Origin of the sequence: Pelagibius litoralis (assembly GCF_011683915.1) — a bacterium.
GTDB classification, from domain to species: Bacteria; Pseudomonadota; Alphaproteobacteria; order Kiloniellales; family Kiloniellaceae; genus Pelagibius; species Pelagibius litoralis.
In genome coordinates, this window is the sequence record NZ_JAAQPH010000020.1 from 1 (window position 1) to 57,671 (window position 57,671).

General features: G+C 59.3%; 48 protein-coding genes, 1 tRNA gene and 1 pseudogene (1 of these 50 running past the window's edge). 20 read left to right on the forward strand and 30 right to left on the reverse strand.

Features of this window, described 5'->3' with window-relative positions:
* Positions 1–434: c-type heme family protein (locus HBA54_RS21710; RefSeq protein WP_167228631.1), on the reverse strand; the 434-nt coding region annotated here is incomplete at its 3' end.
* Positions 435–526: 92 nt separating this feature from the next.
* Positions 527–757, reverse strand: coding sequence for a hypothetical protein (locus HBA54_RS21715; RefSeq protein WP_167228633.1), 231 nt, complete (start codon positions 755–757; stop codon positions 527–529).
* A gap of 248 nt (positions 758–1,005) precedes the next feature.
* On the opposite strand from HBA54_RS21715, the gene HBA54_RS21720 reads away from it, so the two are divergent.
* The 3 genes from HBA54_RS21720 to HBA54_RS21730 all read left to right on the forward strand — a co-directional run bounded on the left by HBA54_RS21720 (position 1,006) and on the right by HBA54_RS21730 (position 3,980).
* Positions 1,006–1,287: a hypothetical protein gene (locus HBA54_RS21720; RefSeq protein ID WP_167228635.1), complete on the forward strand. Its 282-nt coding sequence runs from the start codon at positions 1,006–1,008 to the stop codon at positions 1,285–1,287.
* Positions 1,259–2,758 (forward strand): methyl-accepting chemotaxis protein, encoded by a 1,500-nt coding sequence (locus HBA54_RS21725; protein ID WP_167228637.1) that lies wholly within the window; start codon positions 1,259–1,261, stop codon positions 2,756–2,758. Before HBA54_RS21720 ends, HBA54_RS21725 begins: the two co-directional genes overlap by 29 nt.
* 220 nt (positions 2,759–2,978) lie before the next feature.
* Positions 2,979–3,980: a dienelactone hydrolase family protein gene (locus tag HBA54_RS21730; RefSeq protein WP_167228639.1), complete on the forward strand. Its 1,002-nt coding sequence runs from the start codon at positions 2,979–2,981 to the stop codon at positions 3,978–3,980.
* A gap of 162 nt (positions 3,981–4,142) precedes the next feature.
* Here HBA54_RS21730 and HBA54_RS21735 read toward each other — a convergent pair whose 3' ends face one another.
* Entirely contained in the window at positions 4,143–4,553 is a 411-nt protein-coding gene (locus tag HBA54_RS21735) for a VOC family protein (RefSeq protein ID WP_167228642.1), read from the reverse strand.
* Positions 4,554–4,770: 217 nt separating this feature from the next.
* On the reverse strand, positions 4,771–5,103 hold the full coding sequence (locus tag HBA54_RS21740; protein WP_205944823.1) for an IS6 family transposase: 333 nt from the start codon (positions 5,101–5,103) through the stop codon (positions 4,771–4,773).
* A gap of 197 nt (positions 5,104–5,300) precedes the next feature.
* On the opposite strand from HBA54_RS21740, the gene HBA54_RS21745 reads away from it, so the two are divergent.
* Complete coding sequence (locus HBA54_RS21745) at positions 5,301–6,374, forward strand: sensor histidine kinase (protein WP_167228644.1); 1,074 nt, start codon at positions 5,301–5,303, stop codon at positions 6,372–6,374.
* Between the two features lie 290 nt (positions 6,375–6,664).
* Here HBA54_RS21745 and HBA54_RS21750 read toward each other — a convergent pair whose 3' ends face one another.
* The 8 genes from HBA54_RS21750 to HBA54_RS21785 all read right to left on the reverse strand — a co-directional run bounded on the left by HBA54_RS21750 (position 6,665) and on the right by HBA54_RS21785 (position 15,741).
* The gene (locus HBA54_RS21750; protein ID WP_167228646.1) at positions 6,665–7,285 is read right to left on the reverse strand and encodes a hypothetical protein; all 621 of its coding nucleotides are present in this window, start codon (positions 7,283–7,285) and stop codon (positions 6,665–6,667) included.
* Positions 7,286–7,400: 115 nt separating this feature from the next.
* Positions 7,401–8,240, reverse strand: coding sequence for a hypothetical protein (locus HBA54_RS21755; RefSeq protein ID WP_167228648.1), 840 nt, complete (start codon positions 8,238–8,240; stop codon positions 7,401–7,403).
* Positions 8,241–8,345: 105 nt separating this feature from the next.
* The gene (eglC, locus tag HBA54_RS21760) at positions 8,346–10,358 is read right to left on the reverse strand and encodes an endo-1,3-1,4-beta-glycanase EglC (protein WP_167228650.1); all 2,013 of its coding nucleotides are present in this window, start codon (positions 10,356–10,358) and stop codon (positions 8,346–8,348) included.
* A 314-nt stretch (positions 10,359–10,672) separates the two neighbouring features.
* Positions 10,673–11,143 (reverse strand): hypothetical protein, encoded by a 471-nt coding sequence (locus HBA54_RS21765; protein ID WP_167228652.1) that lies wholly within the window; start codon positions 11,141–11,143, stop codon positions 10,673–10,675.
* A gap of 447 nt (positions 11,144–11,590) precedes the next feature.
* Positions 11,591–11,908 carry an MOSC domain-containing protein gene (locus tag HBA54_RS28775; RefSeq protein WP_205944824.1) on the reverse strand — a complete coding sequence of 106 codons (318 nt, stop codon included), beginning with the start codon at positions 11,906–11,908 and terminating at the stop codon, positions 11,591–11,593.
* A 687-nt stretch (positions 11,909–12,595) separates the two neighbouring features.
* Positions 12,596–13,534 (reverse strand): arginase family protein, encoded by a 939-nt coding sequence (locus HBA54_RS21775; protein WP_167228654.1) that lies wholly within the window; start codon positions 13,532–13,534, stop codon positions 12,596–12,598.
* Positions 13,531–14,484: an arginase family protein gene (locus tag HBA54_RS21780; RefSeq protein ID WP_167228656.1), complete on the reverse strand. Its 954-nt coding sequence runs from the start codon at positions 14,482–14,484 to the stop codon at positions 13,531–13,533. Before HBA54_RS21780 ends, HBA54_RS21775 begins: the two co-directional genes overlap by 4 nt.
* Before the next feature lie 48 nt (positions 14,485–14,532).
* Entirely contained in the window at positions 14,533–15,741 is a 1,209-nt protein-coding gene (locus HBA54_RS21785) for an MFS transporter (protein ID WP_167228658.1), read from the reverse strand.
* A 124-nt stretch (positions 15,742–15,865) separates the two neighbouring features.
* Between HBA54_RS21785 and HBA54_RS21790 the strand changes: the two genes are divergently transcribed.
* Positions 15,866–16,516, forward strand: coding sequence for a TetR/AcrR family transcriptional regulator (locus HBA54_RS21790; RefSeq protein WP_205944825.1), 651 nt, complete (start codon positions 15,866–15,868; stop codon positions 16,514–16,516).
* A gap of 169 nt (positions 16,517–16,685) precedes the next feature.
* Here HBA54_RS21790 and HBA54_RS21795 read toward each other — a convergent pair whose 3' ends face one another.
* Positions 16,686–17,327 (reverse strand): bleomycin resistance protein, encoded by a 642-nt coding sequence (locus tag HBA54_RS21795; RefSeq protein WP_167228660.1) that lies wholly within the window; start codon positions 17,325–17,327, stop codon positions 16,686–16,688.
* Between the two features lie 434 nt (positions 17,328–17,761).
* Between HBA54_RS21795 and HBA54_RS29930 the strand changes: the two genes are divergently transcribed.
* Positions 17,762–18,121, forward strand: coding sequence for a nuclear transport factor 2 family protein (locus HBA54_RS29930; RefSeq protein ID WP_367575718.1), 360 nt, complete (start codon positions 17,762–17,764; stop codon positions 18,119–18,121).
* A 65-nt stretch (positions 18,122–18,186) separates the two neighbouring features.
* On the opposite strand, the gene plsY is transcribed toward HBA54_RS29930, so the two are convergent.
* Both plsY and HBA54_RS29205 read right to left on the reverse strand, forming a co-directional pair.
* On the reverse strand, positions 18,187–18,861 hold the full coding sequence (plsY, locus tag HBA54_RS21805; protein ID WP_167228664.1) for a glycerol-3-phosphate 1-O-acyltransferase PlsY: 675 nt from the start codon (positions 18,859–18,861) through the stop codon (positions 18,187–18,189).
* Between the two features lie 558 nt (positions 18,862–19,419).
* The gene (locus HBA54_RS29205) at positions 19,420–20,154 is read right to left on the reverse strand and encodes a MarR family winged helix-turn-helix transcriptional regulator (RefSeq protein ID WP_167228666.1); all 735 of its coding nucleotides are present in this window, start codon (positions 20,152–20,154) and stop codon (positions 19,420–19,422) included.
* Between the two features lie 119 nt (positions 20,155–20,273).
* Between HBA54_RS29205 and HBA54_RS21815 the strand changes: the two genes are divergently transcribed.
* From HBA54_RS21815 to HBA54_RS21825, 3 genes are all read left to right on the forward strand, one after another.
* On the forward strand, positions 20,274–20,915 hold the full coding sequence (locus HBA54_RS21815; protein ID WP_167228668.1) for a PEBP family protein: 642 nt from the start codon (positions 20,274–20,276) through the stop codon (positions 20,913–20,915).
* Between the two features lie 37 nt (positions 20,916–20,952).
* Positions 20,953–21,927, forward strand: coding sequence for a YHYH protein (locus HBA54_RS21820; RefSeq protein ID WP_205944826.1), 975 nt, complete (start codon positions 20,953–20,955; stop codon positions 21,925–21,927).
* A gap of 540 nt (positions 21,928–22,467) precedes the next feature.
* A complete protein-coding gene (locus HBA54_RS21825) occupies positions 22,468–23,244 on the forward strand; it encodes a methyltransferase family protein (RefSeq protein ID WP_167228670.1) in 777 nt (258 codons plus the stop codon).
* A gap of 274 nt (positions 23,245–23,518) precedes the next feature.
* Here HBA54_RS21825 and HBA54_RS21830 read toward each other — a convergent pair whose 3' ends face one another.
* A complete protein-coding gene (locus tag HBA54_RS21830) occupies positions 23,519–23,752 on the reverse strand; it encodes a hypothetical protein (protein WP_167228672.1) in 234 nt (77 codons plus the stop codon).
* Positions 23,753–23,792: 40 nt separating this feature from the next.
* Positions 23,793–24,617 (reverse strand): inositol monophosphatase family protein, encoded by an 825-nt coding sequence (locus HBA54_RS21835; RefSeq protein ID WP_167228674.1) that lies wholly within the window; start codon positions 24,615–24,617, stop codon positions 23,793–23,795.
* Between the two features lie 1,237 nt (positions 24,618–25,854).
* Between HBA54_RS21835 and HBA54_RS21840 the strand changes: the two genes are divergently transcribed.
* The 4 genes from HBA54_RS21840 (at position 25,855) to HBA54_RS21855 (ending at position 28,959) form a co-directional block, all read left to right on the forward strand.
* A complete protein-coding gene (locus HBA54_RS21840) occupies positions 25,855–27,177 on the forward strand; it encodes an ABC transporter substrate-binding protein (protein WP_167228676.1) in 1,323 nt (440 codons plus the stop codon).
* A gap of 264 nt (positions 27,178–27,441) precedes the next feature.
* Positions 27,442–27,855: an antitoxin Xre-like helix-turn-helix domain-containing protein gene (locus HBA54_RS21845; protein ID WP_167228678.1), complete on the forward strand. Its 414-nt coding sequence runs from the start codon at positions 27,442–27,444 to the stop codon at positions 27,853–27,855.
* Positions 27,852–28,559 (forward strand): RES family NAD+ phosphorylase, encoded by a 708-nt coding sequence (locus HBA54_RS21850; RefSeq protein ID WP_205944827.1) that lies wholly within the window; start codon positions 27,852–27,854, stop codon positions 28,557–28,559. Before HBA54_RS21845 ends, HBA54_RS21850 begins: the two co-directional genes overlap by 4 nt.
* Positions 28,560–28,686: 127 nt before the next feature.
* Positions 28,687–28,959, forward strand: coding sequence for a hypothetical protein (locus HBA54_RS21855; RefSeq protein WP_167228682.1), 273 nt, complete (start codon positions 28,687–28,689; stop codon positions 28,957–28,959).
* Here HBA54_RS21855 and HBA54_RS21860 read toward each other — a convergent pair.
* The 3 genes from HBA54_RS21860 to HBA54_RS21870 all read right to left on the reverse strand — a co-directional run bounded on the left by HBA54_RS21860 (position 28,902) and on the right by HBA54_RS21870 (position 30,600).
* Complete coding sequence (locus HBA54_RS21860; RefSeq protein ID WP_167228684.1) at positions 28,902–29,669, reverse strand: metallophosphoesterase; 768 nt, start codon at positions 29,667–29,669, stop codon at positions 28,902–28,904. The two genes, HBA54_RS21855 and HBA54_RS21860, sit on opposite strands and share 58 nt — an antisense overlap.
* 234 nt (positions 29,670–29,903) lie before the next feature.
* Complete coding sequence (locus tag HBA54_RS21865) at positions 29,904–30,341, reverse strand: type II toxin-antitoxin system PemK/MazF family toxin (RefSeq protein WP_167228687.1); 438 nt, start codon at positions 30,339–30,341, stop codon at positions 29,904–29,906.
* 7 nt (positions 30,342–30,348) lie between these two features.
* Entirely contained in the window at positions 30,349–30,600 is a 252-nt protein-coding gene (locus tag HBA54_RS21870; RefSeq protein WP_167228689.1) for a type II toxin-antitoxin system Phd/YefM family antitoxin, read from the reverse strand.
* 206 nt (positions 30,601–30,806) lie between these two features.
* Between HBA54_RS21870 and HBA54_RS29215 the strand changes: the two genes are divergently transcribed.
* On the forward strand, positions 30,807–31,820 hold the full coding sequence (locus HBA54_RS29215) for a tyrosine-type recombinase/integrase (RefSeq protein ID WP_322096086.1): 1,014 nt from the start codon (positions 30,807–30,809) through the stop codon (positions 31,818–31,820).
* Between the two features lie 216 nt (positions 31,821–32,036).
* Here HBA54_RS29215 and HBA54_RS29735 read toward each other — a convergent pair.
* Positions 32,037–33,524, reverse strand: a pseudogene (locus tag HBA54_RS29735) (transposase); the annotation flags it as partial.
* Between the two features lie 20 nt (positions 33,525–33,544).
* On the opposite strand from HBA54_RS29735, the gene HBA54_RS21880 reads away from it, so the two are divergent.
* The 5 genes from HBA54_RS21880 (at position 33,545) to HBA54_RS21900 (ending at position 36,879) form a co-directional block, all read left to right on the forward strand.
* Positions 33,545–34,126 (forward strand): hypothetical protein, encoded by a 582-nt coding sequence (locus tag HBA54_RS21880; protein ID WP_167228693.1) that lies wholly within the window; start codon positions 33,545–33,547, stop codon positions 34,124–34,126.
* Complete coding sequence (locus HBA54_RS21885) at positions 34,098–34,742, forward strand: hypothetical protein (RefSeq protein WP_167228695.1); 645 nt, start codon at positions 34,098–34,100, stop codon at positions 34,740–34,742. Before HBA54_RS21880 ends, HBA54_RS21885 begins: the two co-directional genes overlap by 29 nt.
* Positions 34,743–34,988: 246 nt before the next feature.
* A complete protein-coding gene (locus HBA54_RS21890; RefSeq protein ID WP_167228697.1) occupies positions 34,989–35,294 on the forward strand; it encodes a helix-turn-helix transcriptional regulator in 306 nt (101 codons plus the stop codon).
* A complete protein-coding gene (locus HBA54_RS21895; RefSeq protein WP_167228699.1) occupies positions 35,284–36,519 on the forward strand; it encodes a tyrosine-type recombinase/integrase in 1,236 nt (411 codons plus the stop codon). The genes HBA54_RS21890 and HBA54_RS21895 overlap by 11 nt, the downstream gene beginning before the upstream one ends.
* Before the next feature lie 45 nt (positions 36,520–36,564).
* Positions 36,565–36,879 carry a DUF6634 family protein gene (locus HBA54_RS21900; RefSeq protein WP_167228701.1) on the forward strand — a complete coding sequence of 105 codons (315 nt, stop codon included), beginning with the start codon at positions 36,565–36,567 and terminating at the stop codon, positions 36,877–36,879.
* Positions 36,880–36,961: 82 nt separating this feature from the next.
* Here HBA54_RS21900 and HBA54_RS21905 read toward each other — a convergent pair whose 3' ends face one another.
* From HBA54_RS21905 to HBA54_RS21940, 8 genes are all read right to left on the reverse strand, one after another.
* The gene (locus HBA54_RS21905; protein ID WP_167228703.1) at positions 36,962–37,891 is read right to left on the reverse strand and encodes a phospholipase D-like domain-containing protein; all 930 of its coding nucleotides are present in this window, start codon (positions 37,889–37,891) and stop codon (positions 36,962–36,964) included.
* 178 nt (positions 37,892–38,069) lie between these two features.
* The gene (locus HBA54_RS21910; RefSeq protein ID WP_167228705.1) at positions 38,070–38,834 is read right to left on the reverse strand and encodes an HNH endonuclease; all 765 of its coding nucleotides are present in this window, start codon (positions 38,832–38,834) and stop codon (positions 38,070–38,072) included.
* Complete coding sequence (locus HBA54_RS21915) at positions 38,834–40,795, reverse strand: coiled-coil domain-containing protein (RefSeq protein WP_167228707.1); 1,962 nt, start codon at positions 40,793–40,795, stop codon at positions 38,834–38,836. Before HBA54_RS21915 ends, HBA54_RS21910 begins: the two co-directional genes overlap by 1 nt.
* Positions 40,785–45,239 (reverse strand): Eco57I restriction-modification methylase domain-containing protein, encoded by a 4,455-nt coding sequence (locus HBA54_RS21920; RefSeq protein WP_167228709.1) that lies wholly within the window; start codon positions 45,237–45,239, stop codon positions 40,785–40,787. The genes HBA54_RS21915 and HBA54_RS21920 overlap by 11 nt, the downstream gene beginning before the upstream one ends.
* A gap of 3 nt (positions 45,240–45,242) precedes the next feature.
* The gene (locus HBA54_RS21925; RefSeq protein ID WP_240932823.1) at positions 45,243–47,882 is read right to left on the reverse strand and encodes a DEAD/DEAH box helicase; all 2,640 of its coding nucleotides are present in this window, start codon (positions 47,880–47,882) and stop codon (positions 45,243–45,245) included.
* 133 nt (positions 47,883–48,015) lie between these two features.
* The gene (locus HBA54_RS21930) at positions 48,016–53,184 is read right to left on the reverse strand and encodes a DEAD/DEAH box helicase (RefSeq protein ID WP_167228713.1); all 5,169 of its coding nucleotides are present in this window, start codon (positions 53,182–53,184) and stop codon (positions 48,016–48,018) included.
* Between the two features lie 832 nt (positions 53,185–54,016).
* Entirely contained in the window at positions 54,017–54,736 is a 720-nt protein-coding gene (locus HBA54_RS21935) for a hypothetical protein (RefSeq protein WP_167228715.1), read from the reverse strand.
* A gap of 439 nt (positions 54,737–55,175) precedes the next feature.
* Positions 55,176–55,610 carry a hypothetical protein gene (locus HBA54_RS21940; protein WP_167228717.1) on the reverse strand — a complete coding sequence of 145 codons (435 nt, stop codon included), beginning with the start codon at positions 55,608–55,610 and terminating at the stop codon, positions 55,176–55,178.
* A gap of 351 nt (positions 55,611–55,961) precedes the next feature.
* Here HBA54_RS21940 and HBA54_RS21945 point away from each other — a divergent pair, with 351 nt between their 5' ends.
* Positions 55,962–57,230 (forward strand): hypothetical protein, encoded by a 1,269-nt coding sequence (locus tag HBA54_RS21945; protein WP_167228720.1) that lies wholly within the window; start codon positions 55,962–55,964, stop codon positions 57,228–57,230.
* A gap of 400 nt (positions 57,231–57,630) precedes the next feature.
* On the opposite strand, the gene HBA54_RS21950 is transcribed toward HBA54_RS21945, so the two are convergent.
* A tRNA-Arg gene (locus tag HBA54_RS21950) sits at positions 57,631–57,671 on the reverse strand (it continues 36 nt past the right edge of the window).

Genomic DNA, 57,671 nt, shown 5'->3' on the forward strand with positions numbered 1-57,671 from the left:
AGGCAGGCATCCAAGGTCGGAACCGCCCGCATGTAGTGCACGTAGGTCCGGCCGTCGCGCTCCTCCAGCCGGATCGTTTCCATGCTGTCGAAGGACTGGCCGGCAAAGCTACGCGTCAGATAACCCAGCAGTACGCCGCGCTCCGCCTCATTCGGCCGGTTTTCAGGGTTACGCGCCCTCAGTGCCGGGCGGCGGATTTCCCAGCCGGTCTCGGCGGCAACCTCAGCAGCGATCTCCGGCGCCAGATGGCGGCAGACCGATGTCGCCTCCGCAGGACCGACTTCGCGCACGGCCTGTTGGAGATGTTCCATCATCACCTGCCGCAGTTGTTGGATTGCGGCACGCGCCTCGTCCGTGTAGGCGCTCAAATCCTGCGCAACGGCACTGCCGCCCGATATCAGGAAGGCGACTACCAAACAAAGCTTCCTGAGCATTGCCGCCTCCTGCATCCCGCCCAGCATGCCCGCGGCCACCGAGATTTGTGGAAAAGGTTAACACCCTTTGCTGTTCGAGGCCTTGAGTTGCATCAAAAAGTGTTGCCGTTCCGCAGTAGTATTCTAGCAGCGGCAATGAACGGCCCGGTAGGGATCCAAAACAAGGAGACCGCTATCTGCGCCAACTGCTGATTATTTACGCCCCCTTCATTCTTGGCGTTGCAAAGAGACCACGCACAGCCGATGACACCTGGGTTATTGATCATCACGAACAAGCCGCTGCATCCGTTTAACTGATTTGCCAATTCAAAGCTGACATCCAACCCTCGATCCCGGACGCCCCTAAGGGTCGACTTGAGCCGCTTGTCGTGGCCCCCGCTGGTCCCGCTCGACCCAACGCGCTCGGCGGCAAGGTTCGGCCAGGAACGGTCGTTCGCTTACAGTCTCTTGTGCTGCAACTCGAGACCCATTCCAGTCATCTTTCGTCAAACGCTGCGAGTCCGCCCACCTCAACGAGATGGATTCCATCCTTTCCGCGAATTGGTGGTGTAGCTGAGGAAAAGCCCCTGGCTTGCCCAGTATTCTGTTGTGCTTTTGGGACCGTATGCGCCCGCAGCGATCGGCAGGGGCGGTCATTTCGTCCATGGAATCGTTTCGATGTAGGTCTCGGTTATGGCAGGCGTTCCCGATTGTCGCGGCGGAGACGCTTGTAACTGGTGCAGTTGATTTTTCAACCGGAGAGATTAACCAAGGAGTCACTTTCACTATGTTTATTGCTGCAATCAATGCAATTAAGCAAAACCTAATAAACCAAGGAAGAGAAAATGTCAGCCAACTGGATGAAAAAGATTAATGCCGGGCGCTCCGCAGATATAAGCGTCCACAAGCAGATGGTCGATAACATGCCCGTCTGCGTTCTGCTTTGCGATCTAAAGAACTTCACGATCACTTATGCGAACAGCGCTTCGATCGAGGCTTTGAAGGGCATCCAGCATGCCCTGCCGATCGCGGCGGAGGACATCGTCGGTCAGTCGATCGACGTCTTCCACAAGAACCCGGCGCATCAGCGTAAGTTGCTCGCCGACCCGAAGAACCTTCCTTACACCACCAAGATCACCATCGCCGGGGAGTGGCTCGATCTCCTGGTAACGCCGCTCTACGACACCAAGGGCAACTATATGGGCCCGATGCTGACCTGGAGTGTGATTACGGCCCAGGTGAAGAAGGAACGGGAAACCGAGCAGCTGCTCGACATGCTCGACAAGATGCCGGTCAATGTGATGCTGGCCGATAAAGACAGCCTGGAAATCACCTATGTGAACAAGACCAGCATCGAGACGCTGAAGCCGCTGCGCCATCTGCTGCCGGTGGCGCCGGAAGACCTGAAAGGCAGCTGTATCGATGTCTTCCACAAGAACCCGGCCCATCAGCGTGCGCTGCTTGCCGATCCGAGCAATCTGCCGTTCCAGGCAAACATCGCCTTGGGTGACGAGAAGCTGTCGCTGGAGGTGACGGCCCTGACCGATCCCGACGGCAACTACGTGGCACCGATGCTGACCTGGAATGTGGTCACCCAAAACCTGCGCATGGCGGAGAACGTGTCGACGGTGGTGACGGCGGTGTCGGCGGCGTCGACCGAGATGCAGAGCTCGGCCAATTCGCTGACGTCGACGGCGGACCAGACAAACCATCTCGCCTCGACGGTGGCTTCCGCCTCCGAGGAGCTCAACGCTTCGATCTCGGAGATTTCGCGCCAGATCTCCCATTCGACCGAGATCGCCAGATCGGCGGTCGACGCGGCGCAGGAGGCAACCACGATGATCAACGGCCTGGCGACGTCGGCCGAGAGCATCGGCACGGTGGTGAGCATGATTCAGGACATCGCCGAGCAGACCAACCTGCTGGCGCTCAATGCCACGATCGAGGCGGCGCGGGCGGGCGAGGCCGGCAAGGGCTTCGCGGTGGTTGCCAGCGAGGTCAAGGCCCTGGCCAATCAGACGGCCAAGGCGACCGAGCAGATCGCTGAGCAGATCGGCCAAGTCCAGGGCGCGACCGGCTCGGCGGTTTCCGGGATCACCACGATCACCAAGACCATCGAGGAGATCAGCAGCGTCACCACGGCCATTGCCTCGGCCGTGGAAGAGCAGGGCGCCGCGACACAGGAGGTCAACCAGAACATCTCCGGGGTCTCCGATGCTTCCGGTGAAACCGGGCGGATGTCCAAGGATGTGTTGGAGGCGGCGGCGGAACTCTCCTCCCAGGCCGGGGCCTTGGAAGGCCATGTCTCGGAGTTCCTGGGCACCATGAACGCAAAAGCAAGCTGATCGCGCTCACCTTCAATATGGTAAGGCGTGATCGTTTTTGATGGCCACACTCGAGAACAATCGCGCTGCAAGGGCGGCAAAACCTTAGCGGGTTTTGCCGCCCTACGCGCAAACTTCTGTCGGCAACAGCCGAACCGCGTGCCGATCTCGGCGCCTGCCCGGTTGGCGACACGATGTCGAGCAGGATAACCGCTAACGGCCAGGAGCGGTCACCCCTCTTATGCTTACCAACGTCCGATTGCCGAATGAAAAGCGGCCGTTCGGACAACGCCCCTTATGGCGCGATCTCATCTTATTCCGAATATCAGGCCGGCAGGGTATCATCTTCGGCATGATGGTATATCAATCTATTCGATCCGGCTTACTTACTGGGTTTCTCAGCGTTCTCTCGACCTGCGCCGCGTTCGCGACTGAAGCTGTCCAATTCAAAGGCGCTAATGACCAGACACTGCTGACGGGTTTTCTTTCCGTGCCCACGGGCTCAAACAAGGTACCGGCCGTTGTCTTCCTTCACGGTTGTAGCGGGCTGGGGGGCGCCGGCCAGATTTACGCCACGTACACTGCGTGGGCTAGATATCTGAACGATGCCGGATATGCCGTCCTTATGATCGACAGTGCTGGTCCACGTGGTTTCCGAGCGACTTGCGGCCCGAGCGAAGCGCGGCGGGTCATGTACCGTGAGCGGCCCGGAGACGCCTATGCCGCCCTGGCTTTTCTTCAGTCCTCGTCGCGCATTGATCCTGCCCGTATCTCCCTGATGGGATGGTCGCAAGGTGGCGGCATCACGCTCTTGACCATCGTCTCCAAGAGTATTGGCCGGCCAATTCCGCCGCCTGCTCACGACTTCCGAGCGGCCATTGCCCTGTATCCGAGTGCTTGCAGTGATCGACTTCAGTCCCGGCCATCTACGGATGTCGAGCCTGGCAGCTGGTCGCCGGTTGCTCCCCTGCTCGTACTGCAAGGAGACGCCGACAATTGGACGAAACCCAGACCATGCATTGTATTCATAGAGGCGGCTCGGAATCGAGGCGAGCCGGTTGAGATCATTGTCTATCCCGATGCGGTGCATTCGTTCGACGCACCAGACATGCCTCTTCGAGAAAGACTCGGGGCAACGACTGCGGATGGCGAGGCGCCGCTGGTCGGCACTAACGAAGCGGCCCGCTCAGACGCCTTTGCACGAGTGCTGAGGTTCCTGAAAGATAACGCCTCAACGAAGTGACCGAGCGCCGCAGCTGGACGAACGGGCTACGATCCGATAGCCGACGTTGAGTGCATGTGCCCCGAATGGCCAAAGAGGGTCGACTCAAGCCGTTAGCATGAGTCTCCGAACGGCCAGGAGCGGTCATTCGTCGGGTTTGCAGCGAATGGCCGATCTGAGCCCCTAGCTGACGGTGCCGACACGATCAACTTGGGCAAATTCGATCAAGTCCCAGCGGTTTCCCCATGGATCCGTCCATACTGCAACACGTCCGTACGGCTCGTCGCGTGGCTCGGTCTCGAAGCGGATTCCCACATCTTGCATGCGTGAGAAATCAGTATCGAAATCGGTTGTTTCGAGGAACAGCCAGACCCTACCACCTCCTTGCTCTCCTATCACTGCGCGTTGCCGTTCCCCTACCGCACGAGCAAGCAATATCTCGGTCTCCCCACCGCGAGGGGCAATCCGAACCCAACGCTTCCCGTTGCCGAGATCAGTGTCTTCACGGCACTCGAAACCAATGCGCAAGAAGAACGCGAGTGCTTCATCGTAGTTAGGAACAAGTAGAGAAAATAGAGCGAGGCGATTGGGCATGAAAATACAGTACCGCGGAGTGGTGAGCCGGAAACCTATCACAGCGACAAGGAGTAGCAATGCCTGGCTAGTTCCGCACATCGGTCATTCGTGTCGTCTAATCCCAACATCCGCGTTCGGCCATAAACGGTCTGTCGTGGTGGGCGCAGGAAATGTCCGCTTACGGATCCCTAAGCGCCCGCTCGTCCTACTCGCCTCTTAGCGTCGGTTTTTGCGATTATCCCCTAACTACCAGACGCGAGTCGCAAAGATCCATCCCGTCACGAACACCGGGCTCAATGCCGTCGAGAAAAACACGGACGCGGATGCCAAGTTTGCGCCATTGGGGAAATGATCGCAACTGCGCTGGCCGCCTCTTCCTGATCTCTCCTGCGAAGGCCGGACCGAAACGGTTCCACCAGAACCGCACCGTCTCGTGGCAGATATTGATCCCGCGCTCGAAGAGAAGGTCTTCGACCTGCCTGAGCGACAAGGGATAGCGGACATAAAGCATCACCGAGAGGCGGATGACCTCAGGCGAGTTGTTGAAATAGCGAAAGGGGTTCGGCATTGCCGGAGACTACGGGACGCCCTGTTTCGGCTCAAGCCGATTTTCTCTGACATCGCCGCGGGAACAGTTTTGATCTCGGCCGGTTTGGCGTCAATCGGCATTGGAAAGACTTTCTTTACGGAAGGATTGTACCCTATCAGGGCTGGTGATTCTGTATCTTATCAGGGTCGGCGATTCTATTGCGATTGAGTGAACCGATGTCTGGCTGGAGCCTCTGTATCGCAACACGATGCCGCTACACCGTCGGCGGTATTTTGTTTGGCGTGACGTTTCCGATTGGGACATGGATATTCCAATCCATTCTCAACCAGCAGATGCTGTCATTTGATAGCATCCTGGCGATGCATCGGAGCAATCCAGTTAACTTCGTTGTCGATTTGGCCCCCTTCGTTCTCGGTGCCATGGGGTACTTCATCGGTTTCAAGCAGGCGGCACTGGAACACCTTACCCATTCTCTTCAAGACGAAATCACACAGCAGACTCAGGAACTGAGGCTCGCCAACGATGCAAAATCACAATTCCTGGCGAATATGAGCCACGAGCTGCGCTCGCCACTTAACGCGATTCTTGGGTTTTCAGAGATTATAAAGGATCATACTTTCGGGAAAGATGCCCCGGACCGCTATAAGGAATATGCTAACGACATTCACCAAAGCGGTAGCCACTTGCTCGCTTTGATCAACGATATCCTAGATCTTGCGAAGATCGAGGCAGGAAAGATCGAGCTGGAGCCCGAGCTCCTTGAAGTCGAATCACTTCTTGAAATCTGCAAGAGGATGTTCGGTACACGAGCGACAAAGCTTGATTTGGCTCTCGATCTTCAAGTCTGTACTCAAACCCCTCTTCTCTATGCCGACAATCGCGCAGTAAGACAGATCATTTTCAACCTCCTATCCAACGCACTAAAGTTCACACCGGAGGGTGGCAAGATTTCGATTCGGGCGCGGCGGGTGCCGGACGGTGGCGTAGAGATCGTCATCCAGGACACTGGAATCGGCATCCCGGCAGATCAACTTCATAAAGTGTTGGAACCTTTCGAGCAGATCGACAACAGGTATGGAAGCTTGGCGGATGGCACCGGCCTGGGTATGGCTCTGGTGTGGGAGCTCGTCAAGGCGCACGGTGGAACAGCCGCGATTGAGAGCGAAGAGGCGGTTGGCACAACCGTGACGATCGTGTTTCCGCCAATGCCAGACTCATCAGTTTCCCAGCAAGCAGGCAATCGGGCGGTCTCCACGGCACTGTCAGACAAACCTGAATTGGCCTGCTAATGGGTGCCGGGCTGAGGCGATCAGATTACCAACTGACGCCACTCGGCCAGGGCGGCGGAGCGTTTCTGCTTGAACATGTCGCGGCAACTAAAGTACCGGTCCCGATTGAAATGATTGTGTATCGAGGCGTGAACGGTGGCTGTCCGTCGTCAGGGATTTTGGGCCATTTGCGGCGGTCTCCTCAGTGACCGGGTCGAGCGGTTCGCAAGCATTGGTTCGTTGCTTGCGAAAGGTTGGGTTACATCTTCGCGTTTCGGCACTTACGCGACGCGGGGGCTCGCAGGAGAGTGTCACGCCGATGCCCCGCCTATTGAAGATGTAAGTCCAATGTCCCACGGTGCCTCGTCATCGTATAGATCTGCATCAGCCAGGACCGAGAAGTGCGCATGCCTTGTATGAGGATTGCTCCCGAAATACGGGCGCCATGTCCAGGGTGGCTGCCCTTCATATTCGTATGAACTGCAGATCTCGCGATTGTAGATGATGTACTTGATGCGCGGATCTCTCGATCCGGCGATTGCTCGTGTCAGCACCTGCATATCGCACCCGGATGCCGGATCGTGTGTCAGATCGAGCGCGGCGACAACTCCGATGCCGTCATCGATGATGTTCGGGCAATGATCTGAGGGGCCAGGGCAATGCGCCTCGTCTCCAATCGTGCCGTCACTGGTCTTGTTACGGCTGGGATATGCCGCATCCACCTGATCCCGCAGCACAAGCAGCGCATTGGCGACACGCCAGTCAGTCAGAGTTTTCGGATCGGGAAATTGATCGCCCCGCGGGTCGCTTTCGAACGTTTCATTGAAGGCGTCGACATCGTCCATACGACCGGCTTCGGCAAACTCCGATGCGACTGGTTCCAAGGCATCCTGATGGCCCGAGAATGGCGTTTTTTTGGTCTTTGAAATCATGTCAGTGCCTCCGGTTGTTTACCCCTTACAGAAGAAAGTCCGAACCGGCTCGTTGCCGCGTTGCGGACCGGCCTTTACTGGGTGTATCGGCTGTCGCCCTGGCCGATATGCTGCTCTATTGCCTGGGCCGATCGCGTGGATCAAGGAAGACCAGACCGAACAGCCGCCCCTTCACCATCCACGACACGCCGAACGCCCAGAGCGCGGCGGCCTCAACCCAAAATGTGGCGTTGTATTCGGTCCACCACGCCCAAGGCATGTCCGTGATGGCAGAGTTAAGGGCGTTGGCGGCCATGGCGAGCATGGCAACAACGATGACCACACCGGAGCTGATATAGAGTCTGTTGCGGGCTTTCTTCACCGGGGTCAGTTCTCCATCTTCGGTGACATGCTCATCTTCGATGACGCGCGTGAAGACAAAGAAAGTGTAGAAAGCCAGAAACGAGAACAGCAACGCCGCGCTCGTGAAATGGAGGGCATCGGCATAGGGGAAAAGCTGAAAGAACTGCCCGAAATCCTCAGCCGGAGAGACCGATACCGCATCAGAAGCCGAGGCTGCTTTAAGATCCGCCAGGATCCTGCCGGAAAAGTCCAGTTCCTCACAACCGCGCCCGGTGGTCGGAAACAGAGCGATGCCGAAGGCGGAGAATCCGGCGAAAGTGGCAAGTCTGCTCTCTCGCCGGCTCTCGCCGCGATAGGCCACGAGGAATGTGCCAATGAAAACCAGTGCCGAAACCAGAACGTCGCCAAAGAGTTTTGAATAATAAAAATGGCTGATGGAATCGTAAAAACAGGTGCCGGTCACAACCCCAATGAGCATGGCAATTGGCAATCCAAGGGCAACGCTTCCCACAACGAACGCCAGGAACTGCTGATCCAGAACGTATCGCTGGTCACTTGCGTAGTTATAGTCCGGATCCGGCTGAAAGCGCCCCGCACCCGTTTCAAACAGCATGAAGCCCCTTTCGCAAGACGGTCATCGAGCCTTGGCCATAGGTTAACCTGGCAAAGGCATCTGAAAGCGCCCTTGCCGGGCGACCCATCGCTTCACATCCAGACATCAGGAAACTTGGATCTGAGTCTCCGCATCGCGGACCAGATCGGTGACCGAATCAATCTCGCCGGTGCCCGCGTCCGCCAACGTCAACGAGGCGCCATTGTCAAAGGATACAGTCACGTCATTCCCGGCCCCGGTATCGTTGACGGAGGCGACTGATCCCACCAGGTCGTCGAGATCGATATCGGCATCGCCGTCCGAATCTATGAGGTCGCTGAATGAGAGGACGTCGGCTTCTCGCTGAAAGTCAGTGATGCGATCCCCGTCATCCCCGTTCGCTTGGTCCATCTGCCGGAAGTGGAACGTATCCGCTCCCTGACCACCGGTGAGGCGGTCATCGCCTTCGCGACCGACAAGGCGGTCGCTGCCCCCACCACCAGCCAGCACGTTGTCGGCCGCGTCACCGATCACAGTGTCGTTGCCACTGCCGCCAACTGCATTCTCGATCGAAACGAGGGCCTCAGAAGTGTTCCCATAGGTCGCCGTGCCGGCCGTGAGATCGATGTTCCGGCCGGCCGAGGCGGCGCTGTAGTCGATCGTATCGTCTCCACCACCACCGTCGTAGACGTCGCGGCCCACAGCACTGACAAGGGTGTCGTTGCCTGACAGATCGCGCGCCTGGCCTTGTTCCACGCCATCCAGTGTATAGGCACGGACATAATCGACCTTCATCTCCCCCGGCGTTGCTAGGTTGTCACCGGGCCGCCCGGCAATGCCGCCGACAGCAAGATTGAAGATCATATACATGGGTTCGTGCATATCGGCCGGCGTATCGGTGCGGGCGACCTCGACCCCGTCGTAATACCAGGTAATCGTCTCCGGACCCCAACGCACGCCATAGTTATGGAAGCCGTCACCGGCATCTGCCACATCGGCCGTCCGGGCGTCGATGACATGGCTGCCGCTGGCATTGCTGTGCGCCGTCAGAATCAATTCGTTGGGGTTCTGCCCGCGCGTCTCCACCACATCCAGTTCCTCCGGCCAGGAGCCGTCTGCCGGCAGCAGCCAGAAGGCCGGCCACAGCCCCTGGGCCCCTGGCATGTCGGCACGAATCTCGTAGTAGCCATAGGTCTGCGTGAACGATTCGTAGCTGGTCAGCATGCCCGAGGTGAACTCATACCCATTGATTTGAGACCGGATCCCGTCCGGCGCCTCGGCGGCGGTGATCGTCAGGACACCGTCATCAACGCTGAAGGGATTGACGCCGCGCGTCGGCCCGTAGTCGTGGTCGATGTACCACTGCAGCTCGTCATTGTTCTCAAGGGTCGATCCGTTTTCCTGACCCCACCAATAGTTCGAGTCCCAGGTGCCGCTCTCTCCATCCCAAAGGTTGAGGCTGTTGAAATTATCCTCGAAGGAAAGTGTCAGCTTCGAGCGGTCGAGATTCAGGTTGAACTGCTTCTCATTGAACTGATCGACGGTCTTACCAGCGAAAACCAGAATCTCCCCATCGCCCAGATCAAGACGCGCGTCAGAACCGGACTGGGTCATTCTTTCCTGAACTCCGCCAAACGATGTGAAGTCATAGCCGGTCAACCGCACGACATCGTCGGCACCGAAGTCGCGAATCAGGTCGCTGCCGTTGCCTTTCTCCACGACAAAGATATCCGCTCCGCCGGCGCCTGCCAGCACATCGTCACCCCCGCGACCATCGATGGTCTGTTGGCCGTCGCCACCGGATATGATGTTATCCGCGCCGTTGCCGTAAGCATGGCGCTCGGCGCCAGTGACCGTGAGGTTCTCGATATGAGCCGGCAAGGTGAAGCTCATCCAGGTATCGACCGAGTCGATACCGTCGCCGGCGGCTTCGACGGCACGGTTGTTGCTGGAATAAATGTGGTAGATATCGTCGCCAGCCAAGCCGGACATCGTCACATCGAAGTCCGGGTCTCCCCAGAAACTATCGTTTTCGGCGGTTCCGGACAGTTGCGGTCCGGAGTCGGTTGCTGAAAGGCTGTTGACGGAAGAGGCGCTATAGGAAAGGGGGATACCCCTGGCATTCAAGACCGTACTCATCGAACCTCGCTATCCTGCGTTTCATTGGTAGCTGCTTGCTTTCCCTATCTCTCACGTTCTGACTTGATCCCTCTCTCCCGGCTCTTCCGGCGCATGGCAGACGGTTTGGCCACGCGCCCAGTGAAGCTTCGGCGACTGTATCGACACTCAGGAACAGCCGCATTAGATGCACCTGTTGGTGGGACGCTCCAGTTCGAGAAACATTCCAACTATCGCGATATCGGATAAAAAGCGCGGCGCGGGTAAACAAGCCGGACAGCGCAAGGGTTGGATCGGGCCGTCCGCGATGTGCTCTTTCCACAGCGCTGGGAGGCCTAGTCTTTGCCCTGTACTACTCCTTCCGGATTTATGCCTGGAACTGCGCTGGAAAGGGATGCGGCAAGGCTGTACCACCATGCAGCGACCAAGCCCCAGACGGCATTTGCTACCAACACAAGCACCGGTGTCAACGTACCAAGGTTCAGGCCAGCCATGCCCGGGCCTTGATCTCCACTGGTCAGCATAGGAAAAAAGAAAAACAACGTTGCCGCAGAGGCCAGCAAGCTCAGGATCAACCCCCGCACCACCCAGTTCCCACCCAAAAGCGGCACCGCAAGCAGGATGCCCCAAAGGCCGCCCCACGCTACTTGCTTATAGAGAAAGGCCGGCAAGGCGGGTTCAGGCAATTGAATGCTCATCGCAGCGATTAGGCCGCCTGCGCCCGCCGCGATCAGGAATCCGACATTCGCAAGCGCGCCGAGGCTGCCGGCTGCGAAGCCCAGTGAAATCTGATTTGGGAGTCTCATGATGCGTTTCCCTCTCATGGTTGAACTGAAGTCATTCCATGGCAAGGAACATGCTCCTGCCCACGGCCGCTCGAAGAGATCAACTCTATGAAAAAACAGGGGTATAAGGACATGACGCCGAAGCGCTCGAGTTCTTCCATCAAACTAGACTGCTTGTTGGAGCTTCCAGATATTCTTTGAGGGAGGCCAGACATGTCGCCTCGTTGAGCTTGCGGTCTTGGTTTCAAGCGTCCAACAGACGGTTACAGCTATAGGTTCTCCGCCGCTATACAGTGCGGGCGGGGGGTGTCGTGGGCACCCACGGAATGACCAGCCTTGCCCAGTCCCTGCCATCCGGGGCGGCGATCGGGCTACATTCGTTCATCCGGCCGGCGACCTGCTCTTGGCTGTAGTGTTTGGCTGCGAGCCGCACGCCTTGTCGCCCGGGTCGAACAAACACGGGGAGGGCTAAGCAAGCTTAGTCACCACATCGCCGACACGAATCGTCCCTGCTTTCACTATCTTGGCATAGACTCCGCGGAGATGGAGCTGCTTGCCAGTGCGAGAATTGACGAATTGCGCAGCAGCCTTACCGTACCTTTCAACGAACTTCCCACACGGACCATGCGGCACCGCTGAAACCTCCAGAACGGCGGTACCGACCCCCAAGCGCTGGCCGCTTGGCACGTTCGAGTCGGAAAGGTCGAGATCGACAAAGAGGTTGTCGCCCGACAACTGCCAGCGTTCTTCCTGATTGGCGATGAGCCCTATGGTGCGAGCACTCATTATGGACACCTGGACGTCTGGGTGTGGGCGGCCGTCGGGTAGCGTCATCCAACTTTCATGCGCCCAACGATCGCCGTGCACACCACCTTCGGGGCTAAGTTCACACGCCAGGAGTTGGCGCCTTTCGTCGGTGCTTGGTCGAATGACGATCGCTTCTAGGAGGCCACGGTCCTGCGGAGAGTCTTGAATATGTGGCAGGCAAGCGTCAAGTTCCTCTCGGCTCAGGTGCTTAATCACATTCAGAACAACCCACATTTCTTGAAACAACAATTATTGCAGAGGAGCTGCAACCGACTGCTCTTCTCAGATACGAGACCATGGAGCCTCCTCAGATACGAGACCATGGAGCCTCCTGCAAGCATCGAAAAATATTCTACGACCTCGAACGTGGGACCTGTGCCTGGCTCGGTCAACGACTGCCCCTTGCACTTACCTGTCTACTACGTCGTCACTTACGAACTCGATCCCCGCCACCACCTTGCGGACGGTGCGGGCGTGCCCGCCATTAGGCGCGGCAGCCTCCGGCCAGAGGCTGCCGTCTGTCGCGACCTCACCCAAAGTCCGCTTGCAGATAACAAAGCGGCCACTTGCACAGCCCAGCTGATACCAGCGTTCTTGAGCTCAAGGATACACTTGAGGTCTATAGATCTCCTCGCAGCAATGGCTATATCCGAGCCGTTATGTGCGTCATTTGCCCGCTTGGCCGGCTCCTGGGCCGACTGTCCCTAGCGCCTCTCCCAGCATCGCAACCAAGGCGCGGATCGTGGAGCCGTCCTCCACTCCATGCGTGGGGTTGACCTCCGCGATGGTGAGTGCCGAGAGACGTGGATCCGCCGCGAGGACTGCAAGGGTGCGCGCAGTCTGATCGAGCGTTAAGCCAGTACCGCGGCCCGTCGTGTCCTCTGAGAGCGGTGCGTCGAAAAAATCGAGAACGTCGACATCGAAGTGAACCAGAAGCTGGTCGAACTTGGCGCTCCAGCGGTCCAAAAGCTTCGCCGTCTCGCCTTCGGGGTCGCGCGCAATCGCGTTCCAAGTGACGACGTCGAGGCCGAGCTCCTGGATCTGTCTACGTTCGAATTGCGTTGCGCGCTCCGGTTCGAACCCGAACAGCGCCAGGTCACCCGGTTGGAGCAGCGGACGGCGAGGGCCAATGTCGGCGAGCTCACGTCTCGCACCCTCGATATCAAGCATATGGGCGACGCCCATCCAATCGAGTGCTCCGTCCGGGACCGCTTCCGGAACGTTCATGTCGGCGTGAGCATCAAGATAGACGAGCCCGATCCGCTGACCGGCGTCGAGATGGGCTGCGACCACACCAAGCTCTATCGTGCAGTTCCCTCCGAGCACGAGCGCCAGGTTTCCCTCAGCAAGCACCCGCGCAATCCGTTCGCGGGTGTAGCCGACATACTCGATCGTCGGGGCAAGATTCTGGGCCCTGAGATCGGTTGGATCCGGACGCCATCGCCAGACCGGGGGATCATCATTCCTGTCGACTACGTCGCACCCTGCGGAGCGAAGGACCTCGGCAAGTCCCGCCGCGCGCAAGGCGGCTGGTGCTTTCTCCTGACCAGGTGCATAAGAAGCGGCACTTGTAGGAATTCCGATAATCTCGATCGGCTTCTTCATTGCCGTTCTCCGGTATACGAGCTGAAGGCTGTCGCAAGCGCCTTGATGAATGCCTGCAATGCCCGCCTGGACGAGTCGTCCTCTGCGCCACGGACGGGGTTGATCTCAGCGATCGTAAGGCCGGCAAAACGAGGGTCACCAACAAGAATGGAGAGCGCTCGAGTGGCTTGCTGGAGCGTCAACCCAACATCGCGAGACGCCGACGTGTCGGCAATCGGCGTTTCCGTAAAGTTGAGAACATCGACGTCCAGATGAACGAGCACATGCTCAAACTGATCACTCCAACTGCCTAGAAGTTCGATCATCTCCCTTTCAGGATCGCGCGCGATGGTCGTCCAATCGATCACACGAATGCCCAGCGCATCGATTTGGTGGCGCTCGAAATCGGATGCCTGCTCAGGAACGAACCCGATTACAGCGACATCGGACGGAGCGAGCAGCGGACGCCGAGAGCCGATGCCGGCGAGTTCAGTCACAGCGCCCTCCAAATCCAGCATATGGCCGACGCCCATCCAGTCGAGGGACTCCAGGAACTCGCCCGTCCCCTCGGGCACTGAACCCGGGACGTTCAGATCGGCGTGGCCGTCGAAATAGACAAGCCCGACTCGATACTCGGCATCGAGATGAGCGGCGAGCGTGCCGATCTCGATCGTACAGTCCCCTCCAAGAACAAGCGGTAGATTCCCTTCACCTATCGCACGGGTCACGCGTTTGCGTGCGTGTTCGACATACGCAATCACCGCTTCGGTGTTGGACGCTGTCACACCGCCCGTGCCGGCTCGCCACTGCCAGACTGGCGCGTCATCGTTTCGGTCGATCACGTCGAGACCGGCTTCACGAAGTGAATCGGCGATTCCAAGCTCTCGGAGCATGGCCGGCGCTTGTTCAATTCCAGCAGTGTTGGCGCCAGCGCTGGAAGGAATGCCAATGATTTCGATTTTTCGTTCCACGGTTCGCATCCTTCTGTTTGAGGAAAGAAGAGCTTTGGGGGGGGGGCATCAGCTGCAGAGGCTCGGGTTGGCGGAGCGGACGCGGCGTCCCCGTGCGCGCCGGCTGATCAGCCAAATCGTGGCGCAGGAGGCGGCCAGTGCGAAGACGACCATGGCGACCACGAATCCATGCGGTCTCCAAAGATCCATCGCAGCGCCCGCAACACCGGGGCCGACAACCGAGCCGGCCTGGTAGATCATGAGGAAGGCAGCGTTGGCGACGGCCAGTTCGCTCACTGGCACCCGAGTCCCGAGCACGATCAGCCCAACCGAGTAAAAGCCAAGCACGGCGCCACCAAGCAGAAACGTGAGCACAAGGCGCGGGACCTGACTGTCAATGGCCGCTGCTGCGGCAATTGCGAGAACGGCGCAAACGAAACCCATGCCGATCATGACGGCATCGCGAGAAACCCGATCGCACAGCCAGCCAACTGCGAACTGCAAAACAATTCCGCCGACCATCAGCGTGCTGAGCAGAACGAGACCATCCGCTCCCGTAAGGCCTGCGCCGAGCGCATAAACCGGCAGCAACGAAAAGTAACCAAGTTCGGTGATACCGCCAGCAAACGCGCCAATCATGGCTATCGGCGCGAGACGGATGGCGCCCAAGAGCCCGCTTTGCGGATGCGGCTCCAGAGCAGGTGCAAGGTTCCAGGCCGCCAGCAGCGGCACCACCGTCGCAACCATAGCGCCGACACCGACGGCATAGGGCGCGAAGCCGTCTGTGCCGACAGCGTTGAGCACGAGCGGGCCGGCCGCATAACCGGTGAACAGCCCCATCACATAAAGCGCCATCATTCGTCCACGGGCCGACTCGGTCGTAACCGTGTTGATCCAAGTCTCGCCAACCAGCCACGGGAAGGTCATGCCCGCGCCGATCAAAAAGCGCAGTAGGATCCAGGCCTCCACGCTCTGGAACACCGGCATCAGCAAGAAGCCTAGAGTGGTCAGCGTGCAGCCGATCACCATGGACTGAACGGCGCCAATGCGGCCGATTATGCGCGGCAGGACTGGCAACAAGAGGAACACCGCCAGGGCCGGCATGCCGCCGGCGAGGCCGATGAGCCAGCCGGGCGCGCCCCACTCTTCGAACTTCAGCGCCGTCAATGGGTAGCCAACGCCGTAGGACAGGCCGAGTCCGACGGTCGAAACAATCACTGCAGTCAGGCTTAAAGCCCGCTGACGGGCGGTCATGGCTTGAGCGGCAAGTGCGGTCATGGGGTACCCCTCCTGAGTTTTGGGCACGCCAAAGCGATGGCGTCTCGGCGTGGCATGAGCATTGATTTCTACACCGAAGAGATATAATTTCTACAGCGGAGAATCGTCAAGTGGAATTTCTACGTTGTCGAAAAAACTGACGCGTCCTGGGCCAAAAGGCATCTCACCCAACGAAATCGTCCGAGCCGGCATCGCCTTGATGGAAGAGGAAGGGGCGGACGGCTTCAGCGTTCGCAAACTCGCAAACACGTTCGGCTGCGACCCGATGGCCGTGCTCTATCATTTCAAATCGAAAGTAGGGCTGGAGCGTGCCATGGCCGACGCGCTAAACGCCGAGGTGAAACCGGTTGACCCCAACGCCCCTTGGCGCGAACGCCTTGCTGACATGGCCCATCAATACCGGGCGTTAGCGCTGCGCTATCCGCAGACCTTCCCCCTCCTTACCCGTTTCTGGATGACGGGACCATCGGACTACAGGCACGCGGAAATGGTCTATCAGGCCTTGGACGACGCGGGCCTGAACGATCAGCAGATATCAACTATCTGCTGCGGTTGGTATGCGAGCGTGCTCGGGCTCGCTACGGCCGAAGTGGGTGGCATGTTGCAATCGGCGACGCAGCAGGACATTGCTGAGGTGGAGGCGCTGCCTGCCGACCAGTTTCCTGTCGTCAAACGGCTTGTTCCGGTCTTCAAGACGCAAAAACCGGGGCAAGTTCATGCGGTTATGGTTGAGATGATCCTCGATGCAATCGAGCAGCAGCTGACAGCTTCATAGGCGATCTCCGCCGTCAGACGGCCGTTTTGCGATCTAAAAGCTGACGCTCGCGCCAAGGATCATGGGCGGCCGCTTCGGGTCGACTTGAGCCGATCCAAGTGGTCCCAGACCGGCCAGAAACGGCAGTTTCTGACAGGCACTCCAATGACCGCACAGAGCCCAAATCGGACTAGCCTGCACTTCCCGCGAAGCAAATCAGATTGCCGTCGGGGTCTTGCACGATGAAAGTGCGGGCACCCCATGGCTCAGTCTTCAAGGTCTGGTGAAACGCAACGTTTGCTTTCTGGAATTCCAGAAACAGTGGCTTGGCATCGTCGAGGGTTAGCGTCGCGGACAGAGCATCACGCTCTCGGGTCCGAAAGTCGCTGTTGAAGACCGGCCCGCCAACCTTCCGCAGATTCAAACGCCCTCCATCGCGATAGACCTGTGCGTAAAATGGTGGTTCTCCATAGGAGAACCCGATCTTGAATCCGAGCCTTTCAGTATAGAACCGGCAGGCAAACTCGATGTCGGAGACGAAGAGTTGAGGTTCAGCCGCCATGATCGTTGACGCGCTAGCTTTGGATGGCGGTGATATCGCCATTGTTTCAATACCTTTTTTGAGCGTTGGCCAGTTCTTGAAACCGTGCTTTTTGGCTACAAGTTCCTGGGCATCGCTGAGCTTGAAATCAGCGTCCAAGACTTCCCTATCGGACAAGTCTCTGTATCGGACCAAGAACCGGCTGATCTGCGCCGCGACAGGGAAATATCCTTCACGGTGCCATCGCCGATAAAGCTTGGCTTGCTTTCTGAGATTTTCGATGGTTGGCATGGGCTCGTTGCTTGTTGGGACTTTGTCGTAGGCGGGCAATGCCCCTCCGGCTCACGAGCCGATGTGCCCTACAGCAACATCTGTGACGCTAGGCAATTGTGACCTTGGCGTCAAGGTATCGAGTTGCTTGGACGCCGCCCTTCAATCGAACCGCCCGCCACGCAGCGATCCGGCAAGGGCAGCTCCGTCCACTTTTCAGTCGTTCAAGTTGCTCAGTCTGAATGGCTGGGTTGGGTCGATTTGAACCGCCTGTGGTGCCCTTGGCTGGGTCCCGCTCGGACCGCTGTCATCAGCAACAAGATTCAGCCAGAAGTGATCATCATGGTCCCTGAAGGCGGCGGCTTGTGAGCAAAAGGCGGCGGCTTTCAGGGCTCTCCTCTATTTTGGGATCGCAGGCGGCCTACCGCGAAATTGATCTGTGCTACACTCGTAGAATGAATGCAGAAACGGAAATCGCCGAAGTGCTGCACACTTTGGAAGCTCGCTTATTGGACCCCCTAGTTCGATGCTCGCCGAGCGAGGTCGATCGCCTCTTGTCCGACGACTTCGTTGAATTCGGGAGCTCCGGTCGCGTTTACGACAAGGCGATCATGATAGAGGCTTTGCGCCAAGATCCGGGATTTGACGGCCCCCGTACGATCATCAACTTCAAGGCCCTCGAGCTTTCATCTTTGGTCGTGCTTGTCACCTACCGGATTCGCGAGACAGGTACCCTTCGAAGTTCGATTTGGCGGTCTAACGGGGAGCATTGGGAGATGGTATTTCATCAAGGGACCTGTTCTGCGTCCGGGTAAGTGGTGACGCCTTTCGGCTAGAAGCGGTCATCAGTGACGGGCGTGACAGTCCCAGAATGCACGCACTAAGTTTTCGATTCCGGGCTACTCTGCCCCAGGCGCGACTCTGTCCCAGCCAGCAGCCGCTGAATGTTGGCACGATGCCGCACAATCACATAGATGCTACCTGCAGTCACCAATAACTGATAGGGCAACGGTTGCTCCAAGCCATAGATGAGGGCGATCGCAGCCAACGCCGCTAGCATCGAACTAAGGGAAACAATCCGAGAAACAGCCAGCACAATGCCAAAAACCGTCGCAGCACCTAAACCAACTGGCCAAGACATGGCCAGCAACACGCCTAGCCCCGTCGCAGCGGATTTGCCGCCTGTAAAGTTCAACCAAATCGAACGGCCATGCCCCAACAACGCGGCAAGCCCGGCCAAGCAAACAGCCCAAGGCAGCCAGGTTTGCAGATCAAGCGCTGTCGGTGGCGTGACGGACGGCAATGTATAGGACCAAGGATAAAACCAGCGGGCAAAGACGATCGCCCCCGCACCTTTCAGCACATCTACTAAGAGCACCACCAACGCAGGCCATTTCCCCAGGGTTCGCAATACGTTCGTTGCACCAGTGGATCTGGAGCCATGCTCTCGGATATCGATGCCCTTGAGCAGTTTCCCCGCCAGATAGCCCGTGGGCGTAGAGCCGAACAGATAAGCGATCGCCAAACCAACCACACTCGCTATCCAGAAAACCATGGGATCCACCTCGACGCACTGATTTCAGGCAATCATCAATTGGTCGTCTAGGGCACATACGATCATTTGACTAACTTAGTCGGATAACCGTTTCGACCGCTTCCCGGTCGTTCCGACCGCCCAATGCCGCTGGCCGCTTCGGGTCGACTTGAGCCGCTTGTGGTGGCCTCGACTGGCCTTGCTCGACCCACCGCCGTCGGCGGCAAGGTTCGGCCAGAAACGGTCATTGAATAACGAGAGTCTTAAAGACCGCATTGAGCCCATCACGGACGCCGTGCGTGACCGCGCTTACCCGCCGTCTTCGGTATCCAGACAAACACAATGTCAGGCTGGTTGAGGGAAGAAAAGTACGCTTTACGGTATGAATTTGCGTAGCGGTACAGCCGAGGGGCCTCCTTTTTTATGGATTTTTCCACCCGCCGGAACGGCCCCCTCCGGATGGGGTAAGCATTGCCGCGCAAAGGAGCGGGAGTCAGCAAGACGCGGAGCGATGCATAGGTTTCTCCTTAACTGCTGTGGTGGCTCGACCGCTGTGCGGGAGCTCTCGTTGCGATCCGGCTAAGCTGGCGGTTCGGTCGCCCGTCGACGGCGCTTGCGCGGGGTGGCGGCTTTCGCAAGGGTCTTTGCATGGCCTCGGCCAGGGCCCCGACCGCCAAGCTGGTCGCGCAGCTTGTGGGTCAGTCTTGCCAGCGCTTCAGCATCCTCGGCACCGATCGCATTTTCGATGATCACGTCCACCTCGCGCCAAGCGGCTTTGACATCCTTAAGAAGCGCGCGGCCGCTGTCGGACAGACGCAGCACGTTGCTACGCAACTCATCCGGGTTCGTCGTGCGGAGGATGAAGCCTGCTTCGATCAGCCGGGCCGACATCGTGCTCATGCTCGCGGCGCTGACGTCGAACTCGCGCGCAAGCTCGACCTGTGACACCGACCCCATGCGGTGGAGGGCGTCTAGGACCCGCGCTTGCCGCGGTCTGACGCCGAGCGGCGAAAGCTGAATCCGCAGCCGCTCCTCCAACAAATCGGCGGAGTGCAGCAGCAGGTGGAATCTCGAGCCTTGACTTAACATACTAATAATTAATATCCTAACGATTAGCTGCCCGCAAGGCACATTTGCCTCGGCAAGCGAGATTCCCTCTCGCAGAAGGCGCACGATGATCAGATATTTTTTTTGGCCACATGTCTTTCGATCGCCTGCACTGGGCCGGCATCGGCGCAGGAGACCGGCATGAGCTTCTTCGTCACAAGCCAAAACCCGGGCAAGGGGGCCGACCTTGACGGTGCTGACGCTCATTGTACCGCCCTCGCCGAGGCCGCTGGCGTGATGGGCCGGATCTGGGCCACCTATTTGTTGTCGCGCCGTTCCGTAGCGGGTGGCACGTGTACCTACCAGCCCAAACGCAAGGATGACCCATGATACGCTCCATCGCAGCCATGACGCTCATGTCTTTATCGCCAGCCGTCGCCTGCGCGGAGCCCTACTCAGCGGACGTCTGGGCCGACAACTGGTTTGAGATGCGGATCGACGGCGTCCAAGTCGCCCAGGACAGCGTGCCGATTACGACGGAGCGGTCCTTCAATGCCGAAAGCTTCCAGTTCGAGGCCGAGCCCCCCTTTGTCATCGGCATCGTGGCGAAGGACTTCATGGAGAACGATACGGGGCTCGAGTACATCGGCACGCGGCGCCAGCAAATGGGAGACGGTGGCGTTATCCTGCAGATCAAGGATGCCTTGGGCGAAACGGTCGCCGTCAGCAATGCGGCCTGGCAATGTCTCGTCATTCACTCGGCGCCTTTGGACAAGTCTTGCGAACGGGAAGCTGATCCGGTGGCGGGCGTTGGCGCCTGCACCTTTGACGCCATGGAGGAGCCTGCGAACTGGGACCAGGCAGGCTTCGATGCGTCGGATTGGCCGCAGGCAGATGTGTATTCCGAACGCGAGGTCAGCCCGAAGGACGGGTATGACGAAGTCGAGTGGTCTGACGCCGCCCAACTGATTTGGGGGCCGGATCTTGAACAGAGCAATACGGTTCTGTGCCGGTTGACGGTCGAGTAGCCGCTGCAATCGATCTGCCTGCTTTGGATTTGGACATATGAGCATCAAGATGACCCGTTCCACGCTGTTTGTGACGACCGCCCTTCTGGGAATTGGCGGTGCCTTGGCTGCGGCCGCCCATGAAGATCACTGCGCCGCGGTTGCCGCATCGGTTGCCGAGGCGGGTTTTGGCGACAGTGTCACGGTCACCTGCACGGACGAACACGCGATTATTCGATCCGACACCTATCCCGATCACACGATGATGACGGGAATCGTCGGAACGAATGAACAGGTGCCGGTGCCAGCTGAATATGGCGCGCCGATCCTGCTGGAGCCGCGCCTGGGCGACACGCCGCTGACCCGCGACGCGGCACTGGGCGTGGCGGTAAATGGGGTGCCAATCTACGACTACACCGCCGGCGGTGAGATGAGCCAGGAAGACCTGGCCCATCACCAGACTCGTCACGATACGGTTCAGACGGGGCAGCTCGATGTCTGTGGCGGCCATGCCGGGCGCGGCGACGATTATCACTATCACGCCAAGCCGACCTGCATGATCGAACAGATGGCCAATGCCGGGCACGATGCCATTATCGGTTGGGCGTTCGATGGCTTTCCCATCTATGGCGACAACAATCCGGATGGGACCGTGATTGCCGAGGGCGATCTGGGAGTGTGCAACGGCCAGGCCGACGACACGTTCGGCTATCGCTACCACACTTCGGCGGAGGCCCCTTACATCGTGCAATGCCTGATGGGCGAGGTGCCCGAGTTCGATGGCCTTCCACGGGTGCGGCCGCTCTCCGCTGCCGATGGGGGCGGGACAGCCCCCGGACGACCGCCTGAGGGCGGGGTCGAAAACCTCGACTTCTCGGAAGAGAGCGATGGACGCCGGAGCATGGACTACAGCTACCGGGGCCAAGACTACTACATCCGCTACGCGCCGTCAGATACAGACGGATGCTACGATTTTGTCACGCGAACGGTCAGCAATGGCGGGGAGATACATACCGGAGAGTACTGTCGCTGACCACGTCAGTATCCTAATTGAAAGGCATGTAGGTCGTGCTTTGGGCACTGCCGGCTCACTACTGAGTTCTCAGCGTAGCGAACTTCTGCTTCCCAGTTATACCTTCGACGTTTCGGCAGGTGCAGCGAACGGCAGCTTCGTCCCGCACCGCAGTCATTCAACTGGTCAGGGTCGAACGACTGCTTGGGGTCGACTTGAGCCGCTTGTGGTGGCCTCCGCTGGACCCTTCTCGGCCCCGCCGATGGCTGCGTCTCGGTTCGGCCATGAAGGGCCGTTCGTTTGAGGCGCTCGCAACGTCGGCTTTCTGGTCCGAAGGCAGATGCTCGAAGATCGCTGCAGGGACGGTGAAAAATGACCCTTCGGGGCATATCACTGTTCAATTGCTGTTTTCCGGATTACGGTCAATGAGTCACGCGCGAATGGATGGCTTATCCGTGACATCATGGTTCAACGTCGCTCGCCAGTATGGCCAGTATGAACGTCGGTCATCTCTTATGACGAAAACCTACCTAAGGTTTACAGCCGGAACTGGAATCGAGGATGGCGGTGCTTCAGGATGAAATGGTCCGTCAGGGCGGACTCCTCTTTCACTGGCGGAGCTTTATTCCGCTGATGCTGGCCCCGGTAGCGCTTGCAGCGATCTGGGAGTTCGGCGTTTTTGATTTCTGGTTTGGCGAGGCGGGCGAGGAAGCGTGGGTTCTGTTCTGCTTTTTCTTGGCAGTTGCGGGACAGACTATTCGCGTTCATATCGTGGGGCATGTACCGCCGGGTACCTCAGGACGAAACACCCGACTGCAGCGAGCAGACGAGCTAAACACCTCGGGTTTCTACTCAATCTGCAGACACCCTCTGTATCTTGCCAACTTCATCGTCTTCGCGGGTATTCTGCTTGCGGTGCAAGTATGGTGGTTCGTTCTGGTAGGCGTCCTCGCGTTCTGGGTTTACTACGAACGCATCATGGCTGCGGAAGAGGCATTTCTGCACCAACGATTTGGTCAGGCCTTCGAAGATTGGGCAAAGGCGACGCCCGCATTCATTCCGGTAGTAAGCCGCTGGCGATCACCGGAACGGACACTTTCATGGAAGACCATCCTGCGGCGCGAACCCTACGGCTATTTTGCGATCATCGCGGTTTTCTTTGTCATGGAAGTCATGAGCGACCTGGTCGTGGAAGGCGATTCACTGGAGCAATGGCTGCACACAGACTTTATCTGGCCAACTCTGTTCGCTGTTGGCGCGATCGTATTTGTGGTTTTGCGCACGCTCAAAAAAACGACAAGGCTGTTCTCAATCACCTCGCCAGAGAATGACTCTTAGCTCTTCTGTGGCCAAGTGGACGCCCTAACCCCGATGCTCCCGCTGCAACTAAATCGGACGCCTGTCGGGCGAAACATCTGACTCAAACTCGAAAAAGCTCCTGTTGTGTCGGTTGGTTTCTCACTGCGGGCGCCCGTCTGCACCTCCAATACTGGCTCTTCTTGCCCGTTCCGCCCATGCATGCTCGACGGTGAGTCTGCCATACGAAAATGGACGTTCGCGCTAGCAAGCCTAACCGGCCGCCATGGGTCGACATGAGCCATTTGTGATGGCTTCAGAAGAGCTTGTGGTTGTTGCAACCGGGGGAGGATTCGGCGATGCCTTGAAGGAGCACTTCTACGACCCCTTCACCGCTGCGACCGGCATCGAGATAGTCACGGTACCGGCCGCCGTTGCCGAGCAGAATGCCAAACTGCGTGCCATGCGCAAGGCCGGAGATGTCGAATACGACGTGTTGACCACGACTGCTATGGCGGTCGTGTCGGACGGCGATGTCGAGTGTTGTCATCTCTTCCTGCTGGCTCACAGGCGACCGCTGACTCACGACACTAAGATGAATTCATCGCGTCGAGCGCCTGATCGAGCAGAGCCGGAGAGGATGCGCTTACGAGGCTCCCGGCAAAGACTAGCTCATCAGTGCAACCGCGCATGTCGGCGACACAGCCACCGGCCTCACGGACGCAGGGGATCAACGCCGCGCTGTCCCAGGGCTGCATGATCGCGTCGATGGCAAGGTCGATCCGTCCCCGGCAAACCAGGGCGTGCTGGACGCAGTCACCCAGGACGCGCAGCTTTCGCGCATGCCGAACGAGGGAGGCCAGACTGTAGGGCGCCGCACCATCGTTGGCTTGAATCTCGGTGGCATGGAGACCGGAGGTCGACACGAAGGCGTCCTGAAGTTGCACCACCTCGCTGACCCGAACCCGGACAGGCGGCTCGTCATCGATCTCCAACCAGCAGCCGCAGCCCACGGCAGCGGAGATCGTCTCTCCAAGAGCTGGGAGATGGATCACTCCGACGACGGGCTCCCCGTCGCGAAGCAGGGCGATCAGCGTTCCGTACATCGGTGAGCCGACCGAGAACGGCGTCGTGCCGTCGAGCGGATCGACGACCCACTGATCGCCAAGTGCGGGCTTCGCCTCTCCGCCAAACTCCTCTCCAAGCACCGGCGCGCCGGCATATGCGGCTTCAAGCCGTTTGCGGATGTGGGTCTCGGCCTCGGTGTCCGCCTGCGTTACCTCCGTCCCGTCCGACTTGAAGCGCGTCACGATCTTGTGACGCCATGACTGGATGATCACACCGGCTTCGACCGCGATTTCGATCGCGAGGCGGCGTGCATCGTCTAGCTCTTTGTTCCCGTCCTTGGAGGTCACTTGATTCGAGCCTCTCCTAAAGAACCTAATTGAGTTGGCGCCGTCGATACTGTCCGCTATCCGTCGGCAAGCTGGTGCCGGCCCGGCGCAAACCTAGTGTATCGACCTCAGAGCGCTAGCGACACTGTGCAAATCTTGAGTGCCTTCAATCGGGGTGTCTGGATACTGTCTCGACCGCCATGCGAGTTACCGGACAACTCGCGAAACGGCGGTTCTCAGCCAACAAGGGGCAGGAGGCAGGTTGCCCCCCGCCAACAGCCGAAAAAGACCACAATGATAATCCCCTAGGACTCCGTCCAGATACGTCTCTTGTTCACATCTTCCTTCGCTCGAAAGGACGCCTCCAGGTCAAGGTCGTACCGGTTTGCCACCGCACAAACATAGATCAGGATGTCGGCTAGCTCGGATCCGACCTCTTCGCCGGGAACGTCAACCTTGAGTCCCTCCCGGGTACGGACGGCTCGCTACCCTCCACATGGCCGGCGACCAAACTGTACTTCCCATCTTCGTATCCCGTATTGAACCGCCGCAGCATCAAGACCGCATCGCCTTGGAACAGCACGAGATGAACTTCGCAGATCAGTCTGAATCCGGCCATACGTGACTTCCCAATTGGAGAACAATAATAGAACATTGCGATGTTGGTGCAAGCCCATTTGGAGGTTCGAATGGCTGCGCCCCGCCGTGCGCGACGCTATGCGAAGGGCCGCTTTCTGATCCATGATCAGACCTTTCCTAAGAGCACGATAAACGGCGGCTACTGGCCGATCTGAGACCAATTCAAATGGCCCTAGGCAACTCGTCTCTGCAATTCATTATCACTGGCGCAAACGTCAACTTTCGAGTCGTCAACCGGTCGTCCAATGGTGGCAGCCGGCTAGACGGTTGAACGCCATGACCTGACATTTGGCAAGTCTTCCTGAAGCTGGCTCAGAGATCCAAGGGCATAGTTCGCAAAAAAAGAACTTCTGCTCTTTGAAGGCGCAGAATCGGAGCGTGAATACCGCGCAGCCCAGCGCTAAATTCGCGCAGGAAATCCAGGCGCTTAAGTTTCGCCGCTTCGATCAGTAAGCTCTACCTTCGAAATACGTACTAAGAATCAACAAGATAAATGCATAGCAGCATTGGTGGCATAGTAGTTGCAGCCATACCTACCGTGAATGTGCTGGAGCGACACCAAGAAGAACAACGCACCCAGCCAAAGGGAAACGATTTAAAAAATAGAGGAGGCTGTCACATGAAAGTTAAATGGATCGCCTTGGGCGCCGCGGCCATGATCGCGCTGCCATTGGCCAGCGCCAACGCTGCGGAACTGCGGGTCGGTTTCACCGCCGATGCGCTGACCCTCGATCCGGCCAACCACCGCAATCGAGAAACAGAAACCATCATCCGCAACATGTCCGACGGCCTGCTCACCCGCGACTCGGCCATGAATGTCGTGCCCGAACTGGCGGAGTCGTGGTCCGCCGTCAACCCGACCACCTACGAGTTCAAGCTGCGCCAGGGCGTGACCTTCCATGACGGCAGCGCGATGACTGCCGAGGACATCAAGTTCACCTTTGACCGCCTGATCCAGGACGGCGCCATGGGCGGGCAGACCAGCCCGCGCAAGAGCCTTCTGGGACCTTTGAAAGAGATCAACGTCATAGACGATCACACGGTGCATATGATCCTGAAAGAGCCCTGGCCGATCCTGCCGGCCATGCTGCCATTCCAGGAAATCGTGTCGAAGGCGCACGTCGAGAAGGTCGGCACCGAAGGCATGGCCGGTGCGGTGAACGGTACCGGTCCCTTTAAGCTGATCGACTGGCGCCGCGGCGATTCGGTCATCATGGAGCGCTATGACGGCTACTATGGCGGCGCCACCGACATCGCACCTGTAGGCAAAGCCTGCGTTGACCGCGTGATCTTCAAGGTCATTCCGGAGAACGCCTCGCGTGTCGCCGCGCTCCTCGCCGGCGATGTCCATATTATCAATTCCCTACCGACCCACAACGTCAAGCAGGTCGAAAACAATCCGGGCACGCAGGTGATGGCGGTCAATGGCACGCGTTCCACCTTCATCGCTCTCAACAACCAGGTCGCGCCTTTCGACGACGTGCGCGTACGCCACGCCATGGCCCATGCACTGGACCGCGAGTTGATCGTCGACAAGATCCTCGATGGCAAGGCGACATTAATCGACGGTATCCTCAGTCCCGACGCCTTCGGCAAGAACAAGAACCTTCCGGCTTATGCCTACGACCTCGACAGGGCCAAGACCCTGCTGGCTGAGGCTGGTTATCCGGACGGGCTCGACGTTACTCTCGACGTGGACGGTGCCAACAAGGAGACGGCCGAGGCCATCGGCTCACTGCTCACCAAGGCGGGGATCCGCACCAAGGTGACGGTCAGCGAAGCCTCCTCGCCGGCTTCCTGGAGTTCGTCTCCGCAAACCAAAAACCCGCCACGGGAGGCCGTGGCGGGTCTGGAACTGCGGGATCGCAATTTCCGTTGGTTGCGGGGGCAGGATTTGAACCTACGACATCCAAATTATGAGCTTGAAATTCTGTCAACCTGACGAAAGTTGGGCGCCGCTGTCGTCAGCACCCACAATGCTCTTAGCTGTAGGATTCTGGTCCCCCACAAAGTGTTCCTAAGAAGCCCTTTTTTTATAGTGCGAACAATCAATCACTTAGGGCTCGCAAACTCTCTTTCGATCCATTGTCTATTTCTTGTGGTTTTGAGCCTTTATGTGAGACGCCACAGCCGGTGTGACGCCCTATGTTTGACAAAAGCCCACCTCATATGATATGTTAATCACAATCATAAGAGGATTTGTATTATGGTCATTGATGTCACCGAGGCTGGGCGTCAAGCTTTGATGCCGCTCAATGAGCAAGACAGGATCGATGCCGTGGTGAAAGCGGTCGTCCGCACCGCGGAGGCCTGGCAGCTGTCCAATCAGGAGGCTGCCGCATTGTTCGATGTTCCCATGGCGACTTGGGGCCGGATGAAGGCCGGCACATTCAGGGGCAAGCTGGACCAGGACAAGGTCACACGCGCGAGCTTGCTGCTCGGCCTCTATAAAGGCCTGAGGCTGCTTTTCAATGGACCGCTGACCTATGGCTGGCCAAAGACGGCAAACAGCGGAGCGGGCTTTGGCGGGCGCAGCCCTGTCGATGTGATGACCGCCGGCGGCATTCCGGCCATGATGGCTGTTCGTCAGCACATAGATGCGCTTCGAGGCGGGGTGTGATCTCCGCCAGTGGCTTGCCAATCGTTCAGTTCGCCGAACCTGACACGATCCGATTGATTTCCACGGCCTATATCAGTGAACCGGCTTTGAAACCCCTGGCCGATGATGACGGCGACTTGGCTTACCTGGAAGAGCTCGAGGGCTTGACGTCACCCAGAAGGCGACTCACTACCCCGGTCCCGGGTGGCGTTCATCCTGATGAGCTCCTGAGCGAACGACACGGCTTTGGCTGGAGCTACGTCAACGCGGCCTTCTGCTATACCCGTGCCAGCGGAAACAGGTTCAACCGGCCGGAGCGGGGCGCTTGGTATGCGACCTGGGGCCCGAATGCCGTCGAGACCGCACAGTCGGAGGTCGCCTGGCATCTGACGAGGGAGCTGGATGCTACAGGCATCTATGAGAACATCACGGCCTACTGCGAGCTGATTGCCGGCTTCACGGTGCGGTTTCATGACCTGGCCAGTTACGAGGGAAAGGCGGTTCTCGACCCCGATCCCGATAAGGGCTATCCCGCCGGGCAGGCACTCGCAGCAGAGCTGTTTCAGAGCGGCAGCCAGGGTGTGATCTATCCCTCTGCACGGAAAGAAGGGGGCAGCTGCCTAGCGGCCTTTCGCCCACACATCGTCCAGAATATTCGTCAGGGCGATACCTGGTCCTTCGTCTGGAGCGGCGGGCAAGAGCCGGCTATCACTAGGAAGGCGTAGAGCTCTTCCGGCATCATTCGCATTCGCGGAGACCGGATCACCCTGGCGGGTGATTCGAAAAGTGATCCTGGCTGCCACTTGAAACTCGTCCAAGCTAAACGTGAGTTTTTGAGGATCAAGTCACTCCATGACGGTCGTCCTAAAAAAGATCATCATGGAGAAGCTGAAGCTGACGGGCGATGACCTCTCTGCGGCGACCGTCCGATTTGATTCCGGACAGTCCGTTATACTGATGGCTGCAGAGGGTGCACTGGGTCACATTCAGGTCATTCGCCGCAGTAAGAACCGCTTCGAAGTGGTGATGGACGATGACAGCGAGGTCGAAGTCGATGCAGTCATCCGTTACACCTCGATCACCAGTCCGGGATCGAATGCGGGATTGAGTTCTCTCGGAAAGTAGCCGCGCGGATTGCAGACAACCCGCGTCCTGCCGATGCGGTAATCGCAGCTGTCATGGGTATGCCCGTGGATCCAGAGTGCCGGCTGCCGCTCTTCGATCAGCGCCATCAGATCCGAACAGAAGTAGGGATTCAACGGATCGCCCTTGAACCTCTCCGAGATCGACTGGCGCGACGGCAGAAAATGCGTGATGACGACTGTCTCTCCACCAAACGGTTTGGCCAGTTCGGCTTCCAGAAACGCCCGCGACTGTTCATGCAGAAAGAGGGCATCGCTAGGCTGGAACCTGCGTCGTTCTTCTTCGGGGCCGACGATCGTGATCATACGGAAGTCATTGATCATCCGTCCTGCCATGTCCATGGCATCGTACTGGCGATCGCTGTCGCCATTGAGCCTGAAGTCGGCCCAGAGGATCGCGCCGACAAAGCGAACACCGCCGACCACGATGCTGTCATTCTCGAGAAAGTGCTGGCCGGTTTCGACTGCCGCAGCACGGCAGGCTGCGATCACGGCATGATATTCCGCCCCGTAAAACTCATGGTTACCCGCGATGCAGACTGTGCGCTCCGGTGGGAAGAGCTGGCGCGCCCAAAGCAGCCCAGCGGCAGACTTCGATATATCGCCCGCGAGCACGAAGACATCGGCTTTCACATCAACCGCTGTAAAGTCGCCGAATTCGAGATGGAGGTCGCTGAGAACCGCAATGCGCATGACGTTACCCACAGTCTTGGCGGCAAGCCGCCGATCACGAGGACAGGAACGATCCCGTCATGAAGCAGCCCGATGGCAGAACTGCCGTCAGGAAACGCCTTGGCAGAAAACGCTTTGGATAGCGGTTAACCGGAAGAGTATCCAGGCCCGAAACACTAAACGGAACGCCAACCCGGAAGGGGGTTGAAGTTTCCGGCGGCGGCTATCCGGCTTCTCGGGAAAGCATACCACGGATCATTCCGTGCGCGGCGTGACGCTATGCTTCTTGGCCCGATAGAAAGCTACGAGCCGGTCGCGTATCTGCCCAAAGAGTTTCGGCGGCAGAAAGCCATAGGCAACCGCTCCATCGCGCCTGCCCTGAATCGGCCTGAGATCCGGGCCCGGCCAGACGAAGCGGTTGGTCTCGCTGATCACCACCCAGGAACGGTCGTCGTCCAACCCAAGCCGCCTTTTCGTGGCCAGAGGGATCTCCACGGCGACACCGGGCGCTGTCGGTGGGGTATGGGTGACCGGGGCAACGGTCACAACGGTTTCCCCCTCGGACGCTTCCACAGCCAGAACGATCGCGCAGGGACGATCCTTTGTGCCTTCCTCCTGACCCGCCTGCGCCTCTTCGTACCACAGGTAAGCGTAGCGAATGACTAGGCCCGGCTCCGGTTTGGGGAACCTCACCGCCCGATCAATCCAGCTCCAGGTTCAGATCTTCGTGGCCTGACGGAACCTCTGCCCGGCCGATCGCTTCGATATCGGCGTCGCTCATCTCCTCAGTGCGCTGCACGATCCGCGCGCGCCGCCGCAGCCGCCGATATTCCTCAGCCGATAACAGCACCGTGTGGGCGCGCTTTCGTTTCATGACGATCACCGGCTCGATCTGGGCCTGATCCTGATACAGACCGACGCTGCGGATAAACTGCGACGATGTGACTTTCAAGGTTTGCTGCCTCTATTGAAATTCTAATAATACGAATTAGTCGTGTTATTAGAATTTACTGAACACCGCTGCCGATGTCAAGTGCCCGGGGTTCCAATCGAGAGCGTGACGCAACGCCCTAATTTTCCCCCTTCCGACCCCAAGGGCGAGAGGTCTACCTTTAGAGATCTCTAATGAGAGAATACCGATCTCCGGAGGGTATTCCCGTGCCCGCAATTCCTGGCTTGGCGGCGCTTGGTAAAAACGTCTCGGTGTTTCCCATCCGTGGTCTGTCACCTGCCGGATCCGACGAGGCGGTGCGCGCCTACCTCGAGCGGATCGCTCCGGCCTATGCCGTGCGCACGCGGCGCGGACTCGCCTCCGACTGGCGCCTCTTCAGCAACTGGTGCCGCCAAGAGAGAAAGATGACCTTGCCGGCAGCGCCCGATACTGTCTGCGCTTACATCGACTCGCTCGCTCCCACCCATTGTCCCGGCACCATTCGCCGGCATCTGGCGAGCCTTTCCCACCTGCACCGCGCCTTCGGGCTCGCCAATCCGGTCGACAGTCCCGAGGTGCGCCTCGCCTGGCGCGCCCTCACCCGGCGCCGGGAGATCCGACCGGCAAGACGGCGGGCGCCGCTGCGCCGCGGCGAGATCGAACGACTGCTCACAGGCCTCGGTGACAGCCTCATCGACCGGCGCGACCGTGCCTTGCTCTTGGTGGCACGCGATAGCCTGGCCCGCCGCAGCGAACTCACCCGCCTCACCGTGGCGGACGTCATCTGGCAAGCGCCCAAGGGCGGCGCGCAGGTTCTTATCCGCCGCGCAAAGAACGACCCATCAGGCGAGGGCCGCCTGGCCTGGCTCGCTCCCGCGACGCGGGTCGCCCTCAGCGATTACCTCGTCGCCGGACGGATCAGTGAGGGGACGCTCTTCCGGCGGGTGATCGCGGGGTATCGGCTCGGCAATGACCTCCGACCCCAGACGATCGCCCGCCGCTTCAAGGCGCTGGCCAGGCGGGCGGGGATTGACGCAGGACAGATCTCAGCTCACTCGACCCGCCTCGGCATGACGCTCGACCTGGTGGGCGACGGCCAATCCCTCGTCGCCGTGCAGCTCGCCGGCGGTTGGCGGAGCCCCGCCATGCCGGCGCTCTACGCCCGCCAGTTGCTGCCCGAACTGGGGGCCGTCGCGCGTTACTATGCCAGTGGCCAAGAGCGCAGCCTCGCAGCGCCCTGAGGAGGGCGTCTCTGGATCAGCGCAGGTTGTCTGGCTGCGCGGAGAAGCTTCACCAGCCGGCCGCGTCTCGGCATTGACTTTACACTCTGCGCGCTTGCGTTCGCGAGTTGCCCGTTTCTCACGCTTCAGTTCCTCGCGGGGGCCGACCGTGCCATAGCTGAAAGCGGCAATCATCTGCGCCCGCAGCTGATCCAGCGAAGCAGCGCGCGCCGGGCGGTGGCGTTTTCTGATCTCCCGGTTCAGCGACTCGGCCAGACCGCTGGTGAGAGAGAAGGCCTCCCCGAAACGAACGAGCGTCTCGGCCTTCATGTCGAAATAGTTGAGAATATGCTCACGTCCGTTTTTCAGATATTTCACCACTTCCTGAAAACGGCGCCGCAGTGGTCCTTTGAGATCCTTCAGCCATTGATCGAGTTCGGCTTCAGCCTGCTGGCGGTCCGACAGCACATAGAACTGACGTAGGCGGGTATAGGCTTCGTAAACCGGCTTAAGCTCGGGAAAGTGTTTGAAAACCCGCTTCAGCAGGCGGCGCTGCGCCTGGCGCTTCTTCCGGCGCTCTTCCTGCGTCTTGCTCCGCACCTTCTTGCTGGACAGTTTGCCCCTGCCAGCCGCCTGGATGGTTTTGGGATCCCCGTCAAGGTCGTCCCAGGGTGCGTCCTCGAGCACATAGCGAGCCGAGTTCAACAGCTCGATCAATTTCTTTTCTTCAGGGATCTCCTTGTTGAGCTTACGCAGCGCGGCCAAGCGCGCCTTGCGCATCGGCACGACTGCATGGTTCTTGACATGCCAGCGATCGCGCACGAGGCGAACCTTCTTAAAAACCGGGTTTTGCTTGGCCGCAACCTCAAGCGCCAGCGTCATCACCGCTGCCACCACCGGCTCACCGTCCATCGTGATGGCCAGCAGGGCTTCAGGGTTGGGCATGGTCAGCAAAACGCCCGCCACGTCGCGCACCACGTGACTACCGGTGGTAAACGGCCGCTTGCCGCGCGACATATCGATCATTTCTAGGAAGAAGTGGAGCTTCAGCTCGTGATCGCTGGCCGCCATGGTCAGCAATGCGCGCTTCTCACGCCGATTGCGCGCACCGGCGACGGGGTCTACCGCAATTACCTGAGGCGCGGCGTTCGACATTGCCAGCTGATCGCGGTTCTCCGCAATCATATGAGCGCAGATCGGCGCGATCTGGGCGCGGGGGATATCCGTGGCACGCCGGATTTCAGCGACACTCTGCGAGGCGAGTCGTTCCTTCACTTCCTGAACCAGCTCAGCGCAGAGACGGGTCTCCTCGTCGAAGCTCGATGGCAGCACCACCTTGCGCCGGCGGTCGGCCAGCTTGATTACGCGGGCCCAGAGAATGAGTTGGCAGGGGCAGTTGGCCCTGGAGGGCAGGCGCAGCTTGCACCGCTTGAAACCATCGCGCACCCAGGCCTGCCCTTTGGCGGCCTCATCAAGCACTGCATCGCTCGGATCGAAGCAGGCAAAGAACGCCTTTCCCTTTACTCTTGTGTTTTCGATGATGTCGCAGAAGTCCTTTATGTCATGGGTGACGACCCACTCATAATCGAGCTGATGCGGCCTCACATGAGGGTTTTTTGCCGGTGGGCTGTAGCGGCTGGCTTTGGGGTGATCGGGCATGACGGCCATTGGAAAGTACTCCTCGGCTTTGACATGCCAGAGAAGTGGGTTCGAGGATTGCATCATGGCCCTTGCAAGGCAGGGCGGTGTTAAGAACAACCGACAAAGCCGTGGCGATCTGCGGATCCGAGGAGCCGCGCGATACGGCGTTTCAGGCGCTCTCGTGTCGGAATAAGCGGAAGGGAGGATCGCGGGATATCACTTCTGAAGCATTGCTGCTACGGCTACCGGCCACACAGTCGGTAAATGCCATACAGTCGGTAAAAGAAGGTGCAGCGGGATCACAGACGACGTCAGCGCTTGGCCGATCCCTCGTGAAGGCTCTCTGTAATTTTGGTGGGACGGGCCCTGGCCCGCCAACTGTATTAATCGGGCTTAACCAACGTCTGCCGCGCAAAACCGCGGGCGCGGCTCGCGCCGGCCCCGGCCGCGGCTGGCATCTTTTATTGGCCACCCTCGAAAAAGAAGGCATCCTTTACACGCGTACTTCAGGTTTATTCTTCATGGTTCACGAAATTAGAAATAATAGATCAAATTTTATTATATTTTATTTGGAATTTATCGAAATTTTTCTTGACTATTTATTTACCATGATTTTTCATCAGAAGCCTTCTTGCTTGTCCCAGCGGAGGCGCAACGATGATCCTCTATTGCACGACGAACCGTGACCTTGAACTTTGGTACCTCGATCTGGCCGGCGCACTGGCCCGTCCTCCGGTTGCTCCTACGGTCTACGCGCTGGCCTCTTTTGAGTCCGATTTCGTGCGCTACTACGTCGGCTCGAGCCGGCGCCTGACCGCCCGCCTCGGCGCCCATCTCTCGTTTGCACGCAGTATCAAGCTGCGCGGCCACTCGGCCGGCGGGCGTCTTCTCGCACCAGTCGTTGCACAACGTCAGCGGGCGCTGGTCATCGTCCTCGAGACCTGCCCTGGGGCAACCACGTCCACTTTACAGCGCTGCGAACAGCCCTGGATGATCGCCGCAACCCGCGACAACGGTGCCGCAGCCCTCGCCTATCAAATGCCCATCACCAGCGCCCCGGAGCGTGGTCCTCAGGCCCCTGCCACCCTGGCCAAACGGCGCCACTGGCCGACCGCCTGGGTCGAAGCCTTGACGGATTTCTTTCGTGAACCCTGTTCGCCATCGCTTTTGTATTCGGCTCGCCGGCGAAGGCTCAACGCCAGCGGTAACACAGCGCGCGACAACACATCCGGCACCAAGCGGTCCAGCCGCCTCACAACAGACAAGTCCGCCGGCCCGGCCGTACAAGAGAAACGACGGTGAAACATCCGTTGTTCACCACGTCCAAGGAGGACACCACGACCATGACTTTCCCTAGCTCTGCCCGGACCGGCCGTCCTGCGCCAACACTCGGAAATCCCACCGCAAGGCGATCGCCGGCACTTATGACGTCGTCCGCAACCTTCGGTAATATATTGATTCTATGTGATTTTCTGATCTTTCTGCCGAAAAGAGAAAATTACGCAAAGCCAAGGGCCCAATGCGCTTGGACGAACCCACCTCTACACCATGGAGACGCCGAACACCCCTGCTGGCCAACCCAGCCTTGCGCCCTGCGTACTGCGCGCCAGCGAAGTCGCCAAGCTGCTGGGCTGCGGGACTTCGACCTTTTACCGCAAGCGCGCGGCACTCGAGCAACGCGGCTTTCCACGACGCAGCCCACTGCTCCGTGGCTGGCACCGCGAGGCCGTGCAGGCCTGGCTTGCCGGCCACTTCGGGTTCGCCGCCGCACCCACCGATCCCTACTCCCGCGAAGCCAGCAGAAAGAAGCTGAGAAATGTCTCGTTCAAAGCGAAGCGCCACAATGGCCGATAGACCGCGCTATCTGAAGACCAGGCGTAAGACGAACAAGCACGGTGAGACTCGGGTCTACTACTACTGGGTTCCGCGCAAAGCCGATGCCGAGCGCTACGGCCTGCCGCGCCAAGTACGCCTGGCCGCCAAGCATGATGCGCGCTGCGGCGATGGCAGTGCCTATTTCCAGGCCTGTCTGGAAGCGGAAGAATGGAACGCCAAGCTCGAACGCAAACGCCACGGCGGCATGGGTGAGATGGCGACGGCCCCCGGCACGTTGCCCTACCTCATTAAGGTCTTCAAGAACACCGGCGACTATACCGGTCTCGCCGAGTCGACCCAGAAGGGGACCTACGAATACGGCTGGCGTGTCGTGCTCAAGTGGTCGGAAGCGCTCGATCACATCCCCGTCAAACGCGTCACCCGCGGCCATTGCCGTGACTTCTACGAAAACCTCTGCGAGACGGACGATGAAGGCTATCGCAGTTATGCGCGCGCCAAGAACGTGATGGCATCGCTGCGGCGGATTCTCAGCTATGCGGTCGACAAGGAGGAGATCGAAACGAACCCAGCGCTGAAGCTGAAGCTGAAGTCGCCCGAGTTACGCCTGCGCAAGTGGGAACCCGGAGAGATCGAAGGCTTCGTGACGGCCGCTGACAAGGCTGGCAGACCTTCCCTGGCGCTGGGCGTGGAGATCGCTGCGGTGATCGGCCAACGCCGCGCCGACATGGTGGCGCTCTGCTGGGATCAGTACGAGAACGGATGTTTCAAGATCATCCAGCAGAAGACCGGCGCGCGCATCCAGGTACCGGTGACGCCCGAGCTGGTGGCCAGGCTCGCAAAGGCACCACGGCACAAGTCGGGCCACATCGTCTATGATGAAAAACGTGATCGGCCTTATAAGCTCCGGCACTTCAACCGGGTTTTCCGGGAGATTGCCGATGCGGCTGAGCTCTATGACCTTTGGTTCCACGACCTGCGACGCACGGCGGTCTACGAACTCGCGCGCGCCGGCGCGACGGTACCCGAGATCATCGCGGTCACCGGGCACAGCTTGGAAAACGCCACACGTGTGCTGAAGCACTATCTCTTCCCGGACAGCAAACTGGCCGAAACGGCGGTCCAGAAACTGGTCGAGAAGAATGCGCTGGACCGTCGGCGCGCGCTCAAGATCGCTCCCGAAGAATCGGAAGGGAGACTCGATCTTACCAACGTTATCCGATTCAAGGTGCCGGAAGCAGCCTGAGCGCTGCGCCGCTCCCCGCGTCAAAACAGTCTCGGGAGATCAACGATGCCTCATGATCCCAAGATACTTGAGCGTCTGCGTGACGCCACAGCAGCGCTCACCCGCCTCGAACGCGGCGAAGAGCCGAGCCCGGAGGAACTCAAGGCAGCCCCCAAGCTCGACTGGTGGTACCTGACCGAGCATCACGGCGCTTTGGCGCTGGGCGGCGTGGTCACCGGCCATCCGACGCTGCCGGAAGGAGCGCATATCTACACCAGCTGTCTCCTGTGGGTGGCCGAGGATCAGCGCGCTGCCCGGACTCTGTCCCGTTTCTACAGGCTCGGCACACCCTTGGACGACGTGTTGGCAACCAAGAACTGACTACCGCGGCACGCCCAGAGCGGCGGCGCGATCGGGTAGGGCAATGGGGCGCAATTTGATTGCGCCCCATTCAGCCGTCACATCAGGAGAAGATGATGACACGTATCAAAGGACTGAATGACGGCCCAGGTGAGAGCGCTGCCGACGTTGCATTGGCGCTTCCGGACATGATGAGTCGACCGTCCCGGCAGAGAATCTCGGAGGTTTTGGCGTGCAGCTTGTGGTCGTCACCTGCCGAAAGCTCTGAGATGGTGATGGGAATCACCTCAACCTGCGGGGAGGTCAGCCAGTTCGATCCTACCTGGCCCAAGACCGATCCGCCGGAATGGACGTGGAGGTGGACGGCGTCCAGGCCAAGGCGCTGGCAGAGGCGGTCGATCGCCGCGCCGGAGTCCCAGAAGGGCGCGGCGACTGAGAGGTGCAGGGCGCCGCCAGGCTCTTCTGCAAACTCAGTTAGCCGGGCGCCGATCGCCCCATCGAGGCTGTGAAGGATCCGGATCTCGCCGCTGTGCGGCTTCCTTGCCGCGGCTCGGGAAAGATCCTCGCTGAGGGCAAGGCAGCTGTCGCTGAGGCCATGCGCGACTTTGGGGCTTTCGGCCAAGCTCCTGAAAAATTGGGCCGCATCGTCGAATGCATCAGCGGCGAAGGAAGGGTGAAGGTGCTCGGCGAGCTCAAAGTTGCCGCCCCAGCCGTTGAAAGTGAGATTCCCCGAACCCACGACGAGGTGGCAGTCGTCCTCGCCAAACAGCGCTGTTAGTTTGGGGTGAAAGGCGCCGGTTGTAACGGCGACAGGTTCGAGCTCGTAGTCCCGCCCGACTCGCTGTGCTCCTTGCTCCGAAAGCCCGGCGCGCACGCCCTGAAGGTCTGCGAGGATCAGGGCTTCCTTGCTGCCGCCGCGGACGAGGTTATCGAGGACGACGGATTCGAAGAACGACAAGCTGAGCGCATAGGACGTAAAGACTGCTTTGCGCCAGGGATGAGCGGCAATTAGGTCTTCGGGCGTAAACGCCAAGTTAGTTTGCCTTACTGCTGCTTGTCGATCGAGATTCTACTTCAAAACGACCTCAGTCTGGTATGGCTGCTCAAAAGCCACGTAAAGACCGGCCGCTGCAGAGTTGTCAGATCATTTCTGCCCTAATTCCCAATAATCCAAGGTCATTGCCGTTGGGTCATTCACGGGCGCTTTCTTCTTAGGAGACGTCCGTTTTGTTGAAGTGATTCGTTCTGTGCCAGGCGAGCTTTTCCCTGTGCTGCGGCGTCAACGGAATTGGTTCACGCCATCGCAGTTCCGCGCGGGACGCTTCGCTTAGAGCAGGGGAGAACTCTGGGCGTCCGTCGTCGTGGAAGGTGACGAGGCCGCGGTCGAAGGCGGCATCCCATAGGGCCGAGAGAAGCAGACCATTGTGCACGTCGAGCCGTTCGGCATCGCAGGAACAATCCTTCCAAGGAATGATGTGGGAGGCGCGCAAGAGCGCTGGGTCGGTGATGCCAGTGAGCGAGCATTGACCGTTCCAGTATTCCAGGAGGCTGGTGCGAAAAATGTCCTGCCCAATACGCTGCACGACAAGACGCTCGGTCTCGGTTGTTTTGGGGAGCCCCTGTACTTTTGTCTGGAACGTGCGAAGGGGCGCATCCGGAAGGCTTGCGGCAAGCCGGTAAATCCGAGGCAGGATCGAATAGAGTTCCCGCATTGCCCCAAACCGGAAGCGCGATAGGCCGGGGCCTTGCAGCGGGTCGGCTGCCAGGCCCATCTCCCTGATCACGCCTCCATGGTCGAGCGCGAGGAACCATGGGCCAGCCGGACCTTCGGCAGCCAGCCAGATCGTTCCCTGCGCCGTCGTCGACTGAAACGCCGCCCACCCATCGGTCTCACCAAGCCGACGCCGAAAGCCATGCTGCTCAGCGGCCTTGCTGCACTCGGTTGAGACAATGAAGGATTGAGGGCTTTCGATCATCAGAAGTCCATCGCAAACAACCGCGCCTCAGGTGGTGTGGACGAGAGCTGCAAACGCATCGCTTCGTGAGCACGCGCCTGCTGCGAAGGGGCTGTCGTCGTGGTGACGATATACTGGAAGGGCGGAGGGCTTGCCTTTCCTTCGAGGCTCAAAACGAAATCAAAGAGGTTCGAGTATATATCGGCATCCAGATCCGCTTCGCGCGGGCTGTCATGTATGAGCAAGGATGGCATCCTCGCCTTGCCATTCACAGAAAGGATCATTGCAGCCAAGTCGAATGCTACGATTTTGAACGACTCAACCGCAGCCGTAGACAGGCCGACGCCTCGGTCGAGGAGAATATCTGTGTGAAGACCATTTCCGTCCAAGCGGATTTTCCCCGAACACCCCTTGGGCATCAAGCTGGCTACGAGCTGCTGAAATACGATTTCCAGGTCACCGATTGCTGCCGTTACTCGCTCCTGTTCCAGCTTGATGGATTCGCGCAGGCCTTCAATTTTGTTTTCAACCGCATCGAGACGTCTGATCTCCGCGTCTCGTTTAACCATCTGACGGTCAAACCAATTCGCCTCTCTTACAAGCTCGCGTGCTGCGCTGACCTTTCCGTTGGTCTCGGACAGTTGCTTTTCAAGGCGCTCAAATTCCTTATCGACGGCCTCCAACTCCTGATCGACACGCGCAATCTCTGATCCGAGATTTTCAATCGTTTTGGGAAGGGCAGCTTGTTGCTTGATCAGCTCGGCCATATTCTGTTCCGCAAGTTTTATGCGATTTCGAACCGCATCAAGGTCACACCGTTCGAGAGAGATTTTACATCCCTTCGCGAGCACATCATCGATGTTGACCTGACAGATAGAGCATCTGACGACTACGCCACTTTCCAGACGAGCTTGTTCTGTACCCTGTTCCGCCCGCGCGGCGGAAATTTGCACTGGAAGCGCCGTATGTAGGGCTTGGGCGTTCGCCTGCTTTTCGAAGGCCTTGTTCCTTTCAGCTTGGAGCCGCTTTCTTTTTGCCTGCAAGTCCACCCCCGACGATTGACCCTTCGCGTGAGTCGCGCCGGTTGCCTTCGCCAATTCTTCGTTGGCTTTGTCGATCAACTCCATTCTGACGGTTTCGTCTGAAGGATCGCGATCTTTCGGCAAGGAAAGCCCCTCGCACAATTCTTCGAAGCGATGTCTTTGGAACCAATCAAGGTGATTGAGTTTCTGCTTGAGATCATCGCGCCCCCGCGCGAACGATCTGACTTGAGCGTTGGCCAAAACTTCAGCGGCCGACAGCGCCCCAATGGCGAGCCGAACGACCGCAAGCTTTGCGTCGAGAGAGAGCTCCTGCGCGGGTGACCCCGACCCAGACCGTTTTGATCGCCAGTCGAACACATCATCCAGTCGGCACTCCTGATCGCGGGCGAGCCATGCGAGCAGTACGTCCCAAACCTGGTCCGCTCTGAGATTGTCTGGCACCTGTTCGCGATAGTCGGTGCAGAACCGATCAGAAATCACGGGGGCTATCGTCGGTGGATAGGTTACGACCAGCAGCTGGTCGAACGAATCTTCGATGCGATCAGCGCGCACGGAGCGCGACGGCAGGTTCATGCCGATCGGACGGGTCACAATCCAACATTCGCCGTCGATCATGATCTCAGCGCCGACAAACCCGTCGGGCAGTTTTTGTTGCATCAGCGGGCGCTGGTCTTCGTTGGAAAAATGCCGCTCCCCGAGGCAATAACGGATCAGGCGGCAGAACGTCGACTTCCCGCTCCCATGCGGTGTGGCGCCCTTGCCATTGGTCGAAAGATCGGGCGACCAGATAATGTTGACGCCCGGGCGCAGCGAAATGTCACGAAGCAGCGTTGAGGCATCCTGCCAGAGGGCAATTCGCCTGACCCATAGCCGAGGCCCATGCTGGCCTTTCGGCATGGTGAACTCGATCTCTTCTCGCTGGAAAAAATCAGGCTGCAAGGCGGCCCTCCTGAATGAATGGGAGGATGTTGGCCGACACCCGCGTCAATCCCTGTTCCAGATCGACGGCCTGAAGCCTCGACCACGCGAACAGCGCCCGTCCGACTGCCGGGTTGTCAACGTTCAAGGTTGATTGGTCGAGCCTCTGGCCCGCGCTCCATTCGTCTCCGTTCGGCGACACATCCAGAACGGCCGACGACACAAGCTCGTTGAAGGCCGCGCCCCACGCCGCGTTGGTTGGCGGCTCCAATTGCGTCACGCCGGACGGATGCGCCACGATCCGTCGCCACTCCTGGCGATCTGCATCAGAGAGGAAGCCGTCGAGTAGGCTCGGTTGTAAGCAGGCCAGCGTCGCGAGACGCACACGGCGGACGTCGGAGGGCTTCGGCAAAATGCCGACCAGCGCCCGAAGCTGGGTACGGACGCGGTCACGCTCATCGATACCTTGCGGCCATGCCCAGACGTCAGCGGGAATTTGCTCAAGTGGCGGGAGTTGGATGGGTTGCGGGACGGGCGTCCCAACAGCGTCAGCGAGGCTAAGTTCGACGAAGGTGCCATCCGCTTCCATCCGGTCCCAAGCGGCGAGGACGAGGCGGCGGGTGCGGTATTCGCCGTGCTGGCGGATTTCCTTTTCCTTCAGGACGCGGAAGGTCTCCGAAGGGTAGTCGGGGCCCTTCACGTCGGCGGGGTCGAGGATGTAACGCAGCTCGTCGCGGGTCAGGCCATAAGCGCGGGCGTAGAAAGCGTCGAGATCGGCGCGCAGGTGGGCGCGTCGATCCTCGTCCCAGGCGAAGGGCGGGCCGTAATGGCCCAGATCACGGGCGAAGGGGGCGAGGCTGTGCGAGGTATAGGTGAGTTCCAGCACCTTCGGGGTGATGAAGGCGAGGCGGGGTTCAGTGTAATAGGAGGGATCAAAGATTGGCAGTTGCTTCATCAGACTAAGCGTAAGGTGGGTTCCACCCAAAAGCTGACGGGCACAAAAATCCAACGGAATCGAGTTGAAATTGGCCATGAGGCAAGCGCCATCCTGGCGATTCCGACGTGGAAATATTAGAGTGGCGGTATGGCTTACTGCAGTCCTCGGGAGGATCGAGGTGATCGTAGTTCTCTCATTTGAAGCGTTGGTAATTTCTCTGACAGCGAGAAGCCAGCCGCTCTTCCAGCCCTGGCCCACGAGCCTCTTTTCTATTTCAGAGAGAGGCACCCAGTATCGCGGAAGCGACTCGCAATCGATGCATTCCTTTGCTTCCAGATCAATCGATTGAGCCTGATCAGTGTCAAAAGGATAGGTTGTCCATCGGTGGTCGAATAAATGAAACGTCTTTGCTTCATAGAGAGGCGCATAGTTGACGCTATCGCTTTCGCATATTGCTGCAGGAATTCCGTGACCCGACGAGACTAACTTCAATTCGATTTTCTTCTGTGCACTGACATTGTTTTCGCTGGGAAGAGAGGCAAACCAATCGGCATCTTCACCCATATTCCAGAGCCTTGTATGGAAATCTATCTGCCACGGGTTCCCCTTTTGATCTCCGTCTAGAATAAAGGTTGCTGAATTCGAGAAAATCTTTGCTGTTAAGGTAGCATCTCCCCGCGTTCTGAAGACCGGTGCAGTGCGAGTGTTTGGGTTGAGCCTAGAAATTGTCTCGGCTGAAAGCGTGAAGCTCCTCTCTGGATCGGTGATCTGAGACGGTTCGCTCAGAAAGAAAGCAAAGCGAGCTTCATATTCATCGTAACCTATTGTTAACAGGGAAAATTTGAACATGCGGTGGACACTAGGGAAGATCGGCAACCGGTTATCAAAATCCACTAGGTGTGCCAAGCGCTTGCCCTCAACAAGCGAAGAAAAGAATTCCGCAGTGCTCGCATCCGTGGCTATACCAGTAGGTACGATCACCCCGGCATGGTCACGCGCAAGATTGGCGAAGAGTTCTGCAAAAAGGGCGTAGGTGTTCACTTTCCCGCGTGCCGTTTTGGCAAAACGGCCAGAAGCCCGCGCAAACTCGTTCCCAGCCTCCGAAGTCCTTACGGCTATCTGAAATGCTGCAAATGCGGGAGGGTTTTCGCGTTCTAGTACTTCGATTGCGCGCTTTCTAGCCGCCCCGACAAGAGACGCAATTTCCGGGTGACGGGCGGCAAAGTACTCTCTCTCGGATAGCTGCATGACTTCCCACGGCGGGTTGCCCAACACCACATTGAACCCGCCGCGTTGCATCACATCGGGGAACTCTAGCGGCCAGTGAAAGGCGCGGGCGCGGCGGGCGGCCTTGGGGGCATCCACCATCGCCTGGCGCATCTTGCCGTGATTGAGGGCCATCCACAGTTCCTCGGTCGTCGGCACCGTGCGGGCCGAGGCCCCCGCCGGTGCGCCGCCGACCTTGGGCAACTGGAAGGCCGCGACATAGAGGTTCGCCGCCGCCGTCGCCCGGACAAAGGCCTGCCCCTTGCGTAACTCCCTGTACCGCGCGGCCTTGGCCCCGATCTGCTCCACCGTATCCTCGGGCAGGTCTCGGAAACCCGAGAAATCCAGCGCCAAGGGCTTCATCGCCGGCATGGCGACCTGGCCGGTCCCGAAGTCGAACCCGCCCTGGCCCTTTTTTGCGTCCCTGTTGGCCTGCAGGTAATATTTGGCCGTGTCCTTGTCGTCGCCGGTCAGCGGCTTGTAGGCGGCATCAGGGATGCCGTCTCGCAGCACCTTCAGGTCGAAGACGCCGAGCAGCGCATCGCCGCAGCGGATCTGTGCGTCGAAGAAGCCAAGGGGAAGGCCGGGATCCACGGTCTCGATCCAGAGCGCGACCTTGGTCAGTTCCACTGCCATCGGGTTGCGGTCCACCCCGTGCAAACAGGATCGCGCGACATCGCGCAGGGCATGGCGGAAATCGGCGAGCGACGGCGTGCCATCGGCGCGAATACGGGCAAGGCGCGTGGCGATGCGGCGGGCAGCGGCCAGCAGGAAGTGGCCTGAGCCGCAGGCCGGGTCGATGGCCGAGAGTTTCAGGAGCGCCTTCGCGGGATCGTCCGCCTCGGCCTCGGTCCTGTCGAGCACGGGGTCGAGCGCAGTGTCGAGCAACGCCTGAACGAGGCTGTCGGGCGTGTAGTAGGAGCCGGTGGTCTTGCGCTGGTTGCCCTTCTGCTCGGCGGCCTCGGAGGCGAAGAGCAGCGTCTTTCCGTCATCGCCCAGCTGGGGCTGGAGCTCGAGGAGGGATTCATACACGGAGCCCAGCTCCTCGGTCTCCATCGCGCGCCAGTTCACCGGGACCATGCCGCTTTTGTCGGAGAGCCAGGAGAGGCGGTAGAGCGCCTCCATGAAGGCGCGGTTGCGCAAGTGGGCGGTTTCCAAGTGGGGCAGTTTGTCGTCAGAGAAGAGGCCGCTGAGGGCCGGGAGGGCGAGTGCCTCTTGCCCGTGGGCCAGCGCGCGGAAGACGATCTTGATACCCTCATAGCGGTCGTGGTGCTTGTCCCACGAGGCAGCGCGGTAGCATTGGGCGCGCAGGGCGGCGAGGCTGTAGCCTTCGGCATAGAGCTTGCGGGCGTCGGGCTTAGCCTCTTCGGGGTGCAGGAGGTTGCGATCCTCGGCCACCATGAGGAAGATCAGGCGATAGACGAGGCGCAGGAGCTCGTTGAACCATTCGGTGAGGTTGACCTCGCCGGACTTCAGCCTGGTGGCGAGATCCGGGTTGGCTTCCAGAAACCCGGAGCCGAGGAGCTTCAGCGCGATCTGGACCTGATCGGCCAAGCGGTCCCGCGCCGCCTCGCCCTCGCGCGACCCGGCCTCACGCCAGCGTTCAAGAGCGCAGTCCGTTGCGGGCGTGCCTGCCGCGCCAAAACGGCTGCGGTGGATCATCAGCCACAGGATCGCGAAGGAGGCGGCATCCTCGTTGGCAAAGATCTGGGCAAGATCGGCTTCGACATAGGCCGGACGGGTCAGTGACGCATTGTCCCGCATCAGGCGAATCAGGACACCGTTGGTGACGAGGCCCCACAGCGCTTCGTCGTGATCGTTCAGGTGATCCTGGAGGGCGAAGGCGGGCGAGCGGGACCGGTCGGTCGACAAGGTCGGGCTGCGGCGATCGAGCTTCTCGTCGGCTGGCGGGACGACCAGGATCGGCACACGCCCTCCGGCGGTGAACGACAGCATGCCATCGCCCGGAGCGAGCTCGTGGAAGCCGAAGGTTTCCTTCAGGAACTCGCGGACAAAACGCCGGGTCGCTTCGACGGACGGGTTCTCCATCCTGGCGAAGGTGTCGAAGTGGGACTGGCCGACGCGGAAAGCGGTCGAAATCTCTTCCCGGATCGTCAGCCCCTTTCGGATGCCGTAGCTCTCCCGCGTGTCGGCATCGTCCTTCGGCGCCGAAATCTGCGCGACCATTGCGGGCGCGATGAGGTTGCCCTCCAGCGTGAGCGAGGGCCACGCGGACATGTCGGTGATGGGTTTGCGCGCCATGGCTCAAACCTCACTCGGCATCAGGACGAAGAGGCCGATCACGTCCGGCGGCGTGACGGCCTCGACGGTGACGCGCGAAGCGGAACCCGCAGCGGCGCGAAGGCGGGCATGGTCCTGGGCGAGTTCGTCGGCGCGTGACCGCACGAACCCGGTCAGCGGCCCCTCCAGCAGGGCCGGGAGCTCCTCCTTCGCTCTGTCTATGAAGCGTTCGCGGGCCGAGGGAGCAAGGTCGGCGGCGGCTGGCGTATTGAGAAGTTCCCGCGCCGGTTCGCCCGTGGCCGTGATCGTGTTCCCCTCGATCGCGACGAGGGCGGCCTCTTCAGCAAGAAGGAGGCGCTCTTTGCGGGCGTGGATCGTCAGTTTGTACCGGATGCGGAGCAGCACAAGCCGGGTCATCCGCTGCACGGCTGTCGTCGGCCATGCGCCGACCCGACCGACGCCCAGACCCGACAGCGACTCGGGATCGAGTGACGCTTCCACCAGAGCTTCGGCCAGCGTCGCCGTCAGGGGATGCGTCCGGGTCAGGAGCGCTGTTCCCGAGGGAGCAGGCTCCGCCATTGCGAGGCGGACGGAGCCCGTCAAATTTCTCTGGGACAGCCGCTCCTTCAATGCGCTGTCGAGCGCGTGCACATGCGCCAACAGCAAGGATTTCCGGGGTTCCAGCGGTACGCCGAAGCGCGACATCGCGCGCTCGATGAAGAGCTTCACGTCGGCCGGGGAACCCAGCAGCGACTGCGCCTTCTCCCACTCGGGCGCGACTTCCTGCGGCTTCATCGCGTTTTGCGCAAAACGAGCCCGGGATTTCTTCTCGTTTTCGGAAGCATCCCGCCAGCGGGCCTCCATGGCCCTGGTTCCATCGTCGAGCCGGAGATCAAGCGCCAGCTGCCCCTTGTCGCCACCCCGCCGCAACATCATCGAAGCCATCAGCGCATCGGTAACCGGTCCACGCTCGTCCGGGAGCGGGACAGTGACACCTGTCGTCTTCCGAATTTCTTCGGCCTTGCGGAGGATAACATCCAGAACAGCGCCATCGATGGCGCTGTCTGGCGAGAACATCATGATCGAATGCACCAGTTCGGCTGGCTGACCAAATCGATCCACCCGACCTTCTCGCTGCTGGTGCCGGGTCGGATTCCATGAAAGGTCGTAGTGGACGACGGCATCGAAAAGCTGCTGGAGATTGATGCCCTCCGAAAGGCAGTCCGTCGCGACCAGGATGCGTTGGACCTCCTTCTCGCCTTCGACCGGTCCCATGTCGGCCACGCGATCACGGCGCTCGTCCGGCGTCAGAACGCCGGTCACGGCCTCGATGATCAGCTTCGGAAAGGCCTTGCGCAGTCCATCGCGGACATGCTCCGCAGTGGCCAGATAGCGGCAGAAGACAACCGGGTTGGCCCCCTTCTTGATCAGCGGCGTCAGTGCATCGATCAACGCCGACAGCTTCGGGTCGTGTTTTCCGACGAGTTCCTCGGCACGTTGGACCAAAGACAGCAGCGCCGGGTTGGTCTCGAAGTTAGAACTCGGCTCAAGGTCCACCGCATCTTCATCATCCCCATCTTCGTCATAGATCTGGGGTTCGAGACGTTCGCTTTCGTTGGAGGCCCGGTTCCGAAGAGCGCTCAGGGCGGCTGCCGGCGAGGAGCCGACGCATCGCATCAGAGCCAGGGTGCCCCAGAACGCAAGACGACGCTCGCGCTGACCGGTGCCTGCCTTGGACACGACGCCGAAGCAATAATCGAGAACGGTTTCCTGGAAATTGAGGTGATCCCGCGAGAGTCTATAGGGGAACTCGGTCGTCTCGTGCTTCGCAAAGGCCCGGTCCTCTCCCCAGTCGCTGGAGATGAGATCGATGCGACGGCGCTGAACGAAGTGACGGGCGAGACGCTCGCGATATCTGGCACCCTCGAAGTTCATCGACCCGAAGAAGGGGTCGACTAGCGAAAGAAGCCGCGCAAAAGCCTCTTCGTCTCCCGAGTGTGGCGTAGCGGTCAGCATGACGATCCGCCGCTCGGGATCTTGCGCCAGTCCCGACAGGAGCGCGAACCGCTGCTGCTTACCCTTGTGGGTGCCCACACAGGCATGGGCTTCGTCGACGATCACGAAGTCCGGGCAGGCGCGGGCAAATCCCTCCCGGCGCCTTTCGGCTTTGATGTAGTCGAGACTGACCACCGTGTGGGGGTAGGCATCGAACAGCGTCTGGGCGAGAGGCAGGTTACGCTCGAGTCGCGCGGCCGTGCCCGAGGTGACGGCGACTACCTCTATCCCGAATCTAGTGCGGAGCTCAAGAACCCACTGCTCGACCAGGTGTGGCGGACAGAGCACTGAGAAGGCCTCAACCTCGCCACGGTCCATCAGCTCCCGCAGAATGAGGCCCGCCTCTATGGTCTTTCCGATGCCGACGTCATCCGCAATGAGAAGGCGGGGCACCTGAAGCCGTAGAGCCATCAGGAGAGGAACCAGTTGGTATATCCGTGGCTCGAAGGCGAGCTGAGTTGCCGAGCGAAAGGGACCTGCCCCACGCCGAAGAGTCAGACGCATGGCATCCGCCAGCAGGGCGGCCTTGGCCTGAACGGTCATCGCAGCATCGGCCGGCAAGTCGAAGCGGGCCGGTTCTACCGGGAGAAGCTCGAGCTTCGGATCCAAGATAACCGTGTCGTTTTCACTGCCAGAAAGTGGCCGCAGAGCCAATATACCGTCGCGAGGGGACGGAAGTGCTACCCATTCGCGACCGCGAGCACGGACCAGGTCTCCAGGGGCGAAATGCAGGGTCATCACATCAGTCCTTGAGCATCGACAGCATCGCAGCTGGAACGCCGGCGGAGATGTCCGGTGGCAACTCGAATAGTGACCAGCCCTTGCCTTGGGCGATGTCGCGCACCGCGGTCGCGACTGGAGCAGTGGTAGCAGCGACGAAATGGCTGCGCCAGACGAACTGCATTTCCTGCTCGCTGAAGCTGACGGCAGCAGCATCAGGCTCCGGGATACCCGCATCCTTAAATGCGGTCTTCCATCCTTCAGGTTCTTCGGAATGCGTCCGAGCGGTGGCAAGAACGACCTCACCCCTTGCTAGGTCGATCAGGAGCTGCTTGGTCTCGTCGTTGGTGCGATCGATCAGCTCGTGGTCGGGCTGGTTGTAGTAAGATAGGAGGCAACGATAGCAACCGCGGACACAGGCCTTATCCCGATCGACAAGGATCGCAGCGTCGCCTGCAGCGATTGCTTCGTCGACCTTGTCAAAATGCATCAATGTGAGCACTTCCCGTGCCACCCGGCCGAGCGCCGCCGGATCATCCACTAGGCGGCTCAGCACGCCTGCACCGCCTTCCGTCGCTTCGTAGGCAAGAATCGACCGACGATTGTCGCGGGCCGGCAATGGCTCTCCAAGGATCTCGCCTTCTTCCAGCTGATAGACGACCTCAATTCCACGCAACAAAGCATGGTGCACGGTTGCAATGGTTTCAGGAGCATAGGCCTCTGGTTCGCGGAAGCGGAACAGCAGGGCGTTCTTGTGGTCGCGAACTATTGGGACGATGCGAACAGGTCTGATCGCATCCGGCGACAAGTCGACGTCCGGATCTTCGTCTTCCGCTTTGGCCCAGTAGCCGGTGCGAGGGTCGATGTTAAAACCGAAGACAGTCTGGTTCCTGCGCCGCTTCAGTCCCTTGTTGATCCGGCTGATCTCGGCGCTGTTGGCGTACTGCAGCCAGAGTATGGTGCTCTCGCCGCAGCGAAAATCTGCCTCCGTGATCTGCGTACGGCCATCCCGTTTCGGCCAGGAAAAAACCGTCTGAATGTCAAAACCCTGACGTACACGCTCTTCGTCATTCGCTGTGATTCGCTCAGTCGGGGCAGCTTCAACGTTGTCGATCCTGAGTGTCCGCTGCACCGGGACCTCACCCGCCATCGGATTGTTGCAGGCGTGACAGCGCTCGACCTCGCCCTCATGACAGGCACCGCAGCTGGAGCAGATGTAAATATCCTTCGTTGCAAGCTCCGACCCGTCGCTCGTCCGAACTTCCGGCGGCAGCTTTGCCTTCATGACTCTATAAGCGCGGCCTTCGTGATAAATTAGGCTGCGAGGTCCGAATTCGGAAATGGCGAGGAACCTCGCGCGTTGCAGGAACGAACCGCTCTTTCCTTCACCGGGTATAAATGCGTAGAGAGGCAGCCTGGGGAAATTATAACCGGGCAAGAAGCCCTCAGTTGCAAGATACCGGTAGGAGTAGAAATCCGAACCGCTCGTGGCTCGACCCTGTTCAAGGATAGCAATCTGATCGCTTGCCTGCATCTGGGCGGCCTTGATCTTGCGTCTGTCGGCACCGGAGAGTCCGGTGATCTCAGAGCGGGCATTGGCCTCCTGCAGTTGGGTGCGCGCTGAGTTGTATAGTTCCCGCCAACGGTCGAAGGCTTGATTGAGTTCCTCGGGTGCGCGCATGGCGACTTCGAGCACAAATTCCTCGGGGTCCCCCATCCAAGCCGGCTTTACACCATCGACTGCGGCCAGAATCTGATCGAGTACTCGTCTCATCGGCGCCCGCACCTTCGTTACTAGACTAGGTCGGCTTATGACATCGAGGATTTCTTGCTTCAGCGGGTAGTCAGCCTGCTTAAGATCGAGAGTTTCAGGAATGTCCGGCGAGAGTGCCAACTTTGCCTCCGCCAGCCAGACTGCATGGAGGTGCGACCGGACTAACTCCTCATTGGTAATGTCTAGCGCCGGCGGGCGAACGACCCCGGCAACCATGTCGTTGCGGCGCTCAAAGAAATACTGGTCATGAGGAGACTGGGCCGCACAGTAGGTCACAATAACTGCAGCCTGGCCAGACCGCCCTGCCCGGCCCGCGCGCTGAACGTAGTTCGCGGGCGTGGGCGGAACGTTGCGAAGATAGACCGCATTCAGTGCCGATATGTCTACGCCGAGCTCCATGGTAGGCGAGCAGAAGAGGGTGGGTAGAAATTGGTCTGACTCACCCGCTGCCTTGATCTCCGCAGTATTCTCTTCGAGGTTTGCTCTGTCATCATCCTCGTAGCGGAACCGCCATTCCCGCCACTCACGTTGTCTTTGCGAGACCTGAGCCGTGTGCTCGCGGCCTTCGAGCCCCCAGTAAGTGCTTCGGCCACGTGTCAGATCGCGAGCGATTGCATTGTATAGGTCGTGGAAGTAGCGGTTTCCCAAAGCAGCGCCGCTGTGGATTGCTTCTCCAGGAACCAAGCGAATGGCTGACGGAGAAAGCCGCCAGCCATGAAGATCGGCCTCAACTTCAACAGGAGACACCAGGCCCTCGCGAGCCAGGAGCTCCATGATGCCGGTCATAACAGTTAAGTAGTCGGCTCTGTTGAGTTTTGTGCCGATTAGACTTTTGCGATTGATAAGCCGCCCAATGCGGGAATTGTGGCCAGCGCGAACGATGGTCTGCTCTTCTCTCAGCCCTGTCCGATTTCGGCCCGGGGCTTGAAGGAAGAGAGTCGTCCTGCTTCTTGGCATCTCTTTCTGATCAATGGCCCAGGGAGCGCGAAGCAAGTTGCGGGATTTCTGAGCGACAGTGTCAAGGACCGTCAGATCAAGGGCCTCGGTGCTCACGGCAAGGCCCTCTAGGGTCGCACCGAGGATCTCCCTGAGGACCTTCTTTCTCGTTGCAAATTCAAGAGTGCCAAGTTCCGGCAAGATTGTAGCAAGGCTCTCCTTGTCCTTCGCTATCTCACCGAGACCAATAAACTCGACGTCGATAAGCTTCAGCACTGATAGGCTCGGATTGGTGTAGCGCCAACCGCGGCGTAGGTCCGTCCAGACCCTATGCGCCAAGACCTTGGCCAAAGCGCGTTGCGCGTCCTCTCGAATGACTGCGCCAGCCTCGGGATCCAGCATCCAGTGGATTCGTGCCTCCTTGTTCGAGGCGGTGAACCCAAGCGCCTTCAAGACGCGCAGGCCGAACTCATCCTCTGTCAATCCAGAATCATCGGCATCGAGGACAGCACGCAGAATGGCCCCGCGAAGGAGACTAACGAAAAGGAAGTCGTTGAAATGGCCGGCTTGAAGAGCAGCGTCCTGGCGATTGTCAGTGAAGCCAAGAAGCTTGCGCTTGTCCTCGGGAACGCCGCTGTTGTCGCCGTTCATCCATTCGAGCGCAGTGGATACCAGCAGAGTGGTAGCGGAACTGCGCCCTTCGCCAGAAAGGCCGGCCAATTTTGTTCGTTCCCGCATGCTGGGGTGAGGTTGATCGAGACAGCAGAGACAAAAGCCAAATCGCCCGGGAATGAACCAGAATGTCTTTCCAGATGGATGAAGTCGGCCGTCAGGGCTCACAGTCACATGCTGAGGCACGCGAGCCTTTCGGTTCGAGCGGAGGCGTTCGACCCCATTCCGCTCCTCACGCCAGTCTTCAGGATAGGACTCAAGCTCACCGGTAAAGGCGTACTCGGGATCTTCACTCCCGGTGGGTGTCAAGTAGCCGGCTTGATCTTCATCGTGGTCGTCGAGCGGCGTATCGTCGATATTGCGTGGTAGGAAGTGGACGCCATCCTTGTCATCGGTCTTGGTCACCACATGGACTTCATGACCACAATCCCTGCAGAATCGTGTGGGATAGAGGCGGTTGCCTGGCGCATCGGGATCTTCAAGCTGTCCCTCGAACAGGACTCGTCGGGGACGCGCGGTAAGGGTTGTGAAGATCTCGCTCGCACCAGAGATAAACCTGTGCAGCTTGAAGGCAAGGAATGCCGCCGACCCCGTTCCGCCCCGTTCCGTCTCCGGTAGGCTAATGCGCGTCAGAAACCGCTCAAGGCTGATTTGGCAGATTTCTACATCCACGCCGCTATCTTCTGATAGCAATTCGACCGCTTTGCTAAAGGGGATGGGCTTCTTGCGTTTCAATTCCTGATTATCGTCAAGGCCAATTGCAAGTTCGACCCAAACCGCCAGAGGATGTTGGTGCAGTAGCTCGTCTGAAAGGCGTTCAGGAAGGTCGTTCGTCAAGATCTCCGCGAGCTTCGGTTTTACGTCCTTGAGCTTCAGCAAGTCGTCCGTAGCGCGTTCTAAGGACTCGTCGATGACCGATTCAGGGCCGATCGGGGTTCCGAACAGGCGTGAAGCGACATCCGCGACCGCCTGAACTCGCCCGGCGCCCGCTCCTTCATTGGACATAGTGGCAGAGGTTCCGATGCAGATCGGAGCGCCGTCTGGATTACAGCGGTTCCGCAAGCGTCGAACAAGAATGGCTACGTCGGCACCTTGCCGTCCCCGGTACGTGTGCAGTTCATCGAGGACGATGAATTCGAGCCCGTTGGCGTTTTCGATAACCTTGGAATCGAGATCGTCCTGACGCGTGAGCAGCAGCTCAGCCATCATGAAGTTCGTGAGCAGGATATCCGGTGGATCGTCGGCAATAGATTGCCGCTGATTCTGGCTTTCTTGGCCAGTATAGCGCTTTACAACAGGCTTCAAATTGTCCGGTAGGTCCGACTGCGCGATAAAACGCTCAATTTCTTTGATCTGGCTATTGGCCAACGCGTTCATCGGATAGACGATGATAGCTGTCGTCTTACGCGGTCGCCCGCTCTTGCGAGCTCTGACGATGGCATCAACAATCGGCACAAAGAAGCAGAGCGATTTTCCTGATCCGGTGCCGGTGGTCACGACGTAGCTTTGACCCGCACGAGCCTTGGCGATGGACTGCGCCTGGTGTCGGTGAAACTGAATAGGGTCTGCGCCGAACCGGAATATCTTGCCAGTGGCTTCGTAAAGATTGCCGGAATGAACCAGTTCGTCGATGGTTGGTCCGGAGAGAAATCGCGGGTTCAGCGAGAGTAGGGCATCGGGCCAGAAGCGCCCGGCATCATACTGGCGTTCGACCTCAAAGCTCAGATCGCCAGCACGAATGGTAGTAAAAGATCGAGAGAAACGGGCGTAGGAATCGATCAAGTGGTGTTCGAATTCGAAGGCCTTCATCAATGATTCCTACTCATGCTGTTCACAACCCCGCCGAATACGATTGTCTCCCGGTGGAGCGGAACGATTCGCTGATCTGTGGGGTGGCGTACAGCTGAGCTTGCGTCGTGCCCTAGGCTTTACGCCTGTCCGACGTTAGCGCCGCCCCTCACGGGAGACACAAGCTAGGCGGTCGCAGGCACGGCACCCAGTACGTGCGCTGCGCCTCGGACTCCGCATGCAGTTATACTCACCGATTCGCTTTCCCGACTAGTCCTTGCCACGACCCCACGTTGAGAGAATACCAGCTTCTGGCGGGAGATGGGACCCTGCAGATCTCGCAGGGATCTCTATCAGCTCATCAAAAGGTGGCGCGCAAAGACCATTTTTGATTGTATAGATATTTATGAAATCTATCTACGGAAGCAGCGTCGGTGGTCGCGTACCCCGCTCCTCTTCGATCTCGTGCCCTACAAGGCAATCCAGGTGCTCCGCGAATGTGGGCGGATGCGCGAGTATGGGCCTGGCCTGTTGCAGCGGCTCCACCGACTGCGGTATCGGCTGCGCTGCCAGCAGTGCAATCGAGGCGACGGCTTCGCCATCACCATCATCCGCACTCCGGGACGCGGCGACAATCGCCAGAAGCGGGCAGAGCGGCTGTTGGTCGCTCGGCCCAGGTGAATCGGCCGTGCAAGGGGACGGCGCGTCTCGCCGCGTGGCCGGCGCACGCCACTGGCGGCTCTTTCAGGGGAGATCGCCTGACTTGCGATATGGGGAACTTATCGAAAGTCAGCGGCTGGGGCCTCGACAATGAGGGGAATCCGAAGCGGCCACTTAGTCAAGAGTCGCGTCCTCAGGCTGCCGCCTTCGCAATACCGACTCTTTCCAACCATGAGACCCAGAGCTCGAGGAAATCGCGGTAGTCGGTCTCTGTGATCCTAAGAAAGTTGAGCGCGATCAAAGGCCCCCGCTCTCCCCGGCAAGCTACTTCGGGATGATAAGGGCACGGACCGAAGTCAAATTTCCCGCTCACAAACGCATACATCTTGACTGGCTTGCCGTAGCTGCTCCGGCCCTGCTCATCTAAATATGCTACCCCGCCATGAGCAAGGGCATTGCGCAGTACGCTAATCCACTGGCTGGCGGGCATCGCTCCGGCGTTTGTGATGGCTTCGGCTGCATCTAGAGCACTCGCTATATCTGCGGGAAGTCCGCGGGCGATATTCCTTGCCCCTCCACGGTATTGGACAAAACGCCAGGCGCCCCGTTTATAGAACGGCGCCTGACTGAGTATTCCCTGCTGAATGATATTCTGGAACGCCTCTACAGCGCTTATGTTGACGTGCCGGTCGTCCGCATAGCCTTCGCCGTCACCCTGCACAATTTGCCGTTCAATGCGTTCGACCGGCAAGTTCAGAATCGGCATCGACATCGAGAGCAGGAATGTCGAAGTTAGCGGGCCCAATTCAGGTTGGTTGCCACCGTATGCTTGAGCAGCTACATCCCCCAGTCCATTGATGAGCGCGAGACAACGTTGTGGCAGTTCAATTCCATAATGTTGCGGATTACCCATTATGTTCTTCCCACAATTTCCTGCAATCGGCCAAAGTCACCGATTGTAAGCTAGCTCTGTCAAATACTGGCGTTTTACGATAAGCGAAGTGATTGGCTGCGCAAGCAACCCCTTGATGCCAGACCCAGATATCGCAGGTCACTCAGAGTACAAGCTAGACTTTCCAAAACTCGAGCACCTGACGGACGGCGTCTCGAGGACACTCTGTGTAGGCCTCCGTCTGAAGACAATGTGCGATTTTCCGCTTGCGATCCCTGATCTTGCGCCTAATCGTCTCTGTGAATGGTCCCGTACCTGGCGGCAACACACTGCGATCGCCCGTCGGCCAGTCGTCGGGATATCCCTCTGGAACCTCTCCCGACCGTATGATTGCCGCTTCTCGCGCAACATCCTCGTGCTCGCAAACCCCGCCATAAAGATGAAACGCGCAGACCCGCAGCTAACGTTTGATCTCCAACACCGTATCGGTGAACCCTTTAAGCGGCGTGGGCAGCAGCACCATATTGCCGACGCAAGAATAGAAACGTCTATCCTGTACGATCCGGCTTTTACCGATGAAGGCGCTGTCGTCATATCCCCAAATGTGACAGGTGGTCCAGTTGGGTGGTTTCTTCCCAACAACCCCAAGCGCGGCGAGAAGCGACTGCTGCGCTGCAACGTTTCCCTCATGCTTCGCTGTGCCGTTGTTAGTCGCCGGCGTTACCCAATCTGCTTTGTAGAGCGGTGAATTTCGGGCGGTGTCGGGCCTCCACACCGGCAATTCTTTAAACACTTCGGGATTCACCCAGCACGCCGTCCCGGCAACCATTTTCATAATGACCGGCATTTCATGCTTAATCTCTTTGAGCCCGTCAGGTATTTTGTTTCGGTCCATCTGCGTCGCTCGCCCCCTCGGATTCAGACCATTCACAATGGCCGGTAAGTAAAATGCCCGCCGCGTCGTGTCTCGCGCGCTTATCCTGCTAGCCGATCGTTAGTTCAAGATCAAAAATCGTGTAAGAGAGCCTTATCGAAAGTCAGTGGCTGGCGCCCGGTAAAGACCCGCCTAAAGTATCTATGGCTGGTTGAAATTCGCAAAACGCGACGAACGCGTGGTCTTGTTTTGATCCCAACAATGCGCCCGAATGCATGTCGTGGGGTTCGATTTGCCCGGCGGGCAGAGCCGGCAGCCGGATTTGAGATCGACACGCGGGCTCGGTGCCCCTCGTTAACAAGGAGTTGGATCGTGACGAAAGGGACGCTGCGACTTACTCGGCGTGAGCTTTACGACCGGGTCTGGAAGACGCCCGTCGACCAGCTGGCAAAGGAGCTTGGCATGTCGGGACGCGGCCTCGCCAAGGTTTGCGAGCGCCACGGCATCCCGGTGCCTCCCCGAGGCTATTGGGCGCGTAAAAGCGCGGGGCAAAGGGTCAAGCGTCCGTCCCTCCTCGACATTGCAGACCCGCGGTATCCCGAGGTGCCTGTCAACCTGCGCCTGCGCAAGCCCAGCGACACCCCTGTCGAGGAACAGACCCCGATAACTCCTAGCCCGGGCCGCGAGCTCTTCGACCGGCTGCTGGAGGAGATCGGCCCACTCAAGGTGCCGCGTCAGCTCAGAAATCCGCACCGGATCATCAGGGACTGGCTGAATGAGGAGCAAATCGAGCTGGAGCGCACCCGCGACTCCCTCTATGGGCGGCGCAAGTCAAAGTCAGTCCTGGCAACCCCGCTTGCGCGCCGACGTCTGCGCATCCTCGACACGCTGTTCCGAGAACTCGAGCGCCGCGGCTTCAAGGTCCAGGCAGAACGCAGCCACTGGGCAGGGGTCTGGGCACTCCACGGTCATGATCGCGTCGACATGAACTTCTACGAGCGGGTCCTCTCTCAACGCCAGCGTCTCAGCCCCGAAGAAGCGGCGAAGATGGGCTTAGCCGGTCGCAAGTGGATAGAGACGAGAGAGGCCACCGGGGCGCTGGATTTCTCGGTAAAGAGCTGGCTTCCCAAGGACGTTCCCTCTTCCTGGGGCGACGAGGAAGGAAAGCCCCTGGAGACCAAGATTGCTGAGATGCTGGCCGGGATCATGGCGGCCGCGGGTCAAGAGGCCGCAAGGCGGGAGCAACGGGAGGAAGAGGAGCGCCAGAGGTATCGGGAGGCGGAGGAGCAGCGGAGGCTGGAAGCGGAGTACCGAGCCGAGAGACTCAAGGAGGTCGCCCTCCAGCAGCGGGCCGCCGCTTGGCGCCTCGCTGGCGACCTGCGCAGTTACGTGGCAGCCATTCTGTCAGCCGTGGCCGATGGCGGGTTGCAAGCAAACGAGGAAGATCTCGAAAGGTGGTTAACCTGGGCTCGTGGCCATGCAGATGCCATCGATCCGCTGAGTTCAGGCGATGCACTCGGAACAGAACTGCTGTGCGAAGAAGACGCCGTACAACACGATTCGCACACGCATTTCAGCCCCACCAATACACTTGCCGATCCAGGCTGGTTTTGGGGGCATCGGTGGTGGCTGAAGGGGTGACGGAGATGGCAGGGAATCCGAGCCCAACTCGTGGGCGATGACATTCCTCCGGCAGGATTCCCTCAACGGCGCCGGCGGCGCGGTGCGCTTCTGCCCAGAGGCCAGAACGGAAGGCGACACAGCGATTCTGCGCCGCTGCAGGGCCGGCGAACATGGACCTTGCAGCGTGCGAGCACCCCACCGGCCCAATTTGTCCTGGTCGTGCTGGAACCAGCTCCGAGCCCTGATCGGCCTCGCAGCGGACCGGGAGCGCACAGCGAGATCGAGCCCAACGACAGCGCAGGGCTGTGCCGCCGGCGCAGGGAGTTAGAACGAATCGGGAAAAGTGGAAACCACTGGCGAAAAAAGTGGAAACCGAAAGTTTTCCTACCCCGTTTTCTTTTTATTTTTCAGCGGGGTATGGCGCGCCCGGGAAGATTCGAACTCCCAACCTCCTGATCC

Excerpts from the sequence above, each read along its gene's own strand:
- HBA54_RS21725 (WP_167228637.1), top strand. The coding sequence starts at position 1,259 with ATGTCAGCCAACTGGATGAAAAAGATTAATGCCGGGCGCTCCGCAGAT.
- HBA54_RS21730 (WP_167228639.1), top strand. The coding sequence starts at position 2,979 with ATGCTTACCAACGTCCGATTGCCGAATGAAAAGCGGCCGTTCGGACAA.
- HBA54_RS21735 (WP_167228642.1), bottom strand. The coding sequence starts at position 4,553 with ATGCCCAATCGCCTCGCTCTATTTTCTCTACTTGTTCCTAACTACGAT.
- HBA54_RS21740 (WP_205944823.1), bottom strand. The coding sequence starts at position 5,103 with ATGCCGAACCCCTTTCGCTATTTCAACAACTCGCCTGAGGTCATCCGC.
- HBA54_RS21745 (WP_167228644.1), top strand. The coding sequence starts at position 5,301 with ATGTCTGGCTGGAGCCTCTGTATCGCAACACGATGCCGCTACACCGTC.
- HBA54_RS21750 (WP_167228646.1), bottom strand. The coding sequence starts at position 7,285 with ATGATTTCAAAGACCAAAAAAACGCCATTCTCGGGCCATCAGGATGCC.
- HBA54_RS21755 (WP_167228648.1), bottom strand. The coding sequence starts at position 8,240 with ATGCTGTTTGAAACGGGTGCGGGGCGCTTTCAGCCGGATCCGGACTAT.
- eglC (WP_167228650.1), bottom strand. The coding sequence starts at position 10,358 with ATGAGTACGGTCTTGAATGCCAGGGGTATCCCCCTTTCCTATAGCGCC.
- HBA54_RS21765 (WP_167228652.1), bottom strand. The coding sequence starts at position 11,143 with ATGAGACTCCCAAATCAGATTTCACTGGGCTTCGCAGCCGGCAGCCTC.
- HBA54_RS28775 (WP_205944824.1), bottom strand. The coding sequence starts at position 11,908 with ATGAGTGCTCGCACCATAGGGCTCATCGCCAATCAGGAAGAACGCTGG.
- HBA54_RS21775 (WP_167228654.1), bottom strand. The coding sequence starts at position 13,534 with ATGAAGAAGCCGATCGAGATTATCGGAATTCCTACAAGTGCCGCTTCT.
- HBA54_RS21785 (WP_167228658.1), bottom strand. The coding sequence starts at position 15,741 with ATGACCGCACTTGCCGCTCAAGCCATGACCGCCCGTCAGCGGGCTTTA.
- HBA54_RS21795 (WP_167228660.1), bottom strand. The coding sequence starts at position 17,327 with ATGCCAACCATCGAAAATCTCAGAAAGCAAGCCAAGCTTTATCGGCGA.
- HBA54_RS29930 (WP_367575718.1), top strand. The coding sequence starts at position 17,762 with ATGAATGCAGAAACGGAAATCGCCGAAGTGCTGCACACTTTGGAAGCT.
- plsY (WP_167228664.1), bottom strand. The coding sequence starts at position 18,861 with ATGGTTTTCTGGATAGCGAGTGTGGTTGGTTTGGCGATCGCTTATCTG.
- HBA54_RS29205 (WP_167228666.1), bottom strand. The coding sequence starts at position 20,154 with ATGAGCGTCAGCACCGTCAAGGTCGGCCCCCTTGCCCGGGTTTTGGCT.
- HBA54_RS21815 (WP_167228668.1), top strand. The coding sequence starts at position 20,274 with ATGATACGCTCCATCGCAGCCATGACGCTCATGTCTTTATCGCCAGCC.
- HBA54_RS21820 (WP_205944826.1), top strand. The coding sequence starts at position 20,953 with ATGAGCATCAAGATGACCCGTTCCACGCTGTTTGTGACGACCGCCCTT.
- HBA54_RS21825 (WP_167228670.1), top strand. The coding sequence starts at position 22,468 with ATGGCGGTGCTTCAGGATGAAATGGTCCGTCAGGGCGGACTCCTCTTT.
- HBA54_RS21830 (WP_167228672.1), bottom strand. The coding sequence starts at position 23,752 with ATGACAACACTCGACATCGCCGTCCGACACGACCGCCATAGCAGTCGT.
- HBA54_RS21840 (WP_167228676.1), top strand. The coding sequence starts at position 25,855 with ATGAAAGTTAAATGGATCGCCTTGGGCGCCGCGGCCATGATCGCGCTG.
- HBA54_RS21845 (WP_167228678.1), top strand. The coding sequence starts at position 27,442 with ATGGTCATTGATGTCACCGAGGCTGGGCGTCAAGCTTTGATGCCGCTC.
- HBA54_RS21855 (WP_167228682.1), top strand. The coding sequence starts at position 28,687 with ATGACGGTCGTCCTAAAAAAGATCATCATGGAGAAGCTGAAGCTGACG.
- HBA54_RS21860 (WP_167228684.1), bottom strand. The coding sequence starts at position 29,669 with ATGCGCATTGCGGTTCTCAGCGACCTCCATCTCGAATTCGGCGACTTT.
- HBA54_RS21885 (WP_167228695.1), top strand. The coding sequence starts at position 34,098 with ATGATCCTCTATTGCACGACGAACCGTGACCTTGAACTTTGGTACCTC.
- HBA54_RS21890 (WP_167228697.1), top strand. The coding sequence starts at position 34,989 with ATGGAGACGCCGAACACCCCTGCTGGCCAACCCAGCCTTGCGCCCTGC.
- HBA54_RS21895 (WP_167228699.1), top strand. The coding sequence starts at position 35,284 with ATGGCCGATAGACCGCGCTATCTGAAGACCAGGCGTAAGACGAACAAG.
- HBA54_RS21900 (WP_167228701.1), top strand. The coding sequence starts at position 36,565 with ATGCCTCATGATCCCAAGATACTTGAGCGTCTGCGTGACGCCACAGCA.
- HBA54_RS21910 (WP_167228705.1), bottom strand. The coding sequence starts at position 38,834 with ATGATCGAAAGCCCTCAATCCTTCATTGTCTCAACCGAGTGCAGCAAG.
- HBA54_RS21920 (WP_167228709.1), bottom strand. The coding sequence starts at position 45,239 with ATGGCGCGCAAACCCATCACCGACATGTCCGCGTGGCCCTCGCTCACG.
- HBA54_RS21930 (WP_167228713.1), bottom strand. The coding sequence starts at position 53,184 with ATGAAGGCCTTCGAATTCGAACACCACTTGATCGATTCCTACGCCCGT.
- HBA54_RS21935 (WP_167228715.1), bottom strand. The coding sequence starts at position 54,736 with ATGGGTAATCCGCAACATTATGGAATTGAACTGCCACAACGTTGTCTC.
- HBA54_RS21940 (WP_167228717.1), bottom strand. The coding sequence starts at position 55,610 with ATGGACCGAAACAAAATACCTGACGGGCTCAAAGAGATTAAGCATGAA.